This is a genomic window from Cyanobium sp. Aljojuca 7D2, from assembly GCF_024346415.1.
GTDB lineage: Bacteria > Cyanobacteriota > Cyanobacteriia > PCC-6307 > Cyanobiaceae > Cyanobium_A.
Map to the genome: position 1 here is coordinate 53,215 of NZ_JAGQCX010000008.1, position 53,902 is coordinate 107,116.

General features: G+C 67.5%; 61 protein-coding genes, 1 tRNA gene and 1 pseudogene (2 of these 63 running past the window's edge). 33 read left to right on the forward strand and 30 right to left on the reverse strand.

The window, feature by feature from the left end; all coding sequences use genetic code 11:
* Together rplU and rpmA are read left to right on the forward strand one after the other, a co-directional pair.
* Positions 1–212, forward strand: partial view of a 50S ribosomal protein L21 gene (gene rplU / locus KBY57_RS09545; RefSeq protein WP_254995603.1) — the 3' portion only. It extends 154 nt beyond the left edge of the window; 212 of the gene's 366 nt are visible here — the last part of the coding sequence; its start codon lies beyond the left edge, outside the window; its stop codon occupies positions 210–212.
* 63 nt (positions 213–275) lie between these two features.
* Positions 276–539, forward strand: a complete 264-nt coding sequence (gene rpmA / locus KBY57_RS09550; RefSeq protein WP_094560135.1) for a 50S ribosomal protein L27 — start codon at positions 276–278, stop codon at positions 537–539.
* Positions 540–645: 106 nt separating this feature from the next.
* Here rpmA and KBY57_RS09555 read toward each other — a convergent pair whose 3' ends face one another.
* Positions 646–1,422, reverse strand: coding sequence for a class I SAM-dependent methyltransferase (locus KBY57_RS09555; protein WP_254995605.1), 777 nt, complete (start codon positions 1,420–1,422; stop codon positions 646–648).
* Between the two features lie 22 nt (positions 1,423–1,444).
* Entirely contained in the window at positions 1,445–2,182 is a 738-nt protein-coding gene (locus KBY57_RS09560) for a queuosine precursor transporter (protein ID WP_254995606.1), read from the reverse strand.
* Positions 2,183–2,224: 42 nt separating this feature from the next.
* Between KBY57_RS09560 and truB the strand changes: the two genes are divergently transcribed.
* Positions 2,225–3,130, forward strand: a complete 906-nt coding sequence (gene truB, locus KBY57_RS09565) for a tRNA pseudouridine(55) synthase TruB (RefSeq protein WP_254995607.1) — start codon at positions 2,225–2,227, stop codon at positions 3,128–3,130.
* Positions 3,131–3,157: 27 nt separating this feature from the next.
* A complete protein-coding gene (locus tag KBY57_RS09570) occupies positions 3,158–3,943 on the forward strand; it encodes a YebC/PmpR family DNA-binding transcriptional regulator (RefSeq protein WP_254995609.1) in 786 nt (261 codons plus the stop codon).
* A gap of 10 nt (positions 3,944–3,953) precedes the next feature.
* On the opposite strand, the gene KBY57_RS09575 is transcribed toward KBY57_RS09570, so the two are convergent.
* Together KBY57_RS09575 and KBY57_RS09580 are read right to left on the reverse strand one after the other, a co-directional pair.
* The gene (locus KBY57_RS09575; protein WP_261356779.1) at positions 3,954–4,700 is read right to left on the reverse strand and encodes a glucosamine-6-phosphate deaminase; all 747 of its coding nucleotides are present in this window, start codon (positions 4,698–4,700) and stop codon (positions 3,954–3,956) included.
* A complete protein-coding gene (locus tag KBY57_RS09580; RefSeq protein WP_254995612.1) occupies positions 4,697–5,872 on the reverse strand; it encodes a SpoIID/LytB domain-containing protein in 1,176 nt (391 codons plus the stop codon). Before KBY57_RS09580 ends, KBY57_RS09575 begins: the two co-directional genes overlap by 4 nt.
* A 167-nt stretch (positions 5,873–6,039) precedes the next feature.
* Between KBY57_RS09580 and rnz the strand changes: the two genes are divergently transcribed.
* Together rnz and psbV are read left to right on the forward strand one after the other, a co-directional pair.
* Entirely contained in the window at positions 6,040–6,999 is a 960-nt protein-coding gene (gene rnz, locus KBY57_RS09585) for a ribonuclease Z (RefSeq protein WP_254995614.1), read from the forward strand.
* Between the two features lie 98 nt (positions 7,000–7,097).
* Positions 7,098–7,646: a photosystem II cytochrome c-550 gene (gene psbV, locus KBY57_RS09590; protein WP_254995615.1), complete on the forward strand. Its 549-nt coding sequence runs from the start codon at positions 7,098–7,100 to the stop codon at positions 7,644–7,646.
* 94 nt (positions 7,647–7,740) lie between these two features.
* Here the strand turns inward: psbV and KBY57_RS09595 are convergent, their stop codons facing one another.
* The 4 genes from KBY57_RS09595 to serA all read right to left on the reverse strand — a co-directional run bounded on the left by KBY57_RS09595 (position 7,741) and on the right by serA (position 11,243).
* The gene (locus KBY57_RS09595) at positions 7,741–8,151 is read right to left on the reverse strand and encodes a hypothetical protein (protein WP_254995616.1); all 411 of its coding nucleotides are present in this window, start codon (positions 8,149–8,151) and stop codon (positions 7,741–7,743) included.
* A gap of 135 nt (positions 8,152–8,286) precedes the next feature.
* Positions 8,287–8,586, reverse strand: coding sequence for a ferredoxin (locus KBY57_RS09600; protein WP_094560128.1), 300 nt, complete (start codon positions 8,584–8,586; stop codon positions 8,287–8,289).
* Between the two features lie 141 nt (positions 8,587–8,727).
* Positions 8,728–9,654 (reverse strand): 50S ribosomal protein L11 methyltransferase, encoded by a 927-nt coding sequence (gene prmA / locus KBY57_RS09605; RefSeq protein ID WP_254995618.1) that lies wholly within the window; start codon positions 9,652–9,654, stop codon positions 8,728–8,730.
* Positions 9,655–9,656: 2 nt separating this feature from the next.
* Positions 9,657–11,243: a phosphoglycerate dehydrogenase gene (gene serA, locus KBY57_RS09610; protein WP_254995619.1), complete on the reverse strand. Its 1,587-nt coding sequence runs from the start codon at positions 11,241–11,243 to the stop codon at positions 9,657–9,659.
* A gap of 82 nt (positions 11,244–11,325) precedes the next feature.
* Between serA and KBY57_RS09615 the strand changes: the two genes are divergently transcribed.
* The 6 genes from KBY57_RS09615 (at position 11,326) to KBY57_RS09640 (ending at position 15,477) form a co-directional block, all read left to right on the forward strand.
* On the forward strand, positions 11,326–11,829 hold the full coding sequence (locus KBY57_RS09615; protein WP_094560125.1) for a hypothetical protein: 504 nt from the start codon (positions 11,326–11,328) through the stop codon (positions 11,827–11,829).
* A gap of 15 nt (positions 11,830–11,844) precedes the next feature.
* Positions 11,845–12,630 (forward strand): photosystem II S4 domain protein, encoded by a 786-nt coding sequence (locus KBY57_RS09620; protein WP_254995620.1) that lies wholly within the window; start codon positions 11,845–11,847, stop codon positions 12,628–12,630.
* A 48-nt stretch (positions 12,631–12,678) separates the two neighbouring features.
* Positions 12,679–12,750 (forward strand) — tRNA-Val (locus KBY57_RS09625).
* A gap of 34 nt (positions 12,751–12,784) precedes the next feature.
* Complete coding sequence (gene murD / locus KBY57_RS09630) at positions 12,785–14,203, forward strand: UDP-N-acetylmuramoyl-L-alanine--D-glutamate ligase (protein WP_254995621.1); 1,419 nt, start codon at positions 12,785–12,787, stop codon at positions 14,201–14,203.
* Positions 14,204–14,257: 54 nt separating this feature from the next.
* The gene (locus KBY57_RS09635; RefSeq protein WP_254995622.1) at positions 14,258–14,716 is read left to right on the forward strand and encodes an EVE domain-containing protein; all 459 of its coding nucleotides are present in this window, start codon (positions 14,258–14,260) and stop codon (positions 14,714–14,716) included.
* Complete coding sequence (locus tag KBY57_RS09640; protein WP_254995623.1) at positions 14,713–15,477, forward strand: hypothetical protein; 765 nt, start codon at positions 14,713–14,715, stop codon at positions 15,475–15,477. The genes KBY57_RS09635 and KBY57_RS09640 overlap by 4 nt, the downstream gene beginning before the upstream one ends.
* Here the strand turns inward: KBY57_RS09640 and KBY57_RS09645 are convergent.
* The 3 genes from KBY57_RS09645 to KBY57_RS09655 form a co-directional block, all read right to left on the reverse strand.
* Complete coding sequence (locus KBY57_RS09645) at positions 15,464–15,670, reverse strand: DUF2811 domain-containing protein (protein WP_254995625.1); 207 nt, start codon at positions 15,668–15,670, stop codon at positions 15,464–15,466. The genes KBY57_RS09640 and KBY57_RS09645 overlap by 14 nt on opposite strands.
* 455 nt (positions 15,671–16,125) lie before the next feature.
* The gene (locus KBY57_RS09650; protein ID WP_254995626.1) at positions 16,126–16,506 is read right to left on the reverse strand and encodes a DUF1818 family protein; all 381 of its coding nucleotides are present in this window, start codon (positions 16,504–16,506) and stop codon (positions 16,126–16,128) included.
* A gap of 22 nt (positions 16,507–16,528) precedes the next feature.
* Complete coding sequence (locus tag KBY57_RS09655; RefSeq protein WP_254995627.1) at positions 16,529–16,759, reverse strand: DNA-directed RNA polymerase subunit omega; 231 nt, start codon at positions 16,757–16,759, stop codon at positions 16,529–16,531.
* 63 nt (positions 16,760–16,822) lie between these two features.
* On the opposite strand from KBY57_RS09655, the gene KBY57_RS09660 reads away from it, so the two are divergent.
* From KBY57_RS09660 to KBY57_RS09670, 3 genes are all read left to right on the forward strand, one after another.
* Positions 16,823–18,403 carry an Hsp70 family protein gene (locus KBY57_RS09660; RefSeq protein ID WP_254995628.1) on the forward strand — a complete coding sequence of 527 codons (1,581 nt, stop codon included), beginning with the start codon at positions 16,823–16,825 and terminating at the stop codon, positions 18,401–18,403.
* A 106-nt stretch (positions 18,404–18,509) separates the two neighbouring features.
* A complete protein-coding gene (locus tag KBY57_RS09665) occupies positions 18,510–19,349 on the forward strand; it encodes a hypothetical protein (RefSeq protein WP_254995629.1) in 840 nt (279 codons plus the stop codon).
* Between the two features lie 42 nt (positions 19,350–19,391).
* Positions 19,392–19,610 (forward strand): ferredoxin-thioredoxin reductase variable chain, encoded by a 219-nt coding sequence (locus KBY57_RS09670; RefSeq protein WP_254995630.1) that lies wholly within the window; start codon positions 19,392–19,394, stop codon positions 19,608–19,610.
* Here KBY57_RS09670 and pyrR read toward each other — a convergent pair.
* Entirely contained in the window at positions 19,607–20,143 is a 537-nt protein-coding gene (gene pyrR / locus KBY57_RS09675) for a bifunctional pyr operon transcriptional regulator/uracil phosphoribosyltransferase PyrR (protein WP_254995631.1), read from the reverse strand. The two genes, KBY57_RS09670 and pyrR, sit on opposite strands and share 4 nt — an antisense overlap.
* A gap of 205 nt (positions 20,144–20,348) precedes the next feature.
* On the opposite strand from pyrR, the gene gpmI reads away from it, so the two are divergent.
* From gpmI to msrB, 3 genes are read left to right on the forward strand one after another with little or no spacing between them, the layout of a single operon-like run.
* Positions 20,349–21,920, forward strand: a complete 1,572-nt coding sequence (gene gpmI / locus KBY57_RS09680) for a 2,3-bisphosphoglycerate-independent phosphoglycerate mutase (protein ID WP_254995632.1) — start codon at positions 20,349–20,351, stop codon at positions 21,918–21,920.
* A gap of 24 nt (positions 21,921–21,944) precedes the next feature.
* Positions 21,945–22,175 (forward strand): preprotein translocase subunit SecG, encoded by a 231-nt coding sequence (gene secG / locus KBY57_RS09685; protein ID WP_254927557.1) that lies wholly within the window; start codon positions 21,945–21,947, stop codon positions 22,173–22,175.
* A 13-nt stretch (positions 22,176–22,188) separates the two neighbouring features.
* Positions 22,189–22,692 (forward strand): peptide-methionine (R)-S-oxide reductase MsrB, encoded by a 504-nt coding sequence (msrB, locus tag KBY57_RS09690; protein WP_254995698.1) that lies wholly within the window; start codon positions 22,189–22,191, stop codon positions 22,690–22,692.
* Positions 22,693–22,695: 3 nt separating this feature from the next.
* On the opposite strand, the gene KBY57_RS09695 is transcribed toward msrB, so the two are convergent.
* From KBY57_RS09695 to groES, 3 genes are all read right to left on the reverse strand, one after another.
* Positions 22,696–23,973, reverse strand: coding sequence for an ammonium transporter (locus tag KBY57_RS09695; protein ID WP_254995633.1), 1,278 nt, complete (start codon positions 23,971–23,973; stop codon positions 22,696–22,698).
* A 191-nt stretch (positions 23,974–24,164) separates the two neighbouring features.
* Positions 24,165–25,799, reverse strand: a complete 1,635-nt coding sequence (gene groL / locus KBY57_RS09700; protein ID WP_254995634.1) for a chaperonin GroEL — start codon at positions 25,797–25,799, stop codon at positions 24,165–24,167.
* An 89-nt stretch (positions 25,800–25,888) separates the two neighbouring features.
* Positions 25,889–26,200 (reverse strand): co-chaperone GroES, encoded by a 312-nt coding sequence (groES, locus tag KBY57_RS09705; RefSeq protein WP_094561335.1) that lies wholly within the window; start codon positions 26,198–26,200, stop codon positions 25,889–25,891.
* Between the two features lie 309 nt (positions 26,201–26,509).
* On the opposite strand from groES, the gene atpD reads away from it, so the two are divergent.
* Positions 26,510–27,970 (forward strand): F0F1 ATP synthase subunit beta, encoded by a 1,461-nt coding sequence (gene atpD, locus KBY57_RS09710; protein ID WP_254995635.1) that lies wholly within the window; start codon positions 26,510–26,512, stop codon positions 27,968–27,970.
* Positions 27,971–27,999: 29 nt separating this feature from the next.
* A complete protein-coding gene (gene atpC, locus KBY57_RS09715; RefSeq protein WP_254995636.1) occupies positions 28,000–28,407 on the forward strand; it encodes an ATP synthase F1 subunit epsilon in 408 nt (135 codons plus the stop codon).
* A 190-nt stretch (positions 28,408–28,597) separates the two neighbouring features.
* Here atpC and KBY57_RS09720 read toward each other — a convergent pair whose 3' ends face one another.
* The gene (locus KBY57_RS09720; protein ID WP_409996436.1) at positions 28,598–29,074 is read right to left on the reverse strand and encodes a 30S ribosomal protein PSRP-3; all 477 of its coding nucleotides are present in this window, start codon (positions 29,072–29,074) and stop codon (positions 28,598–28,600) included.
* Positions 29,075–29,151: 77 nt separating this feature from the next.
* On the opposite strand from KBY57_RS09720, the gene KBY57_RS09725 reads away from it, so the two are divergent.
* Both KBY57_RS09725 and KBY57_RS09730 read left to right on the forward strand, forming a co-directional pair.
* Positions 29,152–29,811 carry a transaldolase family protein gene (locus tag KBY57_RS09725; protein WP_254995638.1) on the forward strand — a complete coding sequence of 220 codons (660 nt, stop codon included), beginning with the start codon at positions 29,152–29,154 and terminating at the stop codon, positions 29,809–29,811.
* A gap of 17 nt (positions 29,812–29,828) precedes the next feature.
* Positions 29,829–30,652, forward strand: a pseudogene (locus KBY57_RS09730) (TIGR01548 family HAD-type hydrolase).
* On the opposite strand, the gene KBY57_RS09735 reads toward KBY57_RS09730, so the two are convergent.
* A complete protein-coding gene (locus tag KBY57_RS09735; RefSeq protein ID WP_254995640.1) occupies positions 30,609–31,928 on the reverse strand; it encodes an aminopeptidase P N-terminal domain-containing protein in 1,320 nt (439 codons plus the stop codon). The pseudogene KBY57_RS09730 and the gene KBY57_RS09735 sit on opposite strands and share 44 nt — an antisense overlap.
* 120 nt (positions 31,929–32,048) lie before the next feature.
* Between KBY57_RS09735 and KBY57_RS09740 the strand changes: the two genes are divergently transcribed.
* From KBY57_RS09740 to ald, 5 genes are read left to right on the forward strand one after another with little or no spacing between them, the layout of a single operon-like run.
* The gene (locus KBY57_RS09740; protein WP_254995642.1) at positions 32,049–33,065 is read left to right on the forward strand and encodes a CNNM domain-containing protein; all 1,017 of its coding nucleotides are present in this window, start codon (positions 32,049–32,051) and stop codon (positions 33,063–33,065) included.
* A complete protein-coding gene (locus KBY57_RS09745; RefSeq protein ID WP_254995643.1) occupies positions 33,062–34,387 on the forward strand; it encodes a GTP-binding protein in 1,326 nt (441 codons plus the stop codon). The genes KBY57_RS09740 and KBY57_RS09745 overlap by 4 nt, the downstream gene beginning before the upstream one ends.
* A complete protein-coding gene (locus KBY57_RS09750) occupies positions 34,384–35,031 on the forward strand; it encodes a nicotinate-nucleotide adenylyltransferase (protein WP_254995645.1) in 648 nt (215 codons plus the stop codon). The genes KBY57_RS09745 and KBY57_RS09750 overlap by 4 nt, the downstream gene beginning before the upstream one ends.
* A complete protein-coding gene (locus KBY57_RS09755) occupies positions 35,031–36,809 on the forward strand; it encodes an NAD+ synthase (RefSeq protein WP_254995646.1) in 1,779 nt (592 codons plus the stop codon). Before KBY57_RS09750 ends, KBY57_RS09755 begins: the two co-directional genes overlap by 1 nt.
* Before the next feature lie 3 nt (positions 36,810–36,812).
* Positions 36,813–37,964, forward strand: coding sequence for an alanine dehydrogenase (gene ald, locus KBY57_RS09760; protein ID WP_254995647.1), 1,152 nt, complete (start codon positions 36,813–36,815; stop codon positions 37,962–37,964).
* Here the strand turns inward: ald and KBY57_RS09765 are convergent, their stop codons facing one another.
* The 13 genes from KBY57_RS09765 to KBY57_RS09825 all read right to left on the reverse strand — a co-directional run bounded on the left by KBY57_RS09765 (position 37,965) and on the right by KBY57_RS09825 (position 47,646).
* The gene (locus tag KBY57_RS09765; RefSeq protein ID WP_254995648.1) at positions 37,965–39,029 is read right to left on the reverse strand and encodes a DUF3326 domain-containing protein; all 1,065 of its coding nucleotides are present in this window, start codon (positions 39,027–39,029) and stop codon (positions 37,965–37,967) included. It abuts the gene before it with no gap.
* Positions 39,026–39,184, reverse strand: a complete 159-nt coding sequence (locus KBY57_RS09770) for a hypothetical protein (RefSeq protein ID WP_254995649.1) — start codon at positions 39,182–39,184, stop codon at positions 39,026–39,028. Before KBY57_RS09770 ends, KBY57_RS09765 begins: the two co-directional genes overlap by 4 nt.
* A 32-nt stretch (positions 39,185–39,216) precedes the next feature.
* Positions 39,217–39,579, reverse strand: a complete 363-nt coding sequence (locus KBY57_RS09775) for a 2Fe-2S iron-sulfur cluster-binding protein (protein ID WP_198953888.1) — start codon at positions 39,577–39,579, stop codon at positions 39,217–39,219.
* A 36-nt stretch (positions 39,580–39,615) separates the two neighbouring features.
* Positions 39,616–40,338 (reverse strand): TIGR02466 family protein, encoded by a 723-nt coding sequence (locus KBY57_RS09780; protein WP_254995650.1) that lies wholly within the window; start codon positions 40,336–40,338, stop codon positions 39,616–39,618.
* A 131-nt stretch (positions 40,339–40,469) separates the two neighbouring features.
* Positions 40,470–41,423 carry a F0F1 ATP synthase subunit gamma gene (locus tag KBY57_RS09785; protein ID WP_254995652.1) on the reverse strand — a complete coding sequence of 318 codons (954 nt, stop codon included), beginning with the start codon at positions 41,421–41,423 and terminating at the stop codon, positions 40,470–40,472.
* Between the two features lie 15 nt (positions 41,424–41,438).
* Positions 41,439–42,956 (reverse strand): F0F1 ATP synthase subunit alpha, encoded by a 1,518-nt coding sequence (atpA, locus tag KBY57_RS09790; RefSeq protein ID WP_254995653.1) that lies wholly within the window; start codon positions 42,954–42,956, stop codon positions 41,439–41,441.
* An 88-nt stretch (positions 42,957–43,044) separates the two neighbouring features.
* The gene (gene atpH / locus KBY57_RS09795; protein WP_254995654.1) at positions 43,045–43,593 is read right to left on the reverse strand and encodes an ATP synthase F1 subunit delta; all 549 of its coding nucleotides are present in this window, start codon (positions 43,591–43,593) and stop codon (positions 43,045–43,047) included.
* Positions 43,593–44,117, reverse strand: a complete 525-nt coding sequence (locus tag KBY57_RS09800) for a F0F1 ATP synthase subunit B (protein ID WP_254995655.1) — start codon at positions 44,115–44,117, stop codon at positions 43,593–43,595. The genes atpH and KBY57_RS09800 overlap by 1 nt, the downstream gene beginning before the upstream one ends.
* Positions 44,114–44,584 (reverse strand): F0F1 ATP synthase subunit B', encoded by a 471-nt coding sequence (locus KBY57_RS09805; protein ID WP_254995656.1) that lies wholly within the window; start codon positions 44,582–44,584, stop codon positions 44,114–44,116. Before KBY57_RS09805 ends, KBY57_RS09800 begins: the two co-directional genes overlap by 4 nt.
* Positions 44,585–44,681: 97 nt before the next feature.
* Positions 44,682–44,930 carry an ATP synthase F0 subunit C gene (gene atpE, locus KBY57_RS09810; protein ID WP_010315318.1) on the reverse strand — a complete coding sequence of 83 codons (249 nt, stop codon included), beginning with the start codon at positions 44,928–44,930 and terminating at the stop codon, positions 44,682–44,684.
* Between the two features lie 159 nt (positions 44,931–45,089).
* Positions 45,090–45,809 carry a F0F1 ATP synthase subunit A gene (gene atpB / locus KBY57_RS09815; RefSeq protein WP_094561356.1) on the reverse strand — a complete coding sequence of 240 codons (720 nt, stop codon included), beginning with the start codon at positions 45,807–45,809 and terminating at the stop codon, positions 45,090–45,092.
* Between the two features lie 54 nt (positions 45,810–45,863).
* Positions 45,864–46,322 carry an ATP synthase gene (locus KBY57_RS09820; protein WP_254995657.1) on the reverse strand — a complete coding sequence of 153 codons (459 nt, stop codon included), beginning with the start codon at positions 46,320–46,322 and terminating at the stop codon, positions 45,864–45,866.
* Positions 46,323–46,434: 112 nt separating this feature from the next.
* Positions 46,435–47,646, reverse strand: coding sequence for a class I SAM-dependent methyltransferase (locus KBY57_RS09825; RefSeq protein WP_254995659.1), 1,212 nt, complete (start codon positions 47,644–47,646; stop codon positions 46,435–46,437).
* A 165-nt stretch (positions 47,647–47,811) separates the two neighbouring features.
* On the opposite strand from KBY57_RS09825, the gene KBY57_RS09830 reads away from it, so the two are divergent.
* The 6 genes from KBY57_RS09830 to KBY57_RS09855 all read left to right on the forward strand — a co-directional run.
* Entirely contained in the window at positions 47,812–50,823 is a 3,012-nt protein-coding gene (locus tag KBY57_RS09830; RefSeq protein ID WP_254995699.1) for a phycobilisome rod-core linker polypeptide, read from the forward strand.
* A gap of 370 nt (positions 50,824–51,193) precedes the next feature.
* Entirely contained in the window at positions 51,194–51,679 is a 486-nt protein-coding gene (locus tag KBY57_RS09835; RefSeq protein WP_254995660.1) for an allophycocyanin, read from the forward strand.
* 48 nt (positions 51,680–51,727) lie between these two features.
* On the forward strand, positions 51,728–52,216 hold the full coding sequence (gene apcB / locus KBY57_RS09840) for an allophycocyanin subunit beta (protein ID WP_094561359.1): 489 nt from the start codon (positions 51,728–51,730) through the stop codon (positions 52,214–52,216).
* Between the two features lie 35 nt (positions 52,217–52,251).
* Positions 52,252–52,452 (forward strand): phycobilisome linker polypeptide, encoded by a 201-nt coding sequence (locus KBY57_RS09845; RefSeq protein ID WP_094561360.1) that lies wholly within the window; start codon positions 52,252–52,254, stop codon positions 52,450–52,452.
* Positions 52,453–52,629: 177 nt separating this feature from the next.
* Positions 52,630–53,835 (forward strand): FtsW/RodA/SpoVE family cell cycle protein, encoded by a 1,206-nt coding sequence (locus KBY57_RS09850; RefSeq protein ID WP_409996438.1) that lies wholly within the window; start codon positions 52,630–52,632, stop codon positions 53,833–53,835.
* Between the two features lie 9 nt (positions 53,836–53,844).
* Positions 53,845–53,902, forward strand: partial view of a cytochrome c biogenesis protein CcdA gene (locus KBY57_RS09855; protein ID WP_254995662.1) — the 5' end (the start) only. 719 nt of this gene lie beyond the right edge of the window; the window shows 58 of its 777 coding nt (coding positions 1–58); its start codon is at positions 53,845–53,847; the stop codon falls past the right edge of the window.

Below are 53,902 nucleotides of genomic sequence, written 5' to 3' on the forward strand. Positions count from 1 at the left end.
TGGTCAACGACGGCAAAGCCACCACCCTCGGCCAGCCCTACGTCAAGGGTGCCACCGTGGCACTGAAGGTGATGGAGCATCGCCGCGGCCCCAAGATCATCGTCTACAAAATGCGCCCCAAAAAGAAGACCCGGCGCAAGAACGGTCACCGTCAGGAGCTGACCCGTGTGATGGTCGAGTCGATCTCCGTTGGCGGTAAGGCGATCGCCTGAAACCCGGTGCATCTCGCTCCTCGCTTTCGTTCCTGAGACCCCTATCCCTGCTCCCTCCGATCCATGGCCCACAAGAAAGGCACAGGCTCCACCCGCAACGGCCGCGACTCCAACTCCAAGCGTCTGGGCGTCAAGCGCTACGGCGGTGAAACCGTGAGCGCCGGCTCGATCCTGATCCGCCAGCGCGGCACCTCCGTGCTGCCTGGCGTGAACGTTGGCCGCGGCTCCGACGACACCCTGTTCGCCCTAGTTGACGGCGTGGTGAGCTTCGACAGCATCAAGCGGGGGCTGCGCAGCCGCAAGCGCATCAACATCGCCGTCGGCTGATCGGGCTGCAACCCACTCCCGGCGAGCCGATCTTCAAGCACCAGCCGGCGGACAACCCCGCCGGCTTTTTGATGCCCAGAGCCACGCACCCGCTCAGGGGACCCGTTCAAGCCAACCGGTAGGCCCGGGTGGTGATCAGATAGGGGTGGAACACCTCCAGGAAGCGGCTTTGGAGTGTGCGGAAGAAGGCCTCCACCAGCTCAGGGGCGTCGAAGTGGAAGGGGTACTCGCCCTGAAAGCCTTTAAAGAAGTACCAGTTGAGCAGGGCAATCCCTTCCGGTGCCAGGCGTTCGGCGAAAATGTCCAGCTGGCCGGCCGGATCGCTGAGGTGCTCGAGCACGTCCAGGCAGACGATCGTGTCGAAGCGCTCGGGCAGGGCCGGATCAGCCAGATCCCGGAAACAGCGCAGCTTGGCGGCCAGGCCCAGCTCGGCGGCGCGGGCCTCCACAAAGGCGCGGTTGTGGGGATTGAGATCCACAAACAACACCTGCTCCACCTGGGGCAGGGCTGCCGCTGCCAGGGCATGGCTGCCGATGCCGCCGCCGAAGTCGAGCACCTGACCGGCCGCAAAGCGCTGCTGCAACCGCAGGGTGTCGGCGATGTAATCGGCGCTGCCGAGGTGCCAGGCGGCCAGCTCGAGCAGATGGCCGGTGCCCACGGCGTCTTCGTAGAACTGCTCCACCTGGTTGGGGTCAAACGCCCCTGGATGCAGGGCAGCCAGATCGTTGGTGCTGCTGGGCAGGCGGCGCTCCAGCTCCGGCAGGGCGATCTCCAGGAAGGCGGCCAACTGGGGCCGCAGGGCAAAACCATCGGCCAAAAACTGCTCCACTGTGAGGGGTGAAGCCAGCGCCGCCCCCTCTTGCCTCTCCACCACCAACGCCATCCCTGTGCAGGTTGAGGCCAACCTAGGTGCCGGGATTCGGGGCCCCTTCAGGCACCCCATCGAGCAACTCGGCCCCGTCGCCGGGCACCTCCAGCCAGCGCCGCAGCCAGGCCACCAAGCCATAAAAGGGCAGGGTGTCGGCCAGGGCGGCGATGAGCTTGAACAGATAGCCGCTGGCGATGAAGGAAGCCAACTGGGGCAGCACCGGCTCGCCGGCGCGCACCGGCAGCACATGGCTGGCGTAGTGGCTGATCAACACCACCGCCGTGGTGTCCACCAGCTGGCTCACCAGGGTGGAGCCGTTGTTGCGCAGCCACAGGGCCTTGCCGCCACTGACGCGTTTCCAGAAATGGAACAGGCGCACATCGGTGAACTGGGCTGCCAGGTAGGCCACCATCGACGCCCCCACGGCCCCGAAGGCCAGCCGCCGCACCTCGAAGAAGGTGGCCTCCGGCGCACCGGCCAGCCCCGGCAGGATGCCGCCGAGCCAGAGGATCAGCACAATCCAGCCGTTGAGCGCCAGGCCCACCCACACCAGCTGCCCGGCTTTGCGCTCACCCCACAGCTCACTGATCAGGTCGGTGCAGAGGAAGGTGACCGGATAGGGCAGGGCGCCCACGGCCACCACGATCGGCCAGGAGCCGATGCTGCCCAACTGCAGAAAGCGGGTGAGCCCCAGGATGTTGAGCATGCCCATGGTGCCGAGAAAGATGCCGGCCAGCACCAGAAACGCCAGGTCGCGGCGCTGCTGCAGGGTCATCGAGGCCGAACATGGGACCCTGCAAGGCTGACGCTCCGATCCATGGCTGACCAGCCCTGCGGCTTTCTGGTGCTCGACAAGGCGGCGGGGCTCACCTCCCACGCCTGCGTCGGCCGGGTGCGGCGTGCCTACAGCCTGCGCCGCGTGGGGCATGGCGGCACCCTGGATCCCGCCGTCACCGGCGTGCTGCCAATCGCCTTGGGCCCCGCCACCCGGCTGCTGCCCTACCTGGAGGGTGACAAGACCTACCGGGGCGTGGTGCAGCTGGGGGTGCGCACCGTCAGCGACGACCTGGAGGGAGAGGTGCTGGCGCGCGCCGCCGTGCCCGCCCTGACGGCGGCCGATCTGGAGGCGGCACTGGCGGCCTTCCGCGGCACGATCCAGCAGGTGCCGCCGCAGGTGTCGGCGGTGCATGTGGACGGCCAGCGGGCCTACGCCCGGGTGCGCCAGGGAGAGCAGTTGCAGCTGGCGGCCCGACCGGTGATCGTGCAGAAGCTGGAGCTGCTGGGCTGGGATGCCGCAGCCGGCAGCCTGGAGCTGCTGGTGCGCTGCACGGCCGGCACCTACATCCGCGCCCTGGCCCGCGACCTGGGGGAGGCGCTGGGCTGCGGCGGCGCCCTGGCCCGGCTGCGGCGCACCGAGGCCCTGGGCTTCAGCCTCGAGCAGGCGGTGCCCCTGGAGCAGCTCGATCAGGCGCCCTTGCCCGCCCTGCTGGATCCCCTGGCGGCCCTGGCCCACCTGCCCCGACGGCAGCTTGATGAAGCGGAGCTGGAGAGCTGGCGCTGCGGCCGGGCCCTGGCCGCCGGAGCGCCCCTGGAGGCCGGCCAGGAGCTGGCCGCCGAGCAGCCGGTGGCCGTGTTGGCACCGGATGGCAACCTGGCCGGCATGGCCCGCTCCAGTGGCACCGGCCTGCTGCAGCCGAAGCTGGTGTTCAACGCCACTGGCTGACCCCGCCGTTTTTCCCCGCACCCTCCGATGGCCGGCCACAGCAAGTGGGCCCAGATCAAGCGCACCAAAGCGGTGGTGGATGCCAAGCGGGGCGCCGTGTTCACCCGGCTGGGGCGGGAGATCACCGTGGCAGCCCGGGGTGGAGCCGACCCAGCTGGCAACTTCCAGTTGCGCACGGCGATCGAGAAGGCCAAGGCCGCCGGCGTGCCCAACGCCAACATCGAGCGGGCCATCGCCAAGGGCTCCGGGCAGGGCAGCGGCGCGGGCGATGCCTTTGAGGCTGTGCGCTACGAGGGCTATGGCCCCGGCGGGGTAGCGGTGCTGATCGAGGCCTTCACCGACAACCGCAACCGCACCGCCGCCGACGTGCGCCTGGCCTTCAGCAAGCACGGCGGCAACCTGGGCGAGACGGGCTGCGTGGGCTACCTGTTTGAGCAGCGGGCGGTGGTGCGGATCGAGCAGCCCGGCCTGCAGGAGGAGGCGCTGCTGGACAGCTTGCTGGCGCTGGAGGAGCGGGGCGGGCCAGCAGCCCTGGGCTACGAGCTCGATGGCCAGGGGGCCGAAGTGTTCGGCGCCTTCGAGGCCCTCGAAGCTCTGCAGGACGGCCTGCGCCACCAGGGTTTGCCCGTGGGCGGCTGGGAACACCGCTGGATTCCCCAGACCGCCTGCCCCCTCGGCGACGAGGACAGCCTGCGGGCCTGCCTGCGGATGCTCGATGCCCTCGACGACCTCGACGACGTGCGCAGCGTCACCAGCAACCTGGAGGCGGACGAGGATCTGATGCAGTCCGTGCTGGCCGCGCTGATGGGCTGAGCCAGCTCGCTCAGCCCGCCAGGGCTGCGGCATCGGCGATCACCGTGACCGCGGGATGGCCCTTCAGCCAGCTGGCCGGGAGGTTGTCGTGGGGCGGCTCCTCCAGAACGCGCCGCAGGATCCCGGCCTTGGCCGCACCGGTCACCACCAGCAGAATCCGCTCTGCCGCCAGGATCTCCACCAGCCCCAGGGTGATAGCCCGGGCCGGCACCGCCCCTGCATCGCCCCCGAAGGCGCCGGCGTTCTGGGCGCGGGTGGCGGGGCTCAGCTCCAGGCAGCGGCAAGGGGCCTGGGCAGCGCAGGGGGGTTCGTTGAAGCCCACATGGCCGTTGCCACCCAGGCCCAACAGCTGCAGGCCCAAGCCCCCGGCGGCGGCCAGGGCCGTCGCATAGCGGTGAGCTTCCGCCTGGGGATCAGCCGCCAGGCCATCGGGCAGCCGCACCTGATCCGCCCGCAACCCCAGGGGCCGCTGCAGCTGATCGGCCATAAAGGCGGCAAAGGAGCGGGGATCGTCGGCCGCCAGGCCCACGTACTCGTCGAGGTTGAAACTCAGCCAGCCATCGCGGATGGCCTGCTGCTCCTGAGGCTTGAGCAGGCCCAGCTGCAACCGCAGCGCCGCATACACAGGCTCCATGGTGCGCCCGGTCGCTAAGCCCAGGGGCTTGCGCAGCTCTGCCAGCTGCGCCTGACACACCCGTTCGGCCACCGCCGTCGCCACGGCCTGGGCGTCTGGCAACGCGAGCAGCTCCACGCTCAGGGGCTGGTGTAGGGACGCAGCTCGGTGCCGCGGTAGTAGTGCCGCAGGATCTGGTCGTAGCTCTGGCCCCGTTGGGCCAGGCCGTGGGCCCCCCACTGGCTCATGCCCACCCCGTGGCCGTAGCCGCGGCCGATCGCCAGCAGCGACGGCGGTGGCACCTGCACCGGCAGTGGCACCTGCACGGGCGGCTGGGACGTCAGCGGGGGGAGGGGCGGCAGGGAGGGAGGAAGGGCTGCCAACTCGGGGGCTAGCACTTCAAAGCGCACCAGGGTGCTCTTGAGGCCGAGGCGACTGCGCAACTGGGCACCGGTTAGCACCAGGGTGCCGGCAGGGCCGATCACCCGGGCCTGGCGGACCCGTCCGGAGCCGGTGGTGGCGAGCACCTCGATCCGCTGGGCTCCGCCGATTTCGCCGAAGGCCTTCTGCAGCTGCTCGGGCTCCAACCGCTGCTCCCAGGCGTGCACTGGACTGTGCTGATCGAAATCGGGAACGCTCACCAGGTAGGGGAGCTGCTGACTCCAGAGATCGCCGCTGTTTTCGGTGCTGCCGCCGGCGCTGCTGTGAAACACCGCATTGGCCAGGCTGGAGCCGTAGATCAACACCTGACCGCGGGTGCTGGCCACGGCCTGGCGGGTGGAGGGCGTTTCGGCATCGACGCCCTTGTACACCTGGCTCGACACGGTGGCGCTCACGTCAAAGGGGGCCGTGGGCTTGCGCTGCCGCAGGGCATAAGTGCGTGCCGCCACCGCCTGGGCCCGCAGAGCCGCCTGGGGCCAACTGGCCGGCATCTCGCTGCCCACCACGCTGGGCAGGTAAACCTCCAGAAGCACGTGGTTGATGGCCCGCACCGCGGAGGCGCCCACCAGGAGCTGCAGACGCCCGCGGTAGCCCCGCTGCTGCAGCTGGAAATCGGCCCCTTCGCCGGAAGGCCGCGCCGCCGGCTCAAGCCAGAGCTCGGACATCTGGGGCAGACGCTCAACGGCACCGCCGCGCTCCAGCACGAGGCCGCTAGCGGTGAGCTGCAGCACCACCGACTCGCTGGGGGCCAGCGACCAGCGCTGGCTGCCGGCCCGAAGCACCAAGGGCTGCTGGCCTGCCGCCAGCGGCATCCGGTCAGCCTCCAGCAGCAGCACCCGCACCTGGGGCTCAGCAGCCTGGGCCTGCAGGGCCATGGGGGCCGCCCCTGCCAGGACCACAGCCGCCGCGGGCCCGGCAACCAGCCAGGTCGCCGACCAGGAGAGGACGCGCTGGCGTGGGGAGGGCGGCGCCAAAAGAAAGATTCCTGCTCAGGGAGTTCATTGTGCCCGGCGTGGCAGCATGCGCCAGAGGCGGCACGACCGTGCAGGTCACCTTTTTAGGCACCAGTTCCGGCGTGCCCACCAGGGGCCGCAATGTGTCAGCCGTTGCACTGCGGCTGCCCCAGCGCAGTGAGTTGTGGCTGTTCGACTGTGGCGAGGGCACCCAGCACCAGTTCCTGCGGAGCGAGCTGCGGGTCAGCCAGCTGCGGCGGATCTTCATCACCCACATGCACGGCGACCACGTGTTCGGCCTGCCGGGGCTGCTGGCCAGCCTGGGGCTGGCGGGCACCTGCACGGGCATCGATCTCTATGGCCCCGACCCGCTGCGCGACTACCTCGAAGGGGTGCTGCGCACCTCCTCCACCCGCATCGGCTACCCCTTGCGCACCCACAAAGTGCAGCCCGCCGCCAGCAGCGGTGCCCTGCTGCTCGACGACGACGACCTCACCGTGCGTTGCACCCCACTCACCCACCGGGTGCCGGCCTTTGCCTACCGGGTCGACCAGAAACCACGGCCCGGCCGCTTCGATGTGGAGCGGGCCCGGGCCCTGGGCATCCCGCCCGGCCCGATTTATGCCGAGCTCAAGGCCGGCCGCAGCGTGACCCTCAACGACGGCCGCATCATCAATGGCGCCAGCCTTTGCGGCCCCGACCGCCCGGGCGCCAGCGTTGTGTATTGCACCGACACCGTGTTCTGCGAAGCGGCGGTGCAGCTGGCCGCCGGGGCCGACCTGCTGATCCACGAATCCACCTTCTCCCACGCGGAGGCGGAGCTGGCCTACCAGCGCCAGCACTCCACCAGCACGATGGCGGCCCAAACGGCCCTGGAGGCCGGCGTCAAGCAGCTGGTGCTGACCCACCTCAGCCCCCGCTACATGCCGGGCAATGCGATGACCCCCGACGACCTGGTGGCGGAAGCCCGGGCCATCTTCGCCAATACCGTGGTCGCCAAGGATTTCCTCAGCATCGACATCACGCCACCGGAACCGGCCACGGCCTAGGCCTGCAACAGTTCGCGCGATTCCGCTCCGGAGGGCCCTTCCCCCGTGATACAAGGTCTCCGATGCGGTCTCTCCCGCCTACCCGCCGGCTTTTCCCAATGGCCTCCTCCTTCTCCTCGGCTGCCTTCAGCAGAGCCACCTTCCGCAGGGGTGTTCGCGCACTGGCCCGAACCCTGCTGGCCCTACCCCTGGCTCTGCTGTTGTGCATGGGCTTCGGTGGCCCGGCCCTGGCGGCCGCTTGGAGCACCGAGCAGCTCACCGTGCCGGCCAGCCCCGATGGCACCCTGGTCACCTTCAGCGAGCAAGAGATCAAAGCGGGTCGCAAGGTGTTCAACCGCAGCTGCGGCGAATGCCATGCCGGTGGCATCACCAAGACCAACCAGAACGTGGGCCTCGACCCCGAGACCCTGGCCCTGGCCACCCCGCCCCGCGACAACGTGGAGGCCCTCGTCGACTACATCAAGGACCCCACCTCCTACGACGGGGAATACAGCATCGCCGACGTCCACCCGAGCATGCGCAGCAGCGACATCTTCGTGAAGATGCGCGATCTCGACGACGACGACCTTCGCCTGATGGCCGGCTACATCCTGGTGGCCCCCAAGGTGCAGGGCGTGCAGTGGGGCGGCGGCAAGATCTACTTCTGATCGCGTCCCGTCTGAACCGATCCCCGATCAATCGATCCCCCATCAGCCGGTGCTCCAGCACCGGCTTTTTTGTGGCCCGTTTTGGATGCCCGACTCAGGGGCGTTGCTCAGGCGTCATCGACTGGCCGGAAGGCTGGCTGTTGGCATGGTCGAGGGAGGCCGGCAACTTGCTGTACCACCACTCCTGCAGGCCTGCGCCCAGACGCACCGGAAACAGGGTGATGACCGTGCGCGTGGGCCGGGCTCCCGGCTGAAGCAGCTCCACGGCGTAGGAGGGGCAGCGGCGCGAGGCCAGATCGGGCACAAAACGCCGGCCGATCCGCCGCCAGCTGGGCTCCTTGCTGCGCCAGGCCAGGCGGCAGCAGGGCCAGGGCAGCTCCTCGCGATCAAACAGACGGCAACAGGGGCCCAGCACCCGATAGCTGTACTGGCCTCCAGGGCTGGTGTGCTCGCTCCCCGGCTCCAGCAGGAGTTCGACGGTGCCGCGTGTGGAGGCGCCCCGCAATGGGGTTGTCTGGCCTGACACTGAACAAGGCTCCAGGACGACAATAAAAAGCCACCCCGCAGGGTGGCAAAGAAGCTTGGAGGGTTCAAGGGGCGCCAGCCAGGACCTGACTGGCACCTCGCAGGAAACCCGAGCTCAGTAGAGCTCCTCTTCGGCGTGGGTCTTGATGGTGCAGTCGCTGGTGGGGTAAGCCACGCAGGTGAGCACGAAACCAGCTTCGATCTGGTCGTCGTCGAGGAAGCTCTGATCGCTTTGGTCGACGGTGCCGGCGGTCAGCTTGCCAGCGCAAGTGGAGCAGGCGCCTGCACGACAGGAGTAGGGAAGATCGATGCCCTGCTCTTCAGCGGCATCGAGGATGTACTGGTCGTCAGGAACCTCGATGGTCTTGTTGAGGCCTTCGCTCTCGCTGATGAGGGTGACCTTGTAGGAAGCCATGAAAAGGATTGGGGCTCACAGGCACCCGGAAGCCGGGCCTGTAGGACACGCCCTTCATACATCCGCCGCACGCCTTTCCTGCTGATTTGCGCGCCACGATCCGGGAAGCCCAATCAAAGCCTAGGCACAGATCAGCGTGCCTTATGCAACACGCCGGATCGTCATCAGCCCCCACTGGCTCTGCTGGGCCGTGAGCTCCGCCCGCCAGCCCTGCTCCAGCAGCTCCTGCTGCAGAGCCGGGGCCTGATCCACCAGCAGGCCGCTGAGCAGGCCGACGCCGTGGGCGGCCAGCACCGTCTCAAAGGCGGGGCAGAGGGCCTGGATCACCGGCGCCAGGATGTTGCAGAGCAGCAGATCGGCCGGCTGGCCGTCGAGCAGGGCAGCCAGGGCCTCCACCGAGCCCAGGCCCACCCGCACCTGGGCCGTGAGGCCGTTGAGGGCGGCATTGTCCCCGGTGGCCCGCACCGCCAGGGAGTCGGTATCGGCCGCCGCCACCGAGGCCGCGCCCAGGCGCAGGGTCGCCAGGCCCAATACGCCGCTGCCGCAACCGAGGTCGGCCACCCGCAGCCCGGCCAGCTCAAGGCCCTCGAGGGCCTCCAGGCAGAGACGGGTGGTGGGATGGCTGCCGGTGCCGAAGGCACTGCCGGGATCCATGGTGATCACCAAACGATCGGCGTGCTCGGGCGGACAGGGCAACCAGGCCGGCAGGATCAGCAGGCGCTGGCCCACCGGGTCGGCCTGCCAGTGCTGCTTCCAGCTGAGGCTCCAGTCTTCGTCGGCCTGCTCACTCCAGCGGATCGGGGGCAACACCAGGCCAAAGGTCTGCGCCAGGGGAGCCAGGGCTCGCTCCAGCTGGGAGCGCTCCGGTTCGGGCCAATCGATGGCCGGCAGCCAGGCCACCAGCTGCCGCTCACCGGGATCTTCGGGCCGGTGCTGCACGGCCACGCGGGAAATCCCCAGGGCCCCGAGCTTCCACAGCAGGGATTCCTCAAGCTCGGGTAGCGCCGCCAGCTCCAATCGCCACCAGCTGGGGCCGACGCCGAACGGGGCGCCGCCAGACGCGGCCACCATCAGAGGGTGACCGGATGAGCTTCCTGGATGCCGTTGATCGCGTGCACCGAGGCCAGCAGGCTCGGCGGAATGGGATCGTCGAGGCTGACCACCATCACGGCATCGCCGCGCACGATGCGGCGGCCCACCTGCATCGAGGCGATGTTGACGTTGTGCTCGCCGAGCAGGGAGCCCAGCTGGCCAATGATCCCGGGCATGTCGCGGTGCCGGGTAAACAGCATGTGGCGACTCGGGGCCACGTTCACGGGGAACTCGTCGATGGTGGTGATGCGCAGCTCACCCTCGGCGAACACGGCTCCAGTCACGGTGTGGTTGCCATTGGAGCCCTTGGAGCTGAGCTGCAGCGAGCCGCCGGCGAAATCACGGCTGGCATCGTCCTTCACCTCCAACACATGGATGCCGCGCTCCTTGGCCTCCAGGCTGGCGTTCACATAGTTGATGCTGTCGCCCAGGGCCGTGGAGAGCAGGCCCTTGAGGGCTGCCACCACCAGCGGCTGGGGGGGATGGGCAGCGAAGTCGCCCTGGAGCCGCACCTCCAGCTCATTGATCGGGCCGCCCGCCAGCTGGCTTAACAGTTGGCCGAGGGTTTCAGCCAACTGCAGGTGGGGCTTGAGCTGCTCCATCACCTCGGCGTTGAGGCCAGGGATGTTGACGGCACTGCGGGCCGGCAGACCCAGCAGCACGTCGCGAATCTGCTCGGCCACATCGATCGCCACATTTTCCTGGGCCTCTTCGGTGGAGGCGCCCAAGTGGGGGGTGAGGATCAGCCGCTCCCGCACCTGGCGGAGGGGCGAACCGGCGTCGAGGGGCTCATTGGCATACACATCAAGAGCTGCGCCGCCGATGGTGCCGTTGTCCACCGCTTCGGCCAGGGCCGCCTCATCGATGATGCCGCCGCGGGCGCAATTGACGATGCGGGCTGTTGGCTTCATCGTCTTGAGCAACTCCGCGTTCACCAGGTTCTCGGTGTCCGGCGTGCGCGGCAGGTGCAGGCTGACGAAGTCGGCTTCGGCGAACAGGGCCGGCAGGGGCAGCAAGCGCACCTGCATCTGCTGGGCCCGCTCCGCGGACACGAACGGGTCGTAGGCCATCACGTCCATGCCCATGGCCTTGGCCACCCGGGCCACGTGGGAGCCGATCTTGCCCAGGCCCACCACACCGAGCTTCTTCTTGTAGAGCTCGTTGCCAACGTATTTCTTGCGATCCCAGCCGCCGGCCATGGTGCTGGCGTGGGCGTGGGGAACATGGCGCGAAAGGGCCAGCATCAGAGCCAGGGCCTGCTCAGCGGCGGCAATCGTGTTGCCCTCGGGGGAATTCACCACCAGCACACCCCGCTTGGTGGCCGCTGGCACATCCACGTTGTCCACCCCAACGCCGGCGCGGCCGATGATCCGAAGCTTGTCGGCGGCTTCAATAATGTCCGCGGTCACCGTGGTGCCAGAGCGGATCATCAAGGCGTCGTACTCGCCAATGATCGCCTTGAGCTCTTCAGGCGGCAAGCCGGTTCGCACATCCACCGTGGCCACCTGGGACAGGATGTCGATCCCCGCCTGGTCGATGGGATCCGAAACGAGAACCTTTGTCATGCCCGGCGGTGGGGAGGGTGAGCCGGCGGTGCAGTGTAGTGAGCGGCGAGAATCCCCCCATCCCCAAGGAGTCGAGCGCAGCGTGGGCACGAGTGTGGTGGTGGTATTGAACGACCGCAAACGGCTGCATCAACTGAAGGACCGGCTGGCGGAGTTGCAGCCGCCGATGGTGCGATTGGAGGCCATCGGCGCGGGCGAGCAGACCCTGGCGGAGGTGGAGCGGCTCAATCCGGCGGTGGCCCGGCGCAACCGCCAGCGCTCCATGGCCCGCTGGCTGATCCCCTTCGGCTTCCTGGCCGGCCTCACCTTCACCTACATCACCGACCTCGACACCTTTGCCTTTGCTGGCGCCTGGAGTCAGCACCTGATCGGCGCCCTGTTGGGCATGGGCTCGGGCTGGATGGGCAGCTTCGCGGCGGCGGCAAGCGTGCGCTCAGAAGAAGACGACCGGATCCGCAGCTTGCGCAACCGGGTGGAGGAGGGCCACTGGCTGCTGCTGGCCGAAACCGCCAATGGCGTGGAGATGCCGTGGATCAGCCTGCAGCAGGCCAAACCGTTGGCCGTGGTGCGCCTGGGCGATGGCTAGGCAGGAGCGGATCTGATGCTGCCGCGGCGCGACCTGCTGGAGGGCAGCCTGCATCCCCAGGAGCTGGAGGCCGTGATCAACGCGGCCGACCAGGCCCTGCGCACCTGGGAGCCGGTGTGGACAGCCTTTGTGGACGCCGAGGTGCGCGAGGAAGCCCAGCTACGGCTGAGGGACCTGAGCGAACTCAGCCTGAGCAGCAGTGGCGGCTACCCCGGAGCCGAGCGGCGTCAACTGCTGCTCCAGCGTCGCGAGGCGGCCCTGGAGCCCAACGCCGTGCCCCAGCCACTGATGGGCCTGGAGATCAGCGGCAATTTCCTGTTCGATCCCGCCGAACGCACCGATTTCCGGGCAGGCCTGCTCGCCCTCGGAGCGCAGGCCGGTGCCCTGGGCGACCTGTGGGTGCGGGGCGACCGGGGCGCCCAGGCGGTGCTCACCGCCCAGCAGGCAACGGCCCTCGATGGGCTGAACACCACGGTGCGCACGGTGGAGGTGCAGCTGGAAGCCCGCCCCCTCGATCAGCTGCAGCTGCCCGCGGCGCGTCAGCCGCGGCGCTTCCACACGGTGGAGGCGTCCCTGCGGGTGGATGCCGTGGCCTCAGCGGGCTTCGGGATCTCGCGCAGCCGCATGGCCGAGCTGATCCGCCAGGGCAGCGTGCGACTCAACTGGCAGCCGATCTCCAGCGCAAGCCGCCTGCTGGCAGCTGGAGATCGGGTGCAGCTGGAGGGCCGGGGCGAGTTGCGGCTTGAGACCATCACCGCCACCAAGCGGGAGCGCTGGCGCATCGAGCTGGTGCGCTGCTGAGGTGGTGCGGCCCCCAGCAAACCGATCTGTAAAGTAAGCGAGCTTCTGGGGCGATTAGCTCAGAGGTAGAGCACTACCTTGACACGGTAGGAGTCACTGGTTCGATTCCAGTATCGCCCATTTTTTTGATTGAAGATCAGCTGAAGTGTCGGAGATGGCAGTCACGGCAAGGGATTTGACCGTGGTTGTGGGCCTGGCTCGCTCCGGGATCGGCGCCGCTCGGTTATTGCACCATCTGGGGCGCGCCGTGCTGGTGATCGACAACCAGAGCGGCCCTGCCCTCGAAGCCAAAGCCGCCGCGCTGCGGCAGAGCGGCATCCCTGTTCAGCTGGATGCCCCCCTCCATCTCGACACCTTTGCTGCCCTGACGGCACCCCTGGCCGCGGTTGTGGTGAGTCCGGGGATCCGCTGGGATCACCCCACCCTGGAAGCGCTGCGCCGCCAGGGCGTCGCCACCTTGGGTGAACTCGACCTGGCCTGGCAGGCCAATGATGCTGCCGTGCCCTGGATCGGCATCACCGGCACCAACGGCAAAACCACCGTCACCCACCTGGTGAGCCACCTGCTGCAGCACGCCGGCCTGGATGCCCCCATGGGCGGCAATGTGGGCTTTTCCGCCGCCGAGCTGGTGCTGGAGCAGCGGCAACGCAGCACAGCGCCACCCGACTGGTTGGTGATGGAGCTCAGCAGCTACCAGATCGAAGCGGCCCCGCAGGTGGCCCCCGACGTGGGCATCTGGACCACCCTGACGCCGGACCATCTGGAGCGCCACGGCAGCCTTGATGCTTACCGCGCCATCAAACGCAGCCTGCTGGAGCGCTCCAAGGTGCGCATCCTCAACGCCGACGACCCCGATCTCAGGGCCCATGCCACCAGTTGGGACCAGGCCACCTGGATCACCGCCGGCCACCGGGACGCCCTGCCGACCACGCTGCAAGCCAGCCTCTGGATCGAAGACGGCCAGGTGATGCGCGCGACCCAGCCCGGCCCCGGCACTGCCGCCGAACCCCTGATGGCCGCCGACTGCCTGGCCATGCCCGGAGCCCACAACCGCCAGAACCTGCTGATGGCCGCCGCTGCCGGACTGGCCGCCGGGCTCTCGGGCCCCCAGATGGAGGAGGCCTTCCGGGCTTTTCCCGGCGTACCCCACCGGCTCGAGCGAATTCGCGACCAGCAGGGCATCCAGTACTTCAACGACAGCAAAGCCACCAATTACGACGCTGCCGAAGTGGCGATCCATGCCCTGGAAGGCCCCCTGGTGGTGCTGGCCGGCGGCGAATCGAAACGCGGCAATCCCGCCGGCTGGCTCGCCGCGCTGCAACACAAAGCCGCTGCGGTGGTGCTGTATGGCGCTGCTCAGACGGAATTCAAGCGGCTGCTCGAGGAGGCTGCGTTTCCGGGGATGGTGCAGTGCTGCCCGGGTCTGGCCGAGGGGGTACCCCTGGCCGCCCAACTGGCAACGACCCTGCACTGCCGTGCCGTGCTGCTGTCACCCGCGTGCGCCAGCTTTGATCAGTACAGCGACTTCGAAGCCCGCGGCGATCACTTCCGGCAACTGGTCGCCGCGCTCTAGCGCCCCAGAGGTCGACCTCTAGCATCCGCTTCAGAGTCGTCCGCTGCGACGCCCATGGCCTATTGGTTGATGAAGAGCGAGCCCGATGTGTACGGGATCGACCATCTGCAGCGGGAGGGCACCACACTCTGGGATGGAATTCGCAACTACCAGGCCCGCAACTTCATGCGGACTATGGAGATCGGCGACCAGGCTTTCTTCTATCACTCCAACACCAAACCACCCGGTATTGTGGGCCTGATGGAGGTGATTGAAACCCAGCTCATCGATCCCAGCCAGTTTGATCCCAGCTCGAAATACTTCGACCCCGCCGCCACTCCGGAGCGACCCCGCTGGGACTGCGTCCGTCTGCGGTACGTGCGTCACTTCGACAGCCTGCTGAGCCTGGATGCCCTGCGGGACAACTTCAGCCCAGAGGAGCTGGGGGTGGTGAAACGGGGCAATCGGCTCTCGATCCTGCCGGTGAGCGTCAGCAGTGCCGAACAGCTGCTGACGCTGCTGGAATCCCCATGAGCAAGCTGGCGCCGCGCCACCAAAACCCATTGGCGATTCGCAGCGCGGTCGAGCAGGGCTGGGCAGCCTTTGCCTGCAGCCCCTGGGCGTTGATGGGATTCACCCTGATCGGTGGTGGCATCAATCTGCTGAGCCAACTGCTCTACCGCCATCAGAGCAAGCTGGTGATCTCGCTGCTGGGGCGACCCGATCCCCTGCCGATTGCCCTGGCGGGCTTCGCCTGGATCCTCTATGTGATCACGGGTCTCTGGCTCGTGGTGGGGTTGATGCGTGGAGCGTTGCTGGCCCTCAACCACCAGCGGCCCCGGCTGGGCGACCTGCTGCGGGTGGATGGACGGGCCATGCTCCGCTGTCTCGGGATGCTGGTGCTGATCCTGGCGGTGCTGGCGCTGATCGTGCGCCTGGCCCAGGCCAGTTCGTGGTTGCTCACTCTGATTCAGCCGGTGCTAGCCCCGCTACCGCTGCTGGCGGGCCTTGCCGCTGCGATCTACTTCAGCGCCGACCAGATTCTGAGCCTGCCGCTCACCCTGATCGGCGGTCTCAATCCCCTGGCGGCCTTTCGTTGCAGCCGGGCTGCGACCGACCCCCACTGGCTCCAGGCTCTGGGGCTGGCCCTGGTGCTGCTCGGCCTGGTGCTGGCCGGTTTCCTGGTGCTGCTCGTCGGGCTCGTGGTCACCCTGCCGCTGGCAGCCTGCACCCTCACGGCGGCTTACCAACAGCTGTTCGGCCCCGACGACCGGGGCCGGCTCACGGGCTCCTGAAACCGGCCTGGGCGGGGAACAGATTGGCCAGGTAGCAGCGGGTCACCCCGCGGCTGTTGAGGCCGTTCTGCACCAGAAAGCCAGCGAGGGCTGCCTGGAACAAGCGGTATTGATCCCAGTTGGGATGCTGCGCCATGAAATCGCGCATCGACGCCAACAGCACCTCCGGCACCTCGGCGTGAAAACTCACCATCGCAGGAGCCGCTGACTCAGGCTCCTCAGCAGCCTGGGCGACACTGGCTGGACGAGCAACAACAGCTGCGGGAGCAACAACAGCTGCACGAGCAACAACAGTGGTCTGCAACTCCATTGGGGCTCAACAAAGACTTGGCACCAGTTCTCCACATCCGCTCACAACCGTCAAATCGCCGCTCCACGCTCCACAACCAGGGCTCCCAGGCTGAGATCGCCTGCCCCTCAAGGGACCTGCACCGGGCCCACCCCACAGGGGCCGGTGCGGGAGGTGACCGCGGGCGCTGTCAAGGGGAAAGCAGACAACGGCACCGTTCTCACCAGAGCCAAGCCCCAGAAGGGCATCCGGGCCCCTGACCTGGGGAAAACCTGGGCAAAACGCCAGCGATTCTTGGGGGGCAAGCGGGAAAGCGTCCGTGATCAGCACTGCTGATCAACACCCAGATCGGCCGGGTCTCAGCTGGGATCGTTCTGGGCCAAGGCCGACACGAGAGCTGCCACCAGGGCCACGCTGGCCTCGGGGCGCCAGCTGCCCTCCACCGCCCGGCTCTGTGAGGCCGGCGTGAGCACAAACCGCAGCTGCCACACCTCTCGGTCGCCCTCCAGGGCCATCCAAAGCGGGCCCCGCTCCAGCTCCAGGCTGATCGTCTCCTCGGGCATCAGCTGGTCGACCAGGCCGTGATGCTCCTGCACCAAGCGGACCAGCCCCTCTTGCAGCCCCCGCGCCTCATCGGCGGTCAGCTCCACCGCCCAATCCTGGCCGCCGACCAACACAGGAAAGGGGTGGCGGCCTGGATCCACCAGCCAACGCCACCCCTCACCCTCCTGAACCTGCATCCTGAACCTGCCTGGGCCAGGCTCAGCCAGGCAGCAGGTCGGGCTGATCCTGCTCGTCGCTGAGCTCAACGATGGCCCGCTGCACCGGCTTGATCATCGAGTCGTCGAGCAGGCCATCGAAATCATCGAAGCGGCGCTGCTTGGCCCGGAAGGCAATGCGCACCGTGGTGAGATAGCGGTTGCTGGAATGGCGAATCAGGCTTTCGGCCCGCTGGGCCAGTTCCTTGGGGTTGAGATCAAGACCGCTCTCCATAAACACCACCTCAATGGAGTCAGCCTAAGTCAGCAGCGGCAGTCCCCTGGCTAGAAGAGGGTGATGGGTGGCACCCTGGCGATCGATCTGGGCAGCAGCACAACGGTGGTGGCCTACCAGGCACCCGGTGCCGCGGCGCAGCTGCTGGCCTTGCCCCCCTACAGCAACAGCGAGCCTGTGGTGGTGCCCACCCTGCTCTGGCTCAGCGAACCCGCCCCATCCCGGCCCCTGATCGGACGCCAGGTGCTCGAGGCCGGCCTTGCCGATGGCGACGGCCCCGAGCTGCACCGCGACTTCAAACGCCAGATCGGCGCCGCCCCCGCAGTCGGATCTGCCGCCATGGAGCCCGCCCCAGGCACCGGCCTGCCCCTCTCGCCGGAGCAAGCCGGCGCCCTGCTGCTGCGTCAGCTCTGGGCGGCGCTGCCCGCCGACCTGGAACCGCAGCGGCTGGTGCTCACGGCCCCGATCGACAGCTACCTGCGCTACCGCCAATGGCTGCAGGAGGTGTGCAGCCAGTTGGCCGTGCCCGAACTGGCCCTGGTGGACGAACCCACCGCCGCCGCAATCGGGGCGGGCTTGCCGGCCGGCAGCACGGTGCTCGTGGTGGACCTCGGTGGCGGCACGATCGACCTCTCACTGGTGGCCCTGGAGGGGGGCGAGGGCCGGCCGGCACCGATGGCCCAGCTGCTGCGCTTCGCCGGCCGCGAGTTGGGAGCTAGCCGCCAGGTCCTGCGCTGTGCCCGGGTGATCGGCAAGGCAGGCCTGGCCCTGGGGGGCCGGGATCTCGACCGCTGGATCGCCGCCGAGCTCTGCCCTGGAGCACCGCTGGAGGGTGCGCTGCTCCAGGCGGCCGAAAGCCTGAAATGTCAGCTCAGCAGCCAGGAGGAGGCCCTGGCGCTCTGGAGCCCCCCGGGGCCAGGCCAACCGCCCCAGCCCCTGCGACTCAGCCGCAGTGCCCTCAACAACCTGCTGCGGCAACGGGGCCTGCTCGCACAACTCGATGGTCTGCTGGAGGAGGTGCTGGCCGCGGCCCGGCGCGAGGGCCTGGCCCTGCAGCAGATCACCGCCGTGCTGCCGGTGGGGGGAAGCAGCCGCATCCCCCTGATCCGCCAATGGCTGAGCGAGCGCTGCAGCGGCGTCCCTCTTCGCGACGAGCGTCCGGTCGAAGCCGTGGCCCTCGGCGCCCTTGCGCTCACACCAGGCGTGCAGGTGCGCGACGTGCTGCGCCATGGCGTCAGCCTGCGCTGCTGGGACCAGCGCTCCAGTCGCCACCACTGGCAACCCCTGTTTGTGGCGGGGCAACCCTGGCCCAGTGAACGGCCGCTGGAGCTGGTGCTGGCCTGCAGCAACCCCGACCAAAGCTCCCTGGAGCTGGTGTTGGGGGAACCCGACAACGAACAGCGCAGCGAAGTGGTGTTCGAGGGGGGGGTCCCGGTGCTGCGCCAGCGACCAGCGGGCCAGGGCCGGGTCCGGGCCTGGAGCCACCAGCCCCCGCCCGTGGCCCTCGACACCCCGGGCCAGCCCGGCGAGGACTGCCTGCGGCTGGCCTTCCAGGTGAATGGTCAAGGCCAGCTGGTGCTGGAGGCCACCGACCTGCGCAGCGGCCGGACAGCGCCGGCGCGGGTGCTGGGTGCCGTCCGCTGAGCCCCCTTGCCCTGAGCCCCCATACGCCAAATCGGTGGACGCCACAGGCGCTGCCCCCGCAAGGGTGCATTTGGACCCACGCGCCCATAAAACGGAGGCTGTGTCCATGAGCCCCGCCTTGGCCCTGCGCCGCCACAGGCTGCCCCGATTCTGGCTCGGCCTCACCCTGGGTCTGGTGGCCAGCGGCATCGGGGCGGCCTACTGGTGGGAGCAACAGCTGCCGCAACGCCTGGAGCAGGCCGCCCTGGGCGGCGATCTCGAGGCCTGCCTGCGCTACAGCGAACAACTCGAGGCCCTGCGCTGGCTCGGTGGCCAGGCCCCGGCCGAGCAGGGCAACTGCCGGCGCCGCAAGGCCGCCCAGCTGTGGCAGCAACAGCAATGGAGCCCCGCCCTGCAACTGCAGCTGCAACTGGTGAACTCCCAGGCCGGCCAAGCGGCCGACCGTCAACAGCTGGTGGTGTGGCAGCAGTCTCTGCAACAGAAGGCACTCAGCCGCTTCCAGGAGGGCGACCTGCCCGGCGCCCTGGCGCTCCTGGCCGTGATGGGCGACGACCAGCGGAGCGACGGCAACAGCCTGGGGGACAAGTTGCGTGAAAACTGGACCCGCAACCGACTGCAGTTCGAGCGCGCCAAACGCCTTGGCGATCAACAGCGCTGGTGGGAAGCCCTCGATGCCCTGACCCGCATCGACCATCCCTGGTGGAAAACCCACAGCCGCGACGTGCAGGCCAAGGTGAAGCAAGGCATCGAAAGCCTCAAGGGCCAGGAGCGCGAACGGGACGCCCACGGCCAACTGCCGCACACGGTGCCCGCCTCACAGCTCGACGCCCAGGTGCGCCAGCGGATTGCCAGGGGGATGGACGAATGGTCGGCGTTTCAGGCCGCCTGCCGAGCCTTGGGCGGCAGGGTGGTGGAAGCCGGACCAGAAACAGCCTGCCAGCGGTGAGTGGCGCGTGACAGGATTAACAGGTCTCCAAGCTTCGAGGCCATGCAGCCAGGTGATCAGGTCAAGGTCTCCCACAGCGTGGTCGTTTACCACCACCCCCAGCACCGCGGTGAGGCCTTTGACCTGCAGGGTCAGCAAGGCGAAGTGGTGACCGTTCTTAACGAGTGGAAGGGACGGGTGATCAGCCCCACCCTGCCGGTGGTGGTGGCCTTCGGCAAATTCCGGGCCCACTTCCGGGGCGACGAACTCGAGCTCGCCTAGATCTCCGGCCTCACCAGGTACACCCCTTCCTCCCCATCGATCCCCTGCAGGCAGAGCTGGATCGATTCTTGGCGGCTTGTCGGCACCACCCGGCCGCAGAAGTCGGGTTGGATCGGCAGCTCCCGATGGCCACGGTCCACCATGGCCAGCAAGCGCACCCGCTTCGGCCGGCCCCAGGCCTGCAGAGCCTCAAGGGCTGCCCGCACGGTGCGTCCCGTAAAAATCACATCGTCCACCAGCACCACCTCACGCCCATCCAGCGCCACCGGCAGGTCGGTGGGCTGGGACAGGCGGGTTCCCACCCGCTCCAGATCATCCCGATGAAAGGTGGGATCCACCGTGCCCTGATCGATCGGGTGAGCCGTCATCGCAGCCAGGCGCTGGGCCAACACCGCGGCCAATGCCACACCGCGGGTGGGGATTCCCAGCAGCACCAAGGCCCGACTGTCGGTGACACTCTCCAACACCTGGGAGGCCAGCCGGTCGAGGGTGCGCCCAAGATCCCGGGCTGAGAGCAGTTCAAGCCGATCCATCAGCACCTATTTGGGTGTCGCCAAAGGCTGACCGTACCGGGGTCGACGGGGATCGCAGCACATCTGCACTGTAGGTTGGCTTTGGAAGGCGTTGGCCCAACGCCGCTAGGTGAGACGGGTGACAACTATTCCCTCCCAGCAGCAATCCACCCTGAACGCTGGCTCCCCTCCGGCGTTTCGAGAATCTGCGGCCGTCGCCCCCGTCGTGCTCGCCATCCTGGATGGCTGGGGCTATCGCCACGAGGACGAACACAACGCCATCCGCGCCGCTAGCACCCCGGTGATGGATGCCCTCTGGCACGCCTATCCCCACACCCTGATTGAAGCCAGTGGGGCGGCCGTTGGCTTACCCGACGACCAAATGGGCAACTCGGAAGTCGGGCATCTCACCATCGGCTCCGGCCGCATCATCCGCCAGGAGCTGGTGCGCATCAGCCAGGCCGTCAAGGACGGCAGCCTCGCCGCCAACCCCGCCCTCAACGCCCTGGCCGATGGCCTAACCCAACGGGGAGGCACCCTGCACCTGATCGGCCTCTGCTCCGACGGGGGCGTTCATAGCCATATCACCCACCTGGGTGGGCTGCTGCGCTGGGCTGCAGCGCGGGGTCTTTCGAATGTCTGCGTGCATGTCATCACCGATGGCCGCGACACCGACCCGAGCAGCGCCCCCCGATTCGTCGCCCAGGTGCAGGATCAGATCAGCCGGGCCGGCGTCGGGCGGATCGCCACGCTGTGCGGCCGCTACTGGGCGATGGACCGCGACAACCGCTGGGAGCGCACCGAGAAGGCCTACCGCCTCTACACGGAGCCAGCTCCCATCTCCGAGCTCAGCCCGGTCAATGCCATCCATGCCTCCTACGCCCTGGACATTGGCGATGAATTCTTGGAGCCCCTGCGCCTGGCCGAGGGGCTCATTGAGGCGGGCGATGCCCTGGTGTGTTTCAACTTCCGCCCCGACCGGGTGCGCCAGCTGATTCGGGCCCTGGTGGTGCCCGACTTTGACGGCTTCGAACGGGAGGCGATCACCCCACTCGATGTGGTGACCTTCACCCAATACGAGAAGGGCCTGCCGGTGGCGGTGGCCTTCCCACCGGAATCCCTGGACGGCCTGCTGGGACAGGTGGTCTCCGAGGCGGGACTGCGTCAGTTCCGCACCGCCGAAACGGAGAAATATCCCCACGTCACCTATTTCATGAATGGGGGGATCGAGCAGGCCTTCCCCGGCGAAGACCGCCATCTGGTGCCCTCACCCCGCGTCGCCACCTACGACCAATCCCCCGCCATGTCGGCGAGCCAACTCACCGACAGCTGCATCGCTGCGATCCAAAAGGGCATCTATTCCCTGGTGGTGATCAACTACGCCAATCCCGACATGGTGGGCCACACCGGCAAAATGGAGGCCACCACAGAAGCGATCAGCACCGTGGATGCCTGCGTGGGCCGGCTGATGGAGGCCACCAATCGCATGGGTGGCACCCTGTTGATCACCGCCGACCACGGCAACGCCGAGACGATGGAAGGGCCCGATGGCCGCCCCTGGACCGCCCACACCACCAACCCGGTGCCCGTGATCCTGGTGGAGGGCGAAAAGCGCAAACTGCCCGGCCATGGCACCAATGTGCTGCTGCGCGACCAAGGCGGGCTGGCCGACATCGCCCCGACCATCCTCGAAATCCTGAACCTGCCGAAACCAGCAACGATGAGCGGCGCGTCGCTGGTCTTGCCCGCCGGCAGCACCGCCGACACCAGCCGCATCCCCCAGACCCTGGGCGTCTAGCCTGCGCTCACCAGGGAAACAACTGTGATCACGTCGGTGCTGTCATGGGTGTGGATCGGCAGTGGCGTGTTGCTGATCATCAGCGTGCTGCTGCATAGCCCCAAGGGCGATGGCATGGGTGGGCTCGCTGCCAGCGGGGGCTCGATGTTCACCAGTGCCCGCAGCGCCGAAGCCACGCTCAACCGCATCAGCTGGACCCTGCTGGCCATCTTTCTCGGACTGGCCGTGGTGCTCAGCGCCGGCTGGCTGAGCTGAGACCGCGATGTCGATGCCGCGCCGCAACCTGCTGGTGGGATTGGGATCCAGCCTGGGAGCTTTCTTCGGCGGGGCCTCCCGAGCCAACGCCGCCTCCAAGGCCCAGGATCCAACCTGGCAGCTCAGTGATGCCGCCTGGAAACAGCGGCTAAGCCCCGCCGCCTATCAGGTGCTGCGGCGGGAGGGCACCGAACGCCCCTTCTCCAGCGCCCTGAACGGCGAAAAGCGGGCCGGCACCTTCCTCTGTGCCGGCTGCGCCCTGCCCCTGTTCAGCTCCAAGGCCAAATACGACAGCGGCACGGGCTGGCCGAGCTTCTGGCAGCCCCTGCCCAACGCCATCGCCACCCAGGTGGATTTCAAACTGCTCGTCCCCCGCACCGAATACCACTGCAAGCGCTGTGGCGGCCACCAAGGGCACGTGTTCGGTGACGGCCCCAAGCCCACCGGTAAGCGCTACTGCAACAACGGTGTGGCCCTCACCTTCAAACCTGACGCCAAGAGCGCCGCCAAAAGCTAGGCATCACACCGTGAACTCGGTGTTGTAGGCCTCCTCGCCATGGGCGTTGATGTCGAGGCCCTGGCGTTCATCGGTTTCGCTGGCCCGCAGCGGCATCAGCATCCGCAGAATCTGCAGGATCACGAAGGTGCCCACCCCCACCCACAGCAGCGTGAATCCAGCGGCCTTGAGCTGAATCAGCAGCTGAGCAGCACTTCCGGCTACCAAGCCATCGGCTCCGGCAGGGTTTACCGCCTTCACAGCAAACACCCCCGTCAACACGATGCCGAGCAACCCCGCCACACCATGAACCGGCAGCACGTCGAGGCTGTCATCCAGGCCTGAGCGGTTCTTCAGCTGCAGGGCCCAGTTACACACCAGCGACGCCGCGAACCCGATCACCAGGGCACTGATCGGGCTCACAAAGCCCGCCGCCGGGGTAATCGCCACAAGACCTGCAACGGCACCGGTAGCCACGCCGACGGCCGTGGGCTTACCGCGCTGCAAGGTTTCGATCACCATCCAGCCCAGAGCTGCCGCAGCTCCGGCGGAATTGGTGGTGAGACACGCCAACGACGCGAGATTGCCGGCCACCAGGCCACTGCCACCGTTGAAGCCAAACCAACCGAACCACAGCAGTCCAGCCCCGAGGAGGATGAACGGCACGTTGTGGGGAGGCGAGTTGTGAGCGGGATAGTTGCGGCGACGTCCCACCACCGCTGCGGTGACCGCAGCGCCCACCCCTGAGGCCATCTCCACCACCAGGCCGCCGGCAAAATCGAGAGCACCCAGGCCCTCAGGCCCCAGAAAACCACCAGGCCCCCACACCATGTGGGCGAGGGGGAGGTAGACGAACGTGCTCCAGAGGAGCACAAAGGCCAGCCAGGCCCGGAAATTCATGCGCTCGACCACCGCCCCGGAGATCAGCGCCGGCGTGATGATCGCGAAGGTGAGTTGAAAGAAGGCCACCGCACCCTGACTGAGCTGACCATCTCCATAGGGCGCCGACCAGTTGCTCAAACCCGCCCACTGCAGCCCTCCAATAAAGGGAGCCCACACGCCCTGGCCGGGCGAGAAGGCAAGGCTGTAGCCGAACAGCACCCAGAGCACACTGACCAGACCCATGGCCGCGAAGCTCATCACCATCGTGTTCAACACGTTGCGGCTGCGCACAAAGCCGGCATAAAAGAGGGCCAGAGCCGGCGTCATCATCAGCACGAGCGCAGCGCTGGTCAGCACGAAGCCGTTGTTGGCACTGCGCAGGGCCGGATCAACCAGCAGAAGAAGCGGTGTGGAGGCCAAGGCAATGCCTGAACGGTCTCCGCACCCTGGCCAGCCACCCCGCGACAACCCGTAGCAACAGCTACCAAAGTCGCCCTTTTGGTGTGAACCGATACAGGCACGTCGCACCGCGGCAACAAAAAAGCGCCCCCGCAGGGGCGCTCGACGTTGGATCGGAAGAATCGGGAATCGACCGTTGATCTAAGAAGAGATCAATAGTCGAAGTCACCACCGCCCATGCCGCCGCCGGCAGGAGCTGCGTCCTTCTTCTCGGGCATGTCGGCCACGATGCACTCGGTGGTGAGCACCATGCCGGCAATCGAAGCCGCGTTCTGCAGCCCGGAGCGAGTCACCTTAGCGGGGTCCACGATGCCGGCGGCCAGCATGTCGACGTACTCACCAGTGGCGGCGTTGTAGCCCTCGTTGAAGGGCTTGTTGCGCACGTTCTCAGCCACCACAGCGCCGTTGACGCCTGCGTTCTGGGCGATGCGCATCAGGGGCGCGGTGAGGGCGGAAGCCACGATGTGGGCGCCGATCAGCTCCTCGCCGGACAGGTTGGCCTTGGCCCACTCTTCGAGGGCGGGAGCCAGGTGGGCCAGGGTGGTGCCACCACCCGGAACGATGCCTTCTTCAACGGCCGCCTTGGTGGCGTTGATGGCGTCTTCCAGGCGCAGCTTCTTGTCCTTCATCTCGGTCTCGGTGGCAGCGCCCACCTTGACCACGGCCACACCGCCGCTCAGCTTGGCCAGACGCTCCTGCAGCTTCTCCTTGTCGTAGGAGGAGTCGGTTTCGTCCATCTGCTTGCGGATCTGCTCGCAGCGGGCCTTCACGGCCACCTCGTTGCCCTCGGCCACGATGGTGGTGGTGTCCTTGTTGATGGTGATGCGGCGGGCGGTGCCCAGCATCTCCAGCTTGGCGTTCTCCAGCTTGAGGCCGGCGTCCTCGGTGATCAGCTGACCGTTGGTGAGAACGGCGATGTCCTCGAGCATGGCCTTGCGACGATCGCCGAAGCCAGGCGCCTTCACAGCCGCCACGTTGAGCACACCGCGCAGGCGGTTCACCACCAGGGTGGCGAGGGCTTCCTTCTCAATGTCCTCGGCGATGATCAGCAGAGGCTTGCCGGTGCGGGCGATCTGCTCGAGCACGGGCACCAGGTCCTGCACCAGACCGATCTTCTTGTCGGTGAGCAGGATGTAGGGCTCCTCGAGCACCGCTTCCATCCGCTCGGTGTCGGTGGCGAAGTAGGGCGAGATGTAGCCCTTGTCGAAGCGCATGCCCTCGGTGACCTCCAGCTCGGTGGTCATCGATTTCCCTTCTTCGAGGGAGATCACGCCTTCCTTGCCGACCTTGTCCATGGCGTCGGCGATCATGCAGCCCACCTCTTCGTCGTTGCCGGCGGAGATGGTGCCCACCTGGGCGATGGCGCTGGAGTCGGAGATCGGCTTGGCGTGCTCCTTGATCTTGCCGACGAGAAAGTCGGAAGCCTTGTCGATGCCCTTCTTGAGGGTGATGGCGTTGGCGCCGGCGGCCACGTTGCGCAGGCCCGCCTTAACCATGGCGTGAGCCAGCACCGTGGCGGTGGTGGTGCCGTCACCGGCGGCGTCGTTGGTCTTGGAGGCGGCCTGGCGGATCAGGGCGACGCCGGTGTTCTCGATGTGATCCTCGAGCTCGATCTCCTTGGCGATGGTGACGCCGTCGTTGATGATCTGGGGAGCGCCGAACTTCTTCTCCAGCACCACGTTGCGGCCCTTGGGACCGAGGGTGACGGCAACGGCCTCAGCCAGGATGTCGATGCCTTTTTCGAGGGCCCGGCGGGCGTTCTCGTTATAGATGATGCGCTTAGCCATGGAAGGCGATGTCGGTATGGGGTTGGTTCGTGAATCGGAAACGGGCTTAAGCGACCACCTCAGGTGATCGCTTGGCGCGCAGGATCAGCTCAGTTGACGATGGCGAGGATGTCCTTCTCGGAGAGCAGCACGAATTCGTCGCTGCCCAGCTTGATGTCGGTACCGGCGTACTTGCTGTAGAGCACCTTGTCGCCCACGCTGACCTCGGGAGCCTGGCGGCTGCCGTCGTCATTGCGCTTGCCGGGGCCGATCTGAACCACCTCGCCCACCTGGGGCTTTTCCTTGGCGGTATCGGGCAGCAGGATCCCGCCGGCGGTTTTCTCCTCCGACTCCGACACCTTGATGAAAATGCGATCTCCGAGGGGCTTGACCGTGGAGACGCTGAGAGAAACAGCAGCCATGGATGAATTGCGACAGCAGCGGCATGGCGCCAAAGACGCCACAGAACAGCGAGCGGGAGTGCGCCGAAAAGGCGAATTAGCACTCGAGCTCGACGAGTGCCAACCTATGCCGGCCCAGCGTGGGCTTACCAGCCCCGCGCTGTGCGGGTGACCGAACCGCCTGGCTGGGCGGGCGCAGGCTGTTCTGGCGCGAGGCGCAGGCTGTTCTGGCGCGAGGCGCAGGCTGTTCTGGCGCATGGCGCAGTGGTAAGGTTGCGCCGCTTCAGGTGGAATGGTTTCCCCTCAGCACTCTTTGCGTCTTCCTTCCCTATGGCAGCTGCTACCGCCACCGGCACCAAAGGCATCGTCCGGCAGGTGATTGGCCCGGTTCTCGACGTTGAATTCCCGGCCGGCAAGCTGCCCAAGATCTACAACGCGCTTCGGATTGAAGCCAAAAACTCCGCAGGCCAGCAAGTGGCCCTGACTGCAGAAGTGCAGCAGCTGCTCGGTGACCACCGCGTGCGCGCTGTGGCAATGAGCACCACCGACGGCCTGGTGCGGGGCATGGAAGCCCTCGACACCGGGGCCCCGATCTCCGTGCCGGTGGGTGAGGCCACCCTCGGCCGCATCTTCAACGTGCTCGGCGAGCCCGTCGACGAGCAGGGCCCCGTCACCACCAAGCTGACCGCCTCAATCCACCGGGCTGCCCCCAGCCTCACCGAGCTGGAAACCAAGCCCAAGGTGTTTGAGACCGGGATCAAGGTGATCGACCTCCTGGCCCCCTATCGCCAGGGCGGCAAAGTCGGCCTGTTCGGTGGCGCCGGCGTGGGCAAAACCGTGCTGATCCAGGAACTGATCAACAACATCGCCAAAGAGCACGGCGGCGTGTCCGTGTTCGCCGGCGTGGGTGAGCGCACCCGCGAGGGCAACGACCTTTATGAGGAGTTCAAGGAGTCGGGCGTGATCAACCCCGACGACCTCTCCAAGTCGAAGGTGGCGCTCTGCTACGGCCAAATGAACGAGCCCCCTGGCGCCCGCATGCGCGTGGGCCTGTCGGCGCTCACCATGGCTGAGCACTTCCGCGACGCCAACAAGCAGGACGTGCTGCTGTTCGTCGACAACATCTTCCGCTTCGTGCAGGCCGGCTCCGAGGTGAGCGCGCTGCTGGGCCGCATGCCGTCGGCTGTGGGCTACCAGCCCACCCTCGGCACCGACGTGGGCATGCTGCAGGAGCGCATCACCTCCACCCTGGAGGGCTCGATCACCTCGATCCAAGCCGTCTACGTTCCCGCCGACGACCTGACTGACCCAGCTCCGGCCACCACCTTCGCCCACCTGGATGCCACCACCGTGCTGAGCCGCGGCCTGGCCTCCAAGGGCATCTACCCCGCTGTGGATCCCCTGGATTCCACCAGCACCATGCTGCAGCCCGCCGTTGTGGGTGATGAGCACTACCGCACCGCCCGCGCTGTGCAGTCCACCCTGCAGCGCTACAAGGAGCTCCAGGACATCATCGCGATTCTCGGCCTCGACGAGCTGTCGGAAGACGACCGCCGCACCGTGGACCGGGCCCGCAAGATCGAGAAGTTCCTCTCCCAGCCGTTCTTTGTGGCTGAGATCTTCACCGGCCAGAAGGGTGAATACGTGAAGCTCGAAGACACCATCAAGGGCTTCAACATGATCCTCGCCGGTGAACTCGACGACCTGCCGGAGGCCTCTTTCTATCTGGTGGGCAACATCGACCAGGTGAAGGCCAAGGCCGCCAAGATCCTCGCCGACGCCAAGGGTTGATCCCCTCTCCCTCCTGAGGACCCCTACCCATGAGTCTCACCCTGCGCGTTCTGGCCCCCGATCAGAGCGTTTTTGATGGAACAGCTGAAGAGGTGATCCTGCCCAGCACCACCGGACAGGTGGGAATCCTGCCGGGCCACGTCACCATGCTGGCCGCACTCGACACCGGTGTGATGCGCCTGCGCTCCGGCGGTGCCTGGTCGACGATCGCCCTGATGGGCGGCTTCGCTGAAGTGGAAGCTGACGAGGTCACCGTGCTTGTCAACGGTGCTGAGCTCGGCAGCAGCATTGATGCCGCCGCCGCTGAAGCCGCCTTCGAAGCGGCCAAGAGCGCTGCAGCGGCCTTTGAAGGCCAAGCCACCAGTGCCGACAAAGTGAAAGCTCTGCAGGCTCTGGCCTCTGCCCGCGCCCGTTTTCAGGCGACCAAGGCGAGCTAGTTCAGCCGGAGCACATCTCCCATCTCCACTGAGCGCCCTCCTCGGGGCGCTTTTTTATGGGAGCTAAGCAGGCAGGTGGGCGCGATCCACTCACACGACAACATCCGCACAGCAACCACAAAAAAGCGCCCCCTGAGGGGCGCAAGAATGAGGAAGCGGCTTGCCAATGTGGCTGACTAAAAACGACCGATCAGGCGGTGCCGCAGAAGGTGACATCGGGGAACTTGAGCTTGGCTTCGTCCAGGCTCTTGCCCTTGCCCTCTTCCTGCCAGTAGTTGATTACCTCGGTGGCCTTGTTGAGCACCTCAACGCGCTCGTTGTCGGTGATCCAGCTCTTGCCCTCGAGTTCAGACTTGAGAGTTTCCCAGGCATCTTCCCGGGGCCAGAAGAAATAGGAGGTCAGCGGGCTCGGGCCGCCACCCACGATCTGGTCAACGGCCAGGGCCACGTTGTCGGGCAACCAGAGGATCTTGAGCAGGAAGCGACCTTCATCGGCCTTCGGGGTGTAACCGGAAGGAACACCGTCTTCGTCGATGGTGGCGGTTGCCAGAGCAGCACTGCCACCACGCATCACCGGACGCCCCTGGGTGGTGGTGTCTTCAGCGGCCGCAGCCACTTCGGGCACATCGGTCACATCAGCGCCTGGAGCGCTCTCGGTGGCTGTCATGGGGTCGGCGCTCAAGGCAACACGTCAAACAACTAACCTACCAGCCGCTCCGCCGGTCACCGGCCTGCTCCCCGGCCATGGCCTTGCGCCTGTTCCTCGATTCGGCCGACCCTCAAGCCTGGCAGCAGTGGCTGCCCAGCGGCCTGTTCCACGGCGTCACCACCAATCCCACCCTGCTGCGCCGGGCCAACCAGCCCTGCAGCCTCCACGGCCTGGCTGAGCTCAGCCGCGTGGCCCTGGCCCATGGCATCGCCGAACTGCACCTGCAGGCCTGGGGCGCCAACGCAGCGGAGATGCTGCACTGCGGCCAGGCCCTTGCGGCACTGGCCCCCGGCCGCATCGCCGTGAAACTGCCAGTCACCGAGCAGGGCGCAGCCGTCGCCCGCGAGTTGGTCCGCTCTGGCGTCCCCATCACCTTCACCGCCTGCTACGAGCCCCACCAGGTGTTGATCGCCGCCGCCCTGGGGGTCGCCTACATCGCCCCCTATCTGGGCCGGATCAACGATCAGGGCCGCGACGGCGTGGCAGAGGTGATCGCCATGCAACGCAGCCTTGCGGGCGTTGGCGCGAGTGTGCGTCTGCTGGTGGCCAGCCTGCGCCAGCCCCACGAGCTCACCCGCCTGGCGGGCGCCGGCCTGAACACCTTCACGATCAGCCCGGAACTGGCCGCAGCACTGTTCAGCTGCGAGGCCACCGAGGCGGCGAGCGCCCAGTTTGAGCAAGACGCTCAAGCCTGATGTCGCCAGCACCGCCGATGCCAAGCCCGCCCCAGGCCGTTGTGCTGTTCGACATCGACGGCGTGATCCGCGATGTAGGCGGCAGCTACCGCCGCGCGATCGTGGAAACGGTGCACCACTACGCCGGTCAGCGGCCTGAGCCCGCCGCCATCGATGCCCTCAAGAACGAAGGCTGCTGGAACAACGACTGGGAGGCGTCGCTGGAGCTGCTGCGGCGAGCGGGCCACACACCCCTGCCAGCGTTTGAGGCACTGGTGGCCGTGTTCGAAGCCTTCTATTTCGGCGGCGATCCCGAGGGAGACCCCAGCCATTGGCGGGGGTTCATCGGCGACGAGCCGCTGCTGGTGCAGCCGTCCTTCTTTGCCGCCCTAACGGCAGCCGATCTGGCCTACGGCTTCGTCAGCGGCGCCGAACCCCCCTCCTGCCGCTACGTGCTGCAAACCCGCCTGGCCCTGGCCGATCCGCCCCTGATCGCCATGGGGGATGCGCCCGACAAGCCCGATCCCACCGGCCTGCTGCAGCTGGCCGCCCCGCTCGCAGGCGGAATGCTGGGGCCCGAAACGCCTGCAGTGGCCTACCTGGGCGACACCGTGGCCGATGTGCGCACCGTGCAGCGGGCCCGGGCCCAGTGCCCTGGTCAGCGCTTCCTCAGCCTGGCAGTGGCACCGCCCCACCTGCATGGCCAGCCCGAAGCGCGAGCCGCCTACGAGGCGCGCCTGCGGGAGGCCGGCGCTGATGCGGTGCTTCAAACGACCGACTCCCTGCTCCAGGAGCTGCTGCCGCTGCTGCCCTGACCCTCAGCGCTCCAGGGCCGCCGGCGCCTTCAGGGCTGCGGCGGTGAGGTTCTCGTGGCCGTGGTCGGTGACGGCCACGTCGTCTTCGATGCGGATGCCGATCCCCTTCCAGCGCTCCTCGATGGCGGGCTGGCCCTCGGGCACCGGCAGCCGATCGCTCACATAGAGCCCCGGCTCCACGGTGAGCACCATGCCTGGCTCCAGCTCCACGTGGTGCTCGCCCAGCCGATAGGCGCCCACGTCGTGGACGTCGAGCCCGAGCCAGTGGCCCGTGCGGTGCATGTAGAGGTGGCGGTAGGCCCCCTGCTCGATCACCCCATCCACCGAGCCGGCCAACAGGCCCAGGTCGAGCAGTCCGGCCACCAGCACCCGCACGGCCGTGTCATGCACGCCCTCGGCGCTGAACCCCGGCGCCACGGAGGCCACCGCCGCTTCCTGGGCCGCCAGCACCAACTCATACAGGGCCCGCTGCTCAGCGCTGAAGCGGCCGCCCACCGGGAAGGTGCGGGTGATATCTCCGTTGTAGTAATCCCCCAGGGAGCAACCGGCGTCGATCAGCAGCAGATCGCCGTCGCGCAGGGGGGCGTTGTTGGCGGTGTAGTGCAGCACGCAAGCGTTGTCGCCGCCGGCCACGATCGTGCCGTAGGCCGGGCCGCGGGCCCCCTGCTCGAGGAAGTGCTGCTCGATCACCGCCTGCACCTGGCGCTCGTTGAGGCCGGGCCGCACCACCTGACGGGCCAGCTCATGGGCTTCCGCAGAGATGCGCGCCGCCTCCCGCATGCGGTCCAGCTCCTCGGGCGCCTTGCGCAGCCGCAGGTCGTGCAGCAGCGGGCAGGGGGCCACCAGACCAAAGGCGGCCGAGCCACTGCGGGGGGCCCGATCGAGCTGACCGGCCCAGGCCGCCAGCACCAACGGCTCCACCTTGGGGTGCCGGCCCACGCGGAAGGCGATGCCCTCGGCGCCCTTCAGGTAGTGGGGCAGACGCTGCTCCAGTTCGCTGCGGGGATGGGCCAGATCGGCGCCAAACGCAGCCACCGCACCTTCGGTGCCCCAACGGAACCCATTCCACACCTCAGCGCTGGGCTCCTTGGGGGCCACAAACAACACGAAGCGCTCGCCCTCGGGCCGATGCGGCAGAAACAGCGCCACAGCGTCCGGTTCATCGAAACCGGTGAGGTACCAGAAGTCGCTGTTCTGCCGAAAGGGCCACTCGCAGTCGGCATGGTGGGTGACGAGCGGCGCCGCCGGAATCACCGCCGCCGCCTCACCCAACAGCTCGAAGAAGCGCGTGCGCCGCTGGGCAAAGATCGACAGATCGAGCATGGGTGACGGCCTGGGGGCCCTGGCTGGGCGCCAGTCTGGAGCAGTCGGCGCTGCAGACGTTGGCGAGAGGCGTTGGCAGGGGCGATTGAATAGGGGCATGGCCAGCAGTAATCCGGCGGAATGAACGACCTGCTCGCCCTGGCGCTGCTGGTGGTGGTGGTGATCGCCGGATCGGCCCTGTGCTCGGGGGTGGAAGCGGCCCTGCTCACGGTCAACCCCGTGCGGGTGCATGAGTTGGCGGCCCGCAGCCGCCCCGTGCGCGGCGCCCGGCGCCTGGAGCAGCTGCGGCAGCGACTGGGCCGCACCCTCTCGGTGCTGGTGATCGCCAACAACGGCTTCAACATCTTCGGCAGCCTGATGTTGGGCGGCTATGCCGCCACCGTGTTCAGCCGCCACGGCATCGAAGGCATCGCCCTGCCGCTGTTTTCGGTGGGGCTCACGGTGCTGGTGATCCTGCTGGGCGAGATCCTGCCCAAGGCCCTGGGCAGCCGCCTCGCCCTGCCGGTGGCCCTGGGCAGTGCACCGGCCCTGGCAGTGATGGCGCAACTGATGCTGCCGCTGGTGCTGCTGCTGGAGCAGCTGCTGCCGGCGATCACCGCCGAAAACGAGATCAGCACCGACGAGGAGGAGATCCGCCTGCTGGCCCGGTTGGGCTCCCAGAAGGGCCAGATCGAAGCCGATGAGGCGGCGATGATCGCCAAGGTGTTCCAGCTCAACGACCTCACCGCCCGCGACCTGATGACTCCACGGGTGGCGGCCCCCACCCTGGAAGGGGCCGCCAGCCTGGATCAGCTGCGCGATGCCTTGCTGGCCCAGAACGCCGAGTGGTGGGTGGTGCTGGGTGAGGAAGTCGACGAGGTGCTGGGGGTGGCCAGCCGCGAGAAACTGCTCACAGCCCTGCTCCAGGGGGGCGGGGCCCGCAGTGCTGCCTCCCTGAGCGAGCCGGTCGACTACGTGCCCGAAATGATCCGCGCTGACCGGCTGCTCACCGGCTTTCGCCGCAACAGCACCGGCGTGCGGGTGGTGGTGGATGAATTCGGTGGCTTCGTCGGGGTGATCGGCGCTGAGGCGGTGCTGGCCGTGCTGGCGGGCTGGTGGCGCCGGCCCCAACCCGCCGCCGAGGGAGCCCGGCCATGAGGCCCACCGCTGGCGAAACTCCGGTGCCCGCCACCCCTGAGCGCTGCCAGCAGCTCCTGGACCAGTGGAGCCGCCAGCTGCAGCTCAGCGGCCGCGAACAGAACCAGCTGGCCGGCCAGCGCCAGGCCCTCGATCGCCAGCTGGAGCGCCTGCGCCAACGCTGCCTGCGGGTGGCCGTGTTCGGCCGGGTGGGGGTGGGCAAGTCGAGCCTGCTCAACGCCCTGCTGGGGGAGGTGGCCTTCGCCACCGACGTGGCCCATGGCTGCACCCGCCACCAGGCCGCCCGGGCCTGGGATCAGCCGATTGAAGGCCTGCAGCGGGTGGAGCTGGTGGACACCCCCGGCATCGATGAGATCGCCGCTGCAGCCCGGGCCCGGCTGGCCGCCCGGGTGGCCCTGGGCGCCGACCTGGTGCTGCTGGTGCTCGATGGCGACCTCACCAGCGTCGAGCACGATGCGCTCGCCCCCCTGCTGGCCAGCGGCAAGCCGCTGCTGCTGGTGCTCAACCGCTGCGACTGCTGGAGCGCAGCGGAGCAAGCCGAGCTGATCGCCAGCATCCAGCGGCGCCTGCCCGCCGCGGCCCTGCACCTGGAGCTGATTCCGGTGGCTGCCGCGCCACGCCTGCCCCAGCTGCTGGCCGATGGCCGGGTGCGCAGCATCCCCCAGCCGCCCCGGGTGGCGCCGCTGCGCCAGGCCTTGGTGCAGCTGCTGGAGCAGCACGGGCCGCTGCTGCTGGCCCTTAATGCCCTCGGCGCCGCCGACCGCTTCCACCAGGCCCTGCAGCGCTGGCGCCTGGGGGCCAGCCGCCAGGCCGCCCAATCCCTGATCGGCCGCTTCGCCGCCCTCAAAGCCACGGGTGTGGCCGCCAACCCGCTGGTGCTGCTCGATCTGGCCGGCGGCCTGGCCTGCGACACGGCCCTGGTGCTGCAGCTCTGCCAGCTCTACGGCCTACCCATGCATGGCGCCGGCGCCCGCCAGCTCCTGCGGCGTCTTTCGGGCCACAACGCCCTGCTGGGGGGCGCCCAGCTCGGCATCCAGCTGCTGCTGGGGGCGCTGCGCCAGCTGCTGCTGGTGGCGGCGCCCCTCACTGGAGGGCTGAGCCTGGCGCCGGCCGCGCCGGTGGCCCTGGCCCAGGCGGCCCTGGCCGTGCACACCACCCGGCTCACGGGCCGGCTGGCGGCCGCCGAACTGCTGCGGAGCGCCCAGCGGGGCGGCCGCCCCGGGGCCCTGCTGCGCCGCCTGGCCCGCACCGATCCCCAGGTGCGCCTGTGGCTGGGCGATCGCCCCGAGCCACCGGCCAACCTGCAGGCCCTGCTGCCGTGAGCAGTGGGGCCGTCAAGACCGAAGAGGGGTCGGTCGCCCTGTTCGGGACCAGCGCCGATCCACCCACCCGCGGCCACCAGGCCCTGCTGGAGGGGCTGCTGCAGCTCTATCCCCGCGTGGCCACCTGGGCCAGCGACAACCCGCTCAAGCAACACGGCGCGCCCCTGGAGCAGCGGGCGGCCCTGCTCGGCCAACTGGTGGCCGCCATCGGCAACCCCCGGCTCAGCCACCGGCAGGAGCTGAGCAGCCCGTGGGCGATCACCACCCTGGAGCGCGCGGCGGCGTGCTGGCCCGGCCGCGAGCTGGTGTTTGTGGTGGGCAGCGATCTGGCTCCCCAGATCCCCAGCTGGAAGCAGGCCCCGGCAGTGCTGGAGCGCTGCCTGCTGGCCATCGCCCCCCGGGCCGGCTGGCCCCTGCAGGCCGGCAGCGTGGAGGCGCTCGAGGCCCTCGGCGGCCGGGTGATCAGCCTCAACCTGGAGGTGCCCGCCACCGCCAGCTCGGCGGTGCGCCAAAACCCAGACCCCAGCCAGATCCCCGCCGCCCTGGTGCCGCTGCTGCTGGAGCACAATCTCTATGGCCTAACCCGCTCGAGCCACACCCGCCGCCTGGAAAGCCGTCTCGACCGCCGCCTCGAAAGCCCCTGATGCGCCTCGCCCTGGCCCAACTCAATCCGCTGGTGGGCGACCTGGCGGGCAACGGCGCGCGGATTTTGACGGCCTGCCACCAGGCCGCTGGCCAGGGGGCCAGCCTGGTGCTCACCCCCGAGCTCTCCCTCTGGGGCTACCCGCCGCGCGACCTGCTGCTGCGGCCGAGCCTGATCGCACAGCAGGGCGTTGTGCTGCAGCAGCTGGCCGACGCCCTAGCGGAGGAGCTGCCCCAGCTGGCCGTGCTGGTGGGCATCGCCGAACCCAATGGCGCGGCGGCGTTGCCCAACCTGTTCAACGCCGTGGCCCTGGTGCAAGCCGGCAACTGGCGGGTGGTGGCCCGCAAACGGCTGCTGCCCACCTACGACGTCTTCGACGAACAGCGCTACTTCTGCGCCGCCAGCGAGCCGAGCCTGCTCGAGCTGGAGCAGGGCGGCCGCCACTGGCGCCTGGGCCTGACGATCTGCGAAGACCTCTGGGTGGAGGAGGAGCTGCAGGGCCACCGCCTGGCTGGAGCCGATCCCGTCGCCGAATTGCTCCCGCACCACGTCGACCTGCTGCTCAACCTCTCGGCGTCCCCTTTTGGCCAGGCCAAAGTGGCCCTGCGCCAGAGCCTGGCCCACCGTGCCGCCACCCGGTTGGGCTGCCCGGTGGTCTACGTCAACCAGGTGGGCGGCAACGACGAGCTGGTGTTCGATGGCGCCAGCTTCGTGATGAATCCCAGGGGCGGGCCGGATGCCGGTGGCGCAGTGGAGGCGGGTCGTGGAGTGGTGTGCCAGCTGGCCTGTGGCCGCGAGCAGGTGTTGACCTGGGATGCCGCACCTTGCGCCGCCCCCAGCACCCCCCACCCGGATGCCCTCCTGCTCACCCCGGTGCCCGAGCCGCTCGAGCAGCTGTTCCGCACCCTGGTGCTGGGCGTGGCCGACTACGCCCGCAAATGCGGCTTTCACGCTGCGCTGCTGGGGCTGAGCGGCGGCATCGATTCGGCCCTGGTGGCCGTGATCGCCGCCGCCGCCCTGGGGGCCGAGCGGGTGCAGGGTGTGCTGATGCCCTCCCCCTGGAGCTCGGAGGGATCGCTGCGCGACGCCCAGGCCCTGGCCGCCCGGCTGGGGCTGGCCACCCAGATCGCGGCCATCGCGCCGCTGATGGCCGGCTTCGACGCCGCCCTCACGCCGGTGCTGGCCGGCCCGCCCGCCGGGCTCAGCGCTGAAAACCTGCAATCGCGCATCCGCGGCACCCTGCTGATGGCGGTGGCCAACCAAAAGGGCCAGTTGCTGCTCTCCACCGGCAACAAAAGCGAGCTGGCCGTGGGCTACTGCACCCTCTACGGCGACATGAACGGCGGCCTGGCGGTGATCGGCGACCTCTACAAGACCACCGTGTTTGCCCTTTGCGACTGGCTCGACAGCCCGGCCGCCGGCCCCTGCCGTCACGAGCTGGGGCTGCCGGCCGATGGCGAGCTGGTGGGGCAGGCCATCCGCGAAAAGCCCCCCAGCGCCGAGCTGCGCCCCGATCAGCGCGACAGCGATTCGCTGCCCGATTACGCCGTGCTCGATCCGATCCTGCGCCGCTACATCGAACACCTGCAAAGCCCGGAGGAGCTGATCGCCGACGGCACCCCGGCCGAGCTGGCCCACCGGGTGATGGCGCTGCTGCGCCGGGCCGAATTCAAGCGGCGCCAGGCCCCTCCCCTGCTCAAGATCGGCAGCCGGTCGTTTGGCAGTGGCTGGCGCATGCCGATCGCCGCCGCCAATCTGGAGGAACCTCTGCGCAGCTGATCCATGGCAGCCCCCAGCCCCGGCGCGGGCCACACGGCACCAATGGCCAGCATCGGCGTGCCAGCGGAAATCAAGCGCGACGAGCAGCGGGTGGCCCTCACCCCAGACGCCGCCGGCGACCTGGTGAACCAGGGCATGGAGGTGCGGATCCAGTCCGGCGCTGGCCTGGGGGCGGGATTCACAGATGGGCAGTTTGCCGCTGCCGGCGCCCGGCTGGTAAGCGCTGAGGAGGCCTGGGCCGCCCACCTGGTGGTGAAGGTGAAGGAGCCCCAGCCGGAGGAATTTGCCTTCCTGCGCCCCGACCTGGTGCTGTTCACCTACCTGCACCTGGCGGCCTATCCCGATGTGGGCCGGGCCCTGCTGGCGGCCGGCACCACAGCGGTGGCCTACGAAACGGTGCAGCTCGACGACGGCTCCCTGCCCCTGCTGGCGCCGATGAGCGAGATCGCCGGCCGCATCGCCGCCCAGGTGGGGGCCCACCTGCTGGAAAAACCCCACGGCGGGCGCGGCATCCTGATGGGGGGCTGCACCGGGGTGCGGCCGGCCCGGGTGGTCGTGTTGGGGGCAGGCAGTGTGGGCTGGAATGCGGCCCGGATCGCCGCCGCGATGGACGCGGAGGTGTTTCTGCTGGACCGCTCGCCCCAGAAATTGCGCAGCCTTGAGCCCCACCGCCGCGGGCGCCTGGTGAGCCTGGTGAGCAACCGCAGCCTGATCGAACGCCTGGTGCCGGAGGCCGACCTGCTGATCGGAGCCGTGCTCACCGCCGGCGGCCGCGCCCCCACCCTGGTGAGTGAAGCGCTGGTGCAGCAGATGCAGCCTGGCTCGGTGATCGTCGATGTGGCGATCGACCAGGGGGGCTGCATTGCCACCAGCCGCGAGACCACCCACACCGATCCGGTGCACACCCTCCACGGCGTGCAGCACTACGCCGTCGGCAACATGCCCGGCGCCGTGCCCTACACCTCCACCGAAGCTCTGGTGAGCGTCACCCTGCCCTACATCCTGGTGATGGCCGGGCGGGGCCTGGTGGAGGCCGTCACCGATCGCCCCGAGCTGCTCTCAGGCCTCAACACCGCGGCTGGGGCCGTGTGCCACCCGGGCGTGGCCAGGGCCCTGGGGGTGACCCCCCGGCACCCGATGGCCTGCCTGCAGTAACTAGCGCAGGCGGGGCAGGGGCCGCTCCAGGGCGGCGGGGCTGATCCCCTCCCGCAGGGCCACCAACAACCCCGCCGCTGCCGCATAACTGTCCGCCGTCAGCACCTCCAGCCCCAGGGCCTCGGCCGAGACCGCCAGCACACAGGGGTTGTGCACAGCGATCACGGGAATGCCGCGCTCGGCGCAGGCCAGCACGGCAGCACCGCCGAGGGCTCCTGCGGGTGCGACCACGGCCCCCACGTCACCGATCTGCAGCAGGTCTGCACTCGCTGCCCAGGGCGCGGACGCACCAGCTGCCAGCGGCACCAGATCGGGCGCCCGGCTCAAGCCGACCAGCACGCAGGCCAGAAACGTGTAGCCCAATTCCTCCCCCGCCGCCCGCGGATCGAGATCGGGATCCAGCGGCAGCGGGCTGAGGGCCGGCGCATGGGCGCAGGGGATCCCCAGCTCCCGGCTGAGCAGATGGCTGATCACCGCTTCGGCGCCGGCCAGGGCATCCACGCCAGAGCCCTGGCGATAGGCCGCCAGGGCCTCACTACCGGGATCCTCCGGAAAGCGGGCCACCACGGCGATGGCCGTGGCCCCAGCCGCCTGCAGCTGCCGGCCAGCCCGCAGCAGGGCGTCGGGGCGGCCGAGCTGCCCCCAGCTGGCGCCGCTGGCCCCCTGGCGCAAGGAGACTTCAAGGGGCGCATCGGTGCTGACCACCGGGCCGATCTCCAAACCCAGGCTGGCACGACAACCCTCGGCCACCTGCAGGTGGCGCCAGCGCAACTCCTCCTCAATACCGGCATCGAGCAGCAAGCCCACCCGCTGCCGGCGCACCGGCTGCAACGCCAGAGCCCCGGCGGCGAAGCGATCCAAGGCCGATCCCTCCACGTAGTGGATGCGGGGGTCGCTCCAGTAGAGGGCCGCCCCGTTCATCACGTTGGGGTGGGTGATCAGGCAGCCGCTGGCCGCCGCCAGCAAGCGGGCGACGGGTAGGGCATCGCCCGCGTAGCCGCCGAGCTCACAACCGATGCCGGTGGGAATCACCAGCAGGGTGGGCAGGGGGCGAGCGGCCGTCATGCCAGCACCACCGCTTCAATCGTCAGCACCACATCCGGCGTGGACGCAGCGGCCGGCTCCACCGAGGTGATGGCCCAGCGCAACGGCTGCCCCTCAGCCGCCAGGGCGGTTTCGATCTGGACCCGCAACGAGCCGGAGCCACGGGGGAAACGCAAGGTAACGGGGCGCAGGCTGAGCGCCGAGCTGCTCACTTCTGGTATTGGCCGAACTGGGCTTCGTAGAGGGCGTCTTCCATCCCCGCCTGGAGCTTGAGATCCGCCAGGGGAAAGGAGACGCAGAGCAAGGCGTACCCCTGCTGCTGCAGCTCGGCCTTGACGCCCATGGCGTCGGGCTGGTGCACGCTGCCCTCGCTGATCAGCGCCGCACAGGTGGTACAAACCCCCGAACAGCAGGAGCTGGGCAGGGGCACGCCGGCCGCCTCGGCCGCAGCCAGCACGGTCTGGTCGCTGCGGCAGGGGAAGGTGTGCTGGGCGCCTTCAAATGCGGCGGTGATCGTGAAGGTCTGGGGATCGGTCACGGGAGGGGCCGGATCGGAGCTGCGATGCCCCATCTTCCCAGCCCGCCTCCACGCACCCGGCGGGCGGGCTCACAACTCCTGCCACTGGCTGGGGTGGGGGGCCAGATATTCCGGCGGTGTCGCTCCGGCCTCAGCGGCAGGTGCGCTCAAAGCGAAATCGATGCTGAGGGAGCAGCGCAGATCGTCGGGGTCCTCGTTGGGCAGCACGGCGTGATCCAGGCAGCTGGGGAACAGCAGCAGCAGGCCAGCCTGGGGAGCCACATCCACCCAGGGAGCGGTCCAGGGCGAGGGGGCGAGGGGGCCGCCGTGCCCCACAGCCATGCCCGGCACCAGCTCATTGATCTGCCGCTGCGGCCACAGGCGCAGACAACCGTTGCGCCCGGTGCCATCGCCATTGAGGTAGTAGATGGCACTGAGATTGGCATTGGGGTGGTGGTGCCGTCCCACCACCTGCCCCGCCTCACTGAGCACCGGCCAGCAGCGCTGAATGTGCAGGGCCGTCTTGGCGTGATCAAAGCCGAGCTGCTGCAGGTAGGCCTGCGCGTGACCCGCAAGAACGGCGATCAAGGGGGCAAAGACGGGATGGCGCTGCAGCTGCCACACGCCGTTGAGATCTCCCGTCCAGGCGCAGCCTGGATCCGGATTGGAACCAGCCTCACCCCTGAGGCCATGCATCGCCTGAATCTGCAGGGCCGTGTCGAGCGGATCGGGCAACAGCTGCACCCGGCCGAGCGCCAGAGGAAACAGGGGCTCGATCGCCAGCCCGGCAGCGGCAGGCAACGGCTGGAGCATCGGCTCCTCCACAACGCACAGGGATTCCGCTCCAGCATCTCAGCTGCAGCAGCGCACAAAAATCCCCGGACTCCACACGGTGGCGGGGAGTCCGGGGATGGAACGCTGACGGCAGCGTGAAGAGGCTGAGCTCAGGCCATGGCGGCGGCGCCACCGACCACTTCCAGGATCTCCTGGGTGATGGCCGCCTGACGGGCTTTGTTGTAGTCGAGGGTGAGGGTCTTGGCGAGCGCCTTGGCGTTGTCGCTGGCGTTGTTCATGGCCGTCATCCGACTGGCGAGCTCTGAAGCAGCAGCTTCCTGAAGAGAGCGCAGCAACTGGTTTTCCAGATACAGGGGCAGCAGCGAATTGAGCAGCTGATCCGGGCTCTGGTCGAACACGATGTCCGACGGCAGCTTCGGCTGCACATTGGCCGCGGTACCCACTTCCACACCCAGCTGACCATCCCTGGTGGTGAGACGGAAGATCTCGTCTTCCGGAATGGCAATGCCCTGGGGGTCCAGGGGCAGCAGGGTCTGGATGACCGGCTTGGAGCTCACCAGGTTGATGAACTTGGTGAAGATGATCTCAACCCGGTCGGTGGTGCCAGACAGGAACTCAGCCAGCAGCTCGTTGGCGATGCCCATGGCCTCACTGGCCTTGGGCACCTGCTCAAGGCCAGTGAAGGTGGCCCGGATCGTGTAGAGGCTGGCGCGATTCTGGAAGTAGGTGATCGCCTTGCGGCCGATCAACACCAGATCCACGGCATAGCCCTGGCCCTTGAGCTCAGCAACGCGCTGCTCGGTGCGCTTGATGATGTTGGCGTTGTAGCCACCACACAGTCCACGATCACCGGTCACCGCCATCAGGGTGATGGTGGCCACGTCGCGCTGCTCCAGCAAAGGAGCATCGGCATCTTCAAAGCGCATGCGCGACTGGAGATTTTCCAGAACGCGGGCAAGGCGGTCGGCGAAGGGCCGGCTGCGCAGCACCTGCTCCTGGGCACGGCGCACCTTGGCGGCCGCCACCAGACGCATGGCCTCGGTGATCTTGCGGGTGTTCTTGACCGAACTGATTCGGTCGCGGATGTCTTTGAGGTTTGCCATTGGTACTGCCCCTCCTCAAACGGAGGCGAGCATGGTCGACTTCACCTCGTTGATCGCATCCTTCAGCATGGCCTCAGCTTCGTCGCTGAGTTGCTTCTCGGTCTGCAGCTTGGAGATGTAGTCGGCCTTGTTGCTCTTGAGGTAGTCGCGGAGCTCGCGGCAGAACTGCACGACCGACTCCACGGGAACTTCGTCAATCAAGCCCTTCACACCGGCGTACACCACGGCGACCTGCTCAGCCAGGATCAGGGGGCTGAACTGGGGCTGCTTGAGGATCTCGCGCAGACGCTTGCCGCGAGCCAGCTGCTGCTGGGTAGCGGCGTCGAGGTCGGAGGCGAACTGGGAAAACGCTGCCAGCTCATCGAACTGAGCTAGCTCGAGCTTGAGGGTGCCGGCGATCTTCTTGATGGCCTTGGTCTGGGCGGCACCGCCCACCCGGCTCACCGAGATGCCCACGTTGATGGCGGGGCGCAGACCGGAGTTGAACAGGTCGGAGCTGAGGAACACCTGACCATCGGTGATCGAGATCACGTTGGTGGGGATGTAGGCCGACACGTCACCGGCCTGGGTTTCAATGATCGGCAGGGCGGTCATCGAACCCTTGCCCATGGCATCGCTCAGCTTGGCGGCGCGCTCCAGCAGACGGCTGTGGCAGTAGAAGACGTCGCCGGGATAGGCCTCACGACCGGGGGGACGACGCAGCAGCAGCGACATCTGGCGGTAGGCCTGGGCCTGCTTGGTGAGGTCGTCGTAGATGACGAGAGTGGCCTTGCCCTTGTACATGAACGACTCAGCCAGGGCTGCGCCGGTGTAAGGAGCCAGGTATTGGAGGGCAGCCGACTCGGAGGCACTGGCGGCCACCACGATGGTGTAGTCGAGGGCGCCTTTCTCGCGCAGCACTTCCACCACGTTGGCCACGGAAGCGGCCTTCTGGCCCACAGCCACATAGACGCAGACGACGTCTTCACCCTTCTGGTTGATGATCGTGTCGATCGCGATGGCGGTCTTGCCGGTCTGGCGGTCGCCGATGATCAGTTCGCGCTGGCCGCGGCCGATGGGGATCATCGCGTCGATGGCGGTGATGCCCGTTTGCATGGGCTCGTGCACCGACTTGCGCTGGATGATCCCAGGCGCCATCGATTCGATCAGGCGGGTTTCGGTGGTGGCGATGTCGCCCTTGCCATCGATCGGCTGCCCGAGGGAATTCACCACCCGGCCGAGCATGGCGTCGCCCACGGGCACGGCGGCGATCTTGCCGGTGGCCTTCACGGTGCTGCCTTCCTGGATGCCGCGGCCTTCGCCCATCAGCACCACACCGACGTTGTCGTCCTCCAGGTTGAGGGCGATGCCTTCGGTGCCGTCTTCAAACTGCACCAGCTCGCCGGCCATCACCTGCTGCAGGCCATACACACGGGCGATACCATCGCCGATCTGCAGCACGGTTCCGACGTTGCTGACCGAGACCGACTTGTCGTAGTCCTCAATCTGCTGCTTGAGGATGGCGCTGATCTCGTCGGGGCGGATGGAAACCATGGGAGGAAGTCCCCACAGGGGGAGCTGATGGAAGGGGAGGCGTTGAAGCGGAGAAGGGGTGACCGAGGGGCCGGAACTGGCAGCGGAGCTAGCTCACCTGGGCCAGCGCCAGACCGAGGCGGCGCACCTGACCGGAAAGGCTGGCGTCGATCACCTGGGAACCCATGCTGACGATGAAGCCACCGATCAAGCTGGGATCGACCGCGAGGTCGAATTCCACGGCCTTGGAACCGGCGATCGCCTGCACTTTTTGATTGAGCTCAGCCTGTTGCTCTTCGGTGAGCACTGCGGCCGAGGTGACTTTGGCCAGGGTGATGTTGCGCAGCTCGCGGTAGAGCTCAAGGAAACGAGCCAGCACCGCATCGAGCATGGGCAGGCGCTGACGATCCGCCAGCAGCTTGAGCAGGTTCTGCAGCGAGGGAGTCACCTGGTCGTTGAACAGGGTGGCCAACGCCGCCTTCTTGGCCTCAGGCTCAAGCACTGGAGAGGCGAGGGCTGCCCGCAGTTCAGGGCTGGATTGGAGAACCGCCAGCACACCCTTGGCCTGGTCAGCCACGGTGTCGGTTTCCTTGCGCGACTCAGCCACCTGCAACAGGGCTTCGGCGTAGGGGGTGGAAATCGTGTTGAGGAGTGGCATCAGGCTTTCCCCAGAGTCGTGATGGACTGATCGATCAACCGCGCCTGGGCATCGGCATCGAGCTTCCCAGGAAGGGTGGCGAGGGCCTTGGCGATGGCGCGGTTGGCAGCCTCACGACGCAGCTGATCGGTGACCCGGGCCGCCTCAGCGCTGAGATCGGCCATGGCGCCCTGCTTCAGGCGCGCCATTTCCTCAATGGTGCGCTTTTCGCTCTCCAGGCGCAGAGCCTGGGCGCGGGCCTGACCATCAGCGCGGATCTGGTCAGATTTCTGCTGAGCAGCGGCCAGGTCCTGCTGGGCGTGGGCCAGGGCCGCGGTGGCGGAGGCCAGACGCTCTTCAGCGTCCTGAAGGTCGCTCAGGATGGCGTTGCGACGGCGCTCAAGGATGCTGCCCAGGAAACCGGGCAAAAACTTCCAGAGGCCAAAAATGACGATCGCCAGGTTGATGATATTGGTCTCAAACAGGTTGAGATTGAGACCAAAACCGCCGTGACTGGCGAGCAAGGTAGGCAGCAGGTGGGTCATGAGGTGGCCAGCAAGCGGGACACGATCAGGTCACCGAGCTTGTCGGCATCCTTATTGAGCTGGGTCATCGCCTGATCCCTCTCGGCATCGATCTCGCGGCGAGCCTGCTCCCGGGATGCATTGGCATCCGCTGTAGCGGCCGCCAGGGCATCGCGGTAGAGACGATCCATTTCCTGTTCCGCCTCCTGAATCAGCTTCTGGGACTGCTGACGCGCGTCCTTGAGCTGCTCCTTGAGGTCGGATTCAAGCCGTTCAACCTGAGCCAGCTTCTGCTTGGCATCGGCGCGACTGGTGGAAATGAAGCTCTCGCGGTCCTCCACAGCCCGGCCAACGGGGCGGAAGAACAACGAATTCAGAATGAAGGTGAGGAGCACCACCTGCACCGCCATGAGCGGAAGTGTGGCGTCGAGGTCAAACAGACCTCCCTCCGGGACACCTGCTTCGGCGAGCAGAAGCCAGCTGGTCATTGGGGCGAGGGCGCTGGAACGATCGGGCGGGATGGGCGGTCGTGAGGCTGGGAGGGCAGGGGCTCAAGCCCCCACCTTCCGTCCACTCACGCAACGATCAACCGGCGAAGGGGTTGGCGAACAGCAGCACCAGGGCGACCACGAGGCCGTAGATGGTGAGAGCTTCCATGAAGGCCAGGGACAGCAGCAGGGTGCCGCGGATCTTGCCTTCGGCTTCGGGCTGACGTGCAATGCCTTCAACGGCGCCGCCAGCTGCGGTGCCCTGACCGATGCCGGGGCCGATGGCACCGAGGCCGACAGCCAGGCCAGCGGCCACAACAGACGCAGCGGAGGTGATGGAATCCATGGTGGAGTGGGGGATGGGAGGCGCCGTGACAGCGCGTAGTGGACCGGGATTGAAACCCTGCGCCTGGGACATCCCCGAAGGAATGGGCCCGGGGTGCATCCGGACCTGCGCGAGGGAGATCTAGCAGAGCGCCGGAGCAACCCTGCCGAGTGAACGCACCTAGTGATGCTCCTCGTGCACCGCCTCACCGATGTAGTAGGCGGCAAGGGTGGCGAAGATCAGGGCCTGAATGGCACTGGTGAACAGTCCCAGGAACATGGCCGGCAGGGGCACGATCAGGGGCACCAGGAACGCCAGCACCGCCACCACCAACTCGTCGGCCAGGATGTTGCCGAAGAGACGGAAGGAGAGGGACAGGGGCTTGGTGAAATCCTCGACGATCTTGAACGGCAACATGATCGGGGTGGGTTCCACGTAGTACTCGAAGTAACGCAGACCCTTGCGGCTCAAGCCGGCATAGAAATAAGCCAGCGACACGAGCAGCGCCAACGCAATCGTGGTGTTGATGTCGGCGGTGGGAGCACCGAGCTCGCCGCTGGGCAGGTGGATCAGCTTCCAGGGCACCAAGGCTCCGCCCCAGTTGCTCACGAAGATGAACAGAAACAGGGTGCCGATGAAGGGCATCCAGTCGCGGTAGGCCTTCTCACCGATCTGCTCGCGCGAGAGGTCGCGGATGTAATCCCACACGAACTCGAGCAGATTCTGGGTGCCGCGGGGATCACGCTCCAACTTGCGGGTGCCGACCACCACCAGGGCCAAAAGGGCACCGATCACAACCCACGAGCTCAGGAAGACCTGGCCATGGATCTTGAGGTTGCCGAGTTGCCAGTAGAGGTGTTGACCAACCTCCAGTTCAGCAAAGGGGAGAAGAAGAGGCATCGGAGCCAGCGAAGGGGAGTTCGGGGTCGCCGGAGCGACGGAACGGTGTGGGGATCAGGTGTCGAAGACGGCCTGAAGAATCACCGCCGGTTTGTAGAGCAGGAAGCCCAACAGGGCCGGCAGGGTGGAGAGCTGGGGAACCCTGGTGGAGACGAGCACCAGAGCGACCGGCACGAGCAGCTGGGCCCTGCTCAGGCGGCGGGAGTTTTCCCCCAGCCGGGTGACACTGCGGCTCAACAGCCACAGGTAGAGCAATCCAGCCAGGGCACCCACCAACAGGCTGAAGGCCGTGGCAAGGGAACCGACGAGGGCGGTGACGACCACGGCCGCTGCAGAGAGCAGCAGGGTGGCCAGCAACAACCGCCGTTGGAGCCGGAAGTAATCGCCCATTCCATTGCTGGGATCAGCGCTGGTGCTGGGGTCGGCCGAGGCACAATCGTGCGCCACAGGTGCCACCACCACAGGGATTGATGTAGCGGTGGCGTCCACCATCTGCTCCAGGTCCACGCTCACGGAAGAGGCCGGCAGAGCGGCACTCCCGGAGTCGGGAACGGAGGAGCAGGGGAGGGAAACTGACAACCGCGTTCAACCCCTGAAAAGGCGCGCGGAATCTATCACGTGTGGGTCAGAGCACTGGCAACAACACGCGCTGCGCCAGCAACTGGCGGGCCACGGCAAGCCGCTGCGAGAGGGAGCCATCGAAGGCGATCTCGCCGATCGCCAGGTCAGGGGCGGCCTCCAGGGCCCGCATCAGGCTGAAGGCCTCCGCGCTGAGGCTCAGTGGCATCAGATCGGGGCCCATCAGACTGGTCGATGGCCAGCCCCAGAGGCAGCGGTTGACCTCAGCACGGGCGGCCAGGAGGGCAGCATCGGCACCCCAGTCCGGGAGGCAGACCGCACCCTGGCTCAGGAAAAACTCGAAGTGACTGATGTCGGGGTCAAGCTCCTCGACCAGAGTCCACTGTTCGCGAAGGCTGAGGGCCTGGGCCCGCTCCAGCAGGTCCCCCTGCAGCAGCCGCGCCGGATCCCACACCTCCGGGTTGGAGAACCCGACGAACTCGAGACCCGCTGCAGCCACGAAGGCCATCAGGCGGTCCAGGTTGTAACTGGTCTCCTGGGGGTGGAGGTACATGTCGGCGAAGTTGGCATCGGCCGTCGTGTCGAGGGCCCAGCGCTGCTCGTGGTAGCGCCGCAGCCGGTTGGTTCTGGGCAGCTCCGCCAGCAGTTGCCGGCCCAGGCGGAGGCCTTCATCGCCTGTTCCTGCCCCCAGCAGCGCCAGGGCGCGCTGGGTGCGGTGAATTTCCCAGCGACCACCGTCGGCGTAGAGAAACAGATGGAGCAGGCCACCGGGCCGCAGCAGCCCCGCCAAGGCCCGCAGGCCGGCTTCCGGCTGGCGCAGATGGTGCAACACCCCCACCGAATTGATGTAGTCGAACGGACCCTCCCCAGCCAGGTCGAGCAGGCTGCGCTGCTCGATGCGCAGCTCGCGAACCTGGGCTGCGGCACCGGAGCGGCGGGTGCGCTCGCTCGCCACCTCAAGAGCGCCCGGACTGATGTCCACCGCCAGCACCGAGGAACCGGGATTCAGATGGCAGAGGTAGTCGGTGCTGACGCCGGTGCCGCAGCCGGCATCGAGGATCCGCCAGCTGCGCGGGCCGCTGCTGGAGCGGGACGGAAGGGCACCGAAGGCAGCGGCCCAGGCGCTGTCAACGCACCAACGCCAGTTGTATCCAGGCGGAGGGCCGTCCTGGAGGGGATCGCCTGGATAGGGGAAGCGGTCGTAGAAGGCGCTCACCACCGGCGTGGCGGCATCACTGGCGGGCACGGGGGCAGGCACGGGACGATTGAGTGGCAACCGGCCGAGCTTTTCACGGGCCGGTGCCCCCGCGACAACCCGGCGACTGAAGCGGCTGCAAAGAACCGGCTGCAAACATTTGTTCATGCCCTGGCGATGGCCCAGAGGGCCAGCCGTAACGTGGCCCAGCCCGGTTCGCTCTCGTCAATGACCGTGACCGCCAGCAGCGGCAGCACCAGGGTTTCCCCCCAGCGCTACGACACCCTGCCGCTCTCCAGCGTCCGTCAGGCGGAGCAACAGGACCGCTTCCCCGACGGCGGGGAACTCGACACTTTGGTGGCCTTCTTCCAGAGCGGTCAGCAGCGGCTGGAGGCCGCGCGCCGGATCTCGGAAAATGCCGACTTCATCGTGGCCAAGGCGGCCAACCGGATCTTTGCCGGCGGCACGCCGCTCTCCTATCTGGATGCGCCCCTAAGCATTTCCGCTAAAGCCAGCGGCAATGAAACGCCCCTCGCCGCCGACCAGGCCGCCTTCCAGCGCTCGGTGCAAACCTTCGCCCAGGGCACCGACAGCTCCGGCGGCAACCTGATCACCCGTCTGCTCGAGGGAGCCGGCGGCGATGCCGACGTGCGCGTGGTGCTGCCCACCGGCTTCAGCCCGATCGCGGTGGGCCGCTACGGCACCGAGCGGATGCGCAAATCGCTGCGCGACATGGCCTGGTTCCTGCGCTACGTGGGCTATGCCCTGGTGGCTGGCGATCCCAGCATCCTGGCCGTCAACACCCGCGGCCTGCGCGACGTGCTCGAGAAAGCCTGCTCCCTGGCCGCCACCAATGTGGCGCTGCAGGAGATGCGCGCCGCCGCCGCCGGCCTCTGCAAGGACAATCCCCAGGCCCGCCAGCTGGTGATTCAGTACTTCAATGTGCTGATCGCCGAGCTGGAGGTGCCCACCCCCTCCACCCGCCAGCGCCTCGGCAGCCCTGAGAATCAGGGCCTGCAGCTGCCGGCCACCTACGCCCTCGCGGCCGATGGCAAGCAGCGCTTCATCATGCGGCCGCGCCTCAGTGGCGCCCAAAAAGCCGAGGTGATCCGCGCCGCCTATCGCCAGGTGTTTGAGCGCGACATCGCCAAGGCCTACAGCCAGATGCCCTGCCCGGTGGAGGCCACCCAGGTGCGCCAGGGCCAGCTGTCGATGCGCGAGTTCATCCGCGCCCTCGGCCACAGCAAGGAGTACCGCACGCAGTTCTTCGGCCGCTTCTCCAACAGCCGGGCCGTCGAGCTGGCCTTCCGCCACTTCCTCGGCCGGGGCATCAGCTCCCGCGAGGAGTTCACCCGCTACTTCGACATCGTCAGCGCCCAGGGGCTCAACGGCCTCGTGGATGCCCTGATCAACACCATGGAGTACGCCCGGGTGTTCGGGGAGGAAACCGTGCCCTACCTGCGGGATCTGGGTGAAGAAGCCCAGGAAAGCGCCGGCTGGGGCTCCAACCGCAAGCTGTTCCGCTTCAGCGCACCGTTTGAAGGTGCCCCCCAGTACGTCACCCTCTACGCCTCCTACCGCCAGCCCTTCCCCGACCAGCACGTCTACGGCGGCGGCAATGACCCGCTGGCCCTCAACTACGGCGCCATTTTCCCCTCGGGCACCGCTTCGGTGGCCACCCGCCCAGCGCCCTACGGCTACGACAGCCGTCGGATCCTGATCGGCAACGGCTTGGCCCAGCCGGGCCAGATGGACAGCGTCCAGTTCCGCAAGGCCATGCCTCGCCGCGTGGGCCCGAAGGTGGTGCGGCTGCAGCAGATCGCCACCGGCGGCAGTTCCGTGCCCCGCCGCGGCGGTCAGCCCAGCGTGCGCGGCACCGAGGCCAGCACCCAGGCGGTGATCAACGCGGTGTACGTGCAGATCCTCGGCACCGCTGGCTATGCCGGTGAACGCAACAAAGTCGAGGAAATCAAGCTCGAAAACGGCGACATCAGCCTGCGCGAATTCGTGCGTCAGGTGGCCCGCTCCACCGCCTTCCGGCGCCGCTACTGGAGTGGCCTCTACATCACCAAAGCGATCGAGGTGATGCACCGCCGCATCCTGGGCCGCCCCAGCTTCGGGCGTTGGGAAATCGACGCCTACTTCGACACGGCCGCCCGCTCGGGCTTCTACGGCGTCGTCGACAAGATGCTGAACAGCCGGGAATACAACGATTGCTTCGGCGAGGACACCGTTCCTTATGAGCGGTTCATCACCGCCGGCGATCGCAATGCGCGCCAGGTGCCAGCCCTCAACCGGCCCTTCAATGCGGCGGCCTATGCCGACATCACCCCGGGCAAACGCCCTGATGTGGCCTCTCCCCAGACCCTGCGCACCACCACTGACACGGTGTCGCGCAACCTGGCCGATCGCCCCCGCGTGGTGATGGGTGGATGGAGCGCCCAGATCGCCGGTGGGGAAACGATGGCAGCCCCGGCAACGGCCATTCCCAAGGGCCCCGGCAGCATCCGCCAAGCACCAGCGCCGACCCGGCGCTGGAACCAAGCCCCAGCCACCACAACAGGTTTCTGGACCTCAACGCCCGGCGGCAGCCCATCCACCACCCCCAGCACGCGGACCCCGATCAGCGGCAACTGGCGGGCCTCCGTGGGCAGCGGCCAGACCAGCGGACTCGCCAGCCAACCTGGCGCCGCAATGGCCAAGGCGATTCAACCTGGCTTCAGCCGTCGCCAGAGCGTTGGCAGGCCCGTGCAGGTGGGCCGCACCAGCAACGAAACCCAAGTTCAGGAGGCCTTGGAGAGCGTCTACAAGCAGCTGCTCAACCGGGTTCCCTTCGCCGCCGAGCGGCTGGGCGATGCGGAATCTCAATTCCGGAACCAGCAGCTCACCGTGGCCGAACTGGTCACCCAGATCGCTGGCAGCGACCTCTTCCAGCAACGCCTCAACCGCATGGCGCCGCTTCGGGCCGCGTCAGCCGCCTACCTCGCCCTGCTCGGACGGGCCGCCCAGCCCCAGGAAGTGAGTGCATTCCTGGCCACCCGCGCCAGCCGCGGCCAACAGGCGGCCATCGATGCCCTGCTCAGCAGTGAAGAATATGGCCAAGCCTTTGGCCAGGACACCGTTCCCTATCTGCGCGGACTGGCAACCGCCGATGGCATCCCCCTCAGCACGGTGAACCGCACCGCAGAGCTGTATGGGGGCAACGCCGGCCTCACCCCTCGGCCGAAAGCCCCCATCTGAATCGATCGGCAGGGCCCAACGGGGCCACGATGAAACCTCCCACCTCCCGAATTTGCTTCGGGGGGTTTTTTCATGTTCAGAAACATCAATTGCTACAACTTTTGATTCACACCGTGAAACAAGTGTCCCAATCAGGGCGACTGAACAATGAACAATTGCTGCGGTCGGTTGCTATGAACAACATCGACCAAAAGCATTGCGGCCCAAGGGATCTCCGAATCAGAAGCGCCGTGAAGAACTGTTACCGCTGCCAAGGGCGGCGCAGGGGCTTGGCGCAGAATGATTCGGCGATCGGCGCGAGTCGATCATTCCCTTACCCACCGGATATCGGTCTCCGTCAAGGCGGCCGCTTGTTTCGAGGCAGAACTGCATGAGCATCGTCTCCAACTCGATCATCAACGCGGACGCCGAAGCCCGCTACCTCAGCCCTGGCGAACTCGACCAGATCAAGTCCTTCGTGGGCGCTGGTCAACGTCGTCTTCGCGTGGCTCAGGTTCTTAGCGAGAGCCGCGAGCGCATCGTGAAAACCGCAGGCGGAGCCCTGTTCCAGCGGCGTCCCGACGTCATCTCCCCTGGCGGCAACGCCTACGGCGAGGAGATGACCGCTTCGTGCCTTCGCGACATGGACTACTACCTGCGCCTGGTGACCTACGGGATCATCGCCGGTGACGTGACGCCCATCGAAGAGATCGGCATCATCGGCGCCAAGGAGATGTATCGCTCCCTCGGCACTCCCCTGGACGCCATGGCTGAGTCCGTGCGGGAAATGAAGAACACCGCCATGGGCCTGCTCACCGGCTCTGACGCCGAAGAGGCTGGCTTCTACTTCGACTACGTCGTCGGCGCCCTCTCCTAAAGCAACACTGCCTCTCCGCACTCCGCCTCTTCGCACTCAGCAGGATTCATGCAAGACGCCATCACCAACGTCATCAACCAGGCCGACGTCCAGGGCCTATACCTCGACGGTTCGGCCATGGGCCGCCTGGAGCAGTACTTCGCCAGCGGTGAGCTGCGGGTTCGGGCTGCTGCCACCATCAGCGCCAACGGTTCAGCCATCATCAAAGAGGCCGTGGCCAAGTCGCTGCTGTATTCGGACATCACCCGTCCCGGCGGCAACATGTACACCACCCGTCGCTATGCGGCCTGCATCCGCGACCTCGACTACTACCTCCGCTATGCCACCTACGCCATGCTGGCGGGTGACACCTCGATCCTCGACGAGCGCGTACTCAACGGCCTCAAGGAGACCTACAACTCCCTGGGCGTGCCCATCGGCGCCACCGTGCAGTCGATCCAGGCCATGAAGGAAACCACGGCTGCCCTCGTGGGTCCGGATGCTGGCCGTGAAATGGGAGTGTATTTCGACTACATCTGCTCCGGCCTGGGCAACTGATCCCCTGCCAGCGGCACACCCCGAGGATCACCACCATGCGTCTGTTCAAGATCACGGCCTGCATCCCCTGCCCGGAGAAAAGCCGCACCCAGCGAGAGCTGCAGAACACCTATTTCACCAAATGGGTGCCCTATGACAGCTGGTTCGCTGAGCAACAGCGAATCATGAAGCAGGGAGGCAAGATCCTCAAGGTGGAACTGGCCACTGGCCGTCGCCAACAAAACGTCGGCAACTGAGTTCCGGCAAGCTTCGCCGGTCTGGCCACACAACTCCCACATGCCCGGCATTCGCTGGGCTTTTTTAGTGGGCACTTGGTGGGCACTGATTGGCTCGCAGGGCTCGACAACCACCACCCAAACACGGCTCAATAGGGCCTCAGGATGGTGCCGCTCCGGCACTCCTTACTCCTTGCCTTGGCCCGAACCGCACCCCACACCACCAGCAGCGACTCCTCCCTCAGCCGCAGCAGCGGTGGAGGCCTGTTGCCCCTGCCCTGGGACCAGTGGCCCGCAGAAGCGCGGCTGCTGCTGGGCATGGTGGCGCTCTGGAGCGTGATCGGATTGCTGGTGCTCACCTCAGCGAGCTGGTGGGTGGCGGAACGGGAAATGGGCGATGGAGCCTTCTATCTCAAGCGCCAGCTCATCTGGATGGTGGCCAGCTGGGGCCTGCTCTGGCTCGGCCTGCGCACCAGCCTGCGGCGCTGGCTGCACCTCGCCCCCCTGGGGCTCTGGGTTGGCATCGTGATGATTGCAGCCACCCTGGTGGTCGGCAGCACCGTCAATGGAGCGAGCCGCTGGCTGGTGGTCGGTCCAGTCCAGCTGCAACCGTCGGAATTGGTGAAGCCCTTCCTGGTGCTGCAGGGGGCGGCTCTGTTTGCCCACTGGAAGCGCATCGGCGGCGATCAGAAGCTGCTGTGGCTTGGGGTGTTCGGGGCGCTGATTTTGCTGATCCTCAAGCAGCCCAACCTCAGCACCGCCGCCCTTTCCGGCCTGCTGCTCTGGCTGATGGCGCTGGCCAGCGGCCTCTCCCTACCCCTGCTGCTGGGGGCCGCCGGAGCCGGGGGTCTCCTGGGCAGTGCCAGCATCCTGGTGAACGAGTACCAGCGCCTGCGGGTGGTGTCGTTTCTCGATCCCTGGCGCGATGCCCAGGGCGACGGCTACCAGTTGGTGCAGAGCCTGATGGCCATCGGCTCTGGCGGCGTTCTGGGGGAGGGTTTTGGCCTATCCACCCAGAAACTGCAGTACCTGCCTATTCAGAGCACTGATTTCATCTTCGCCGTGTTTGCCGAGGAATTTGGCTTTGTGGGATCGGCGGTGCTGCTGCTGTTTCTGCTGCTGTTTGGTTTTGTGGGCCTGCGGGTAGCCCTGAGTTGCCGCAGCAACCAGCAACGCCTGATCGCCATCGGCTGCACCACCCTGCTGGTGGGCCAGTCGATCCTCAACATCGCCGTGGCCAGTGGCGCCATGCCAACCACCGGCCTGCCCTTACCGCTGATCAGCTACGGCGGCAACTCGCTGATGGCCAGCCTGCTGGTGTGCGGCCTGCTGATCCGCTGCTCCTTGGAAGCCGGCGGCCTCGCCCCCACCCCTCGCCGCCGGCGCACCGCAGCCGCCCGATAGGCTGAGCCCATGATCAGCCTTGGGCCCCAACTGGCCGACTGGGCCCGCACCAGCGAGGCGCTGCTGC

What these genes read in the sequence shown, in the direction of transcription:
- atpC (WP_254995636.1), top strand. Translation starts at nt 28,000, where the DNA reads ATGAGTCTCACCCTGCGCGTTCTGGCCCCCGATCAGAGCGTTTTTGAT.
- KBY57_RS09720 (WP_409996436.1), bottom strand. Translation starts at nt 29,074, where the DNA reads ATGACAGCCACCGAGAGCGCTCCAGGCGCTGATGTGACCGATGTGCCC.
- atpE (WP_010315318.1), bottom strand. Translation starts at nt 44,930, where the DNA reads ATGGATTCCATCACCTCCGCTGCGTCTGTTGTGGCCGCTGGCCTGGCT.
- groL (WP_254995634.1), bottom strand. Translation starts at nt 25,799, where the DNA reads ATGGCTAAGCGCATCATCTATAACGAGAACGCCCGCCGGGCCCTCGAA.
- atpB (WP_094561356.1), bottom strand. Translation starts at nt 45,809, where the DNA reads ATGCCTCTTCTTCTCCCCTTTGCTGAACTGGAGGTTGGTCAACACCTC.
- KBY57_RS09620 (WP_254995620.1), top strand. Translation starts at nt 11,845, where the DNA reads ATGCTGCCGCGGCGCGACCTGCTGGAGGGCAGCCTGCATCCCCAGGAG.
- serA (WP_254995619.1), bottom strand. Translation starts at nt 11,243, where the DNA reads ATGACAAAGGTTCTCGTTTCGGATCCCATCGACCAGGCGGGGATCGAC.
- KBY57_RS09835 (WP_254995660.1), top strand. Translation starts at nt 51,194, where the DNA reads ATGAGCATCGTCTCCAACTCGATCATCAACGCGGACGCCGAAGCCCGC.
- atpD (WP_254995635.1), top strand. Translation starts at nt 26,510, where the DNA reads ATGGCAGCTGCTACCGCCACCGGCACCAAAGGCATCGTCCGGCAGGTG.
- ald (WP_254995647.1), top strand. Translation starts at nt 36,813, where the DNA reads ATGGCAGCCCCCAGCCCCGGCGCGGGCCACACGGCACCAATGGCCAGC.
- KBY57_RS09745 (WP_254995643.1), top strand. Translation starts at nt 33,062, where the DNA reads ATGAGGCCCACCGCTGGCGAAACTCCGGTGCCCGCCACCCCTGAGCGC.
- psbV (WP_254995615.1), top strand. Translation starts at nt 7,098, where the DNA reads ATGGCCTCCTCCTTCTCCTCGGCTGCCTTCAGCAGAGCCACCTTCCGC.
- KBY57_RS09785 (WP_254995652.1), bottom strand. Translation starts at nt 41,423, where the DNA reads ATGGCAAACCTCAAAGACATCCGCGACCGAATCAGTTCGGTCAAGAAC.
- pyrR (WP_254995631.1), bottom strand. Translation starts at nt 20,143, where the DNA reads ATGGATCGGCTTGAACTGCTCTCAGCCCGGGATCTTGGGCGCACCCTC.
- msrB (WP_254995698.1), top strand. Translation starts at nt 22,189, where the DNA reads ATGCCGCGCCGCAACCTGCTGGTGGGATTGGGATCCAGCCTGGGAGCT.
- KBY57_RS09775 (WP_198953888.1), bottom strand. Translation starts at nt 39,579, where the DNA reads ATGGGGCATCGCAGCTCCGATCCGGCCCCTCCCGTGACCGATCCCCAG.
- KBY57_RS09805 (WP_254995656.1), bottom strand. Translation starts at nt 44,584, where the DNA reads ATGACCAGCTGGCTTCTGCTCGCCGAAGCAGGTGTCCCGGAGGGAGGT.
- atpA (WP_254995653.1), bottom strand. Translation starts at nt 42,956, where the DNA reads ATGGTTTCCATCCGCCCCGACGAGATCAGCGCCATCCTCAAGCAGCAG.
- KBY57_RS09670 (WP_254995630.1), top strand. Translation starts at nt 19,392, where the DNA reads ATGCAGCCAGGTGATCAGGTCAAGGTCTCCCACAGCGTGGTCGTTTAC.
- KBY57_RS09740 (WP_254995642.1), top strand. Translation starts at nt 32,049, where the DNA reads ATGAACGACCTGCTCGCCCTGGCGCTGCTGGTGGTGGTGGTGATCGCC.
- KBY57_RS09655 (WP_254995627.1), bottom strand. Translation starts at nt 16,759, where the DNA reads ATGGAGAGCGGTCTTGATCTCAACCCCAAGGAACTGGCCCAGCGGGCC.
- KBY57_RS09580 (WP_254995612.1), bottom strand. Translation starts at nt 5,872, where the DNA reads ATGGCCCTGCAGGCCCAGGCTGCTGAGCCCCAGGTGCGGGTGCTGCTG.
- KBY57_RS09725 (WP_254995638.1), top strand. Translation starts at nt 29,152, where the DNA reads ATGGCCTTGCGCCTGTTCCTCGATTCGGCCGACCCTCAAGCCTGGCAG.
- KBY57_RS09800 (WP_254995655.1), bottom strand. Translation starts at nt 44,117, where the DNA reads ATGACCCACCTGCTGCCTACCTTGCTCGCCAGTCACGGCGGTTTTGGT.
- rpmA (WP_094560135.1), top strand. Translation starts at nt 276, where the DNA reads ATGGCCCACAAGAAAGGCACAGGCTCCACCCGCAACGGCCGCGACTCC.
- KBY57_RS09660 (WP_254995628.1), top strand. Translation starts at nt 16,823, where the DNA reads ATGGGTGGCACCCTGGCGATCGATCTGGGCAGCAGCACAACGGTGGTG.
- atpH (WP_254995654.1), bottom strand. Translation starts at nt 43,593, where the DNA reads ATGCCACTCCTCAACACGATTTCCACCCCCTACGCCGAAGCCCTGTTG.
- KBY57_RS09640 (WP_254995623.1), top strand. Translation starts at nt 14,713, where the DNA reads ATGAGCAAGCTGGCGCCGCGCCACCAAAACCCATTGGCGATTCGCAGC.
- KBY57_RS09755 (WP_254995646.1), top strand. Translation starts at nt 35,031, where the DNA reads ATGCGCCTCGCCCTGGCCCAACTCAATCCGCTGGTGGGCGACCTGGCG.
- KBY57_RS09735 (WP_254995640.1), bottom strand. Translation starts at nt 31,928, where the DNA reads ATGCTCGATCTGTCGATCTTTGCCCAGCGGCGCACGCGCTTCTTCGAG.
- murD (WP_254995621.1), top strand. Translation starts at nt 12,785, where the DNA reads ATGGCAGTCACGGCAAGGGATTTGACCGTGGTTGTGGGCCTGGCTCGC.
- KBY57_RS09600 (WP_094560128.1), bottom strand. Translation starts at nt 8,586, where the DNA reads ATGGCTTCCTACAAGGTCACCCTCATCAGCGAGAGCGAAGGCCTCAAC.
- KBY57_RS09650 (WP_254995626.1), bottom strand. Translation starts at nt 16,506, where the DNA reads ATGCAGGTTCAGGAGGGTGAGGGGTGGCGTTGGCTGGTGGATCCAGGC.
- groES (WP_094561335.1), bottom strand. Translation starts at nt 26,200, where the DNA reads ATGGCTGCTGTTTCTCTCAGCGTCTCCACGGTCAAGCCCCTCGGAGAT.
- apcB (WP_094561359.1), top strand. Translation starts at nt 51,728, where the DNA reads ATGCAAGACGCCATCACCAACGTCATCAACCAGGCCGACGTCCAGGGC.
- KBY57_RS09560 (WP_254995606.1), bottom strand. Translation starts at nt 2,182, where the DNA reads ATGACCCTGCAGCAGCGCCGCGACCTGGCGTTTCTGGTGCTGGCCGGC.
- KBY57_RS09665 (WP_254995629.1), top strand. Translation starts at nt 18,510, where the DNA reads ATGAGCCCCGCCTTGGCCCTGCGCCGCCACAGGCTGCCCCGATTCTGG.
- truB (WP_254995607.1), top strand. Translation starts at nt 2,225, where the DNA reads ATGGCTGACCAGCCCTGCGGCTTTCTGGTGCTCGACAAGGCGGCGGGG.
- KBY57_RS09570 (WP_254995609.1), top strand. Translation starts at nt 3,158, where the DNA reads ATGGCCGGCCACAGCAAGTGGGCCCAGATCAAGCGCACCAAAGCGGTG.
- KBY57_RS09765 (WP_254995648.1), bottom strand. Translation starts at nt 39,029, where the DNA reads ATGACGGCCGCTCGCCCCCTGCCCACCCTGCTGGTGATTCCCACCGGC.
- KBY57_RS09780 (WP_254995650.1), bottom strand. Translation starts at nt 40,338, where the DNA reads ATGCTCCAGCCGTTGCCTGCCGCTGCCGGGCTGGCGATCGAGCCCCTG.
- KBY57_RS09555 (WP_254995605.1), bottom strand. Translation starts at nt 1,422, where the DNA reads ATGGCGTTGGTGGTGGAGAGGCAAGAGGGGGCGGCGCTGGCTTCACCC.
- KBY57_RS09645 (WP_254995625.1), bottom strand. Translation starts at nt 15,670, where the DNA reads ATGGTGAGTTTTCACGCCGAGGTGCCGGAGGTGCTGTTGGCGTCGATG.
- KBY57_RS09845 (WP_094561360.1), top strand. Translation starts at nt 52,252, where the DNA reads ATGCGTCTGTTCAAGATCACGGCCTGCATCCCCTGCCCGGAGAAAAGC.
- KBY57_RS09635 (WP_254995622.1), top strand. Translation starts at nt 14,258, where the DNA reads ATGGCCTATTGGTTGATGAAGAGCGAGCCCGATGTGTACGGGATCGAC.
- KBY57_RS09830 (WP_254995699.1), top strand. Translation starts at nt 47,812, where the DNA reads ATGACCGTGACCGCCAGCAGCGGCAGCACCAGGGTTTCCCCCCAGCGC.